44 protein-coding genes and 1 pseudogene (1 of these 45 cut by a window edge) are annotated in these 57,671 nt (G+C 70.3%); 18 read left to right on the top strand and 27 right to left on the bottom strand.

Features of this window, described 5'->3' with window-relative positions:
• Positions 1 to 88: 88 nt before the first annotated feature.
• Complete coding sequence (locus tag ACGFSH_RS32535; protein ID WP_393354839.1) at positions 89 to 2,089, bottom strand: glycoside hydrolase family 127 protein; 2,001 nt, start codon at positions 2,087 to 2,089, stop codon at positions 89 to 91.
• A gap of 258 nt (positions 2,090 to 2,347) precedes the next feature.
• On the opposite strand from ACGFSH_RS32535, the gene ACGFSH_RS32530 reads away from it, so the two are divergent.
• Positions 2,348 to 3,367, top strand: coding sequence for a LacI family DNA-binding transcriptional regulator (locus ACGFSH_RS32530; RefSeq protein WP_393354837.1), 1,020 nt, complete (start codon positions 2,348 to 2,350; stop codon positions 3,365 to 3,367).
• Positions 3,368 to 3,707: 340 nt separating this feature from the next.
• Here ACGFSH_RS32530 and ACGFSH_RS32525 read toward each other — a convergent pair whose 3' ends face one another.
• The 4 genes from ACGFSH_RS32525 to ACGFSH_RS32510 form a co-directional block, all read right to left on the bottom strand.
• Positions 3,708 to 4,184, bottom strand: coding sequence for a hypothetical protein (locus tag ACGFSH_RS32525; protein WP_393354910.1), 477 nt, complete (start codon positions 4,182 to 4,184; stop codon positions 3,708 to 3,710).
• A 78-nt stretch (positions 4,185 to 4,262) separates the two neighbouring features.
• The gene (locus ACGFSH_RS32520; RefSeq protein ID WP_393354835.1) at positions 4,263 to 4,631 is read right to left on the bottom strand and encodes a hypothetical protein; all 369 of its coding nucleotides are present in this window, start codon (positions 4,629 to 4,631) and stop codon (positions 4,263 to 4,265) included.
• A 297-nt stretch (positions 4,632 to 4,928) separates the two neighbouring features.
• Positions 4,929 to 5,360: a cupin domain-containing protein gene (locus tag ACGFSH_RS32515; RefSeq protein WP_393354833.1), complete on the bottom strand. Its 432-nt coding sequence runs from the start codon at positions 5,358 to 5,360 to the stop codon at positions 4,929 to 4,931.
• A gap of 183 nt (positions 5,361 to 5,543) precedes the next feature.
• A complete protein-coding gene (locus tag ACGFSH_RS32510) occupies positions 5,544 to 7,085 on the bottom strand; it encodes an NlpC/P60 family protein (RefSeq protein WP_393354831.1) in 1,542 nt (513 codons plus the stop codon).
• Positions 7,086 to 7,455: 370 nt separating this feature from the next.
• Here ACGFSH_RS32510 and ACGFSH_RS32505 point away from each other — a divergent pair, with 370 nt between their 5' ends.
• Together ACGFSH_RS32505 and ACGFSH_RS32500 are read left to right on the top strand one after the other, a co-directional pair.
• A complete protein-coding gene (locus ACGFSH_RS32505; RefSeq protein WP_393354829.1) occupies positions 7,456 to 7,683 on the top strand; it encodes a DUF2945 domain-containing protein in 228 nt (75 codons plus the stop codon).
• Positions 7,683 to 8,024 carry a DUF3140 domain-containing protein gene (locus tag ACGFSH_RS32500; RefSeq protein WP_393354827.1) on the top strand — a complete coding sequence of 114 codons (342 nt, stop codon included), beginning with the start codon at positions 7,683 to 7,685 and terminating at the stop codon, positions 8,022 to 8,024. Before ACGFSH_RS32505 ends, ACGFSH_RS32500 begins: the two co-directional genes overlap by 1 nt.
• A gap of 179 nt (positions 8,025 to 8,203) precedes the next feature.
• On the opposite strand, the gene ACGFSH_RS32495 is transcribed toward ACGFSH_RS32500, so the two are convergent.
• Positions 8,204 to 8,683 carry a MarR family winged helix-turn-helix transcriptional regulator gene (locus tag ACGFSH_RS32495; protein ID WP_393354825.1) on the bottom strand — a complete coding sequence of 160 codons (480 nt, stop codon included), beginning with the start codon at positions 8,681 to 8,683 and terminating at the stop codon, positions 8,204 to 8,206.
• Between the two features lie 37 nt (positions 8,684 to 8,720).
• Positions 8,721 to 9,635 carry an NADP-dependent oxidoreductase gene (locus tag ACGFSH_RS32490; protein WP_393354908.1) on the bottom strand — a complete coding sequence of 305 codons (915 nt, stop codon included), beginning with the start codon at positions 9,633 to 9,635 and terminating at the stop codon, positions 8,721 to 8,723.
• A 327-nt stretch (positions 9,636 to 9,962) separates the two neighbouring features.
• On the opposite strand from ACGFSH_RS32490, the gene ACGFSH_RS32485 reads away from it, so the two are divergent.
• The 3 genes from ACGFSH_RS32485 to ACGFSH_RS32475 all read left to right on the top strand — a co-directional run bounded on the left by ACGFSH_RS32485 (position 9,963) and on the right by ACGFSH_RS32475 (position 15,003).
• Positions 9,963 to 10,358, top strand: a complete 396-nt coding sequence (locus ACGFSH_RS32485; protein WP_393354824.1) for a hypothetical protein — start codon at positions 9,963 to 9,965, stop codon at positions 10,356 to 10,358.
• Between the two features lie 81 nt (positions 10,359 to 10,439).
• Positions 10,440 to 10,664 (top strand): hypothetical protein, encoded by a 225-nt coding sequence (locus ACGFSH_RS32480; RefSeq protein ID WP_393354822.1) that lies wholly within the window; start codon positions 10,440 to 10,442, stop codon positions 10,662 to 10,664.
• 976 nt (positions 10,665 to 11,640) lie between these two features.
• Positions 11,641 to 15,003 carry a discoidin domain-containing protein gene (locus ACGFSH_RS32475; RefSeq protein ID WP_393354820.1) on the top strand — a complete coding sequence of 1,121 codons (3,363 nt, stop codon included), beginning with the start codon at positions 11,641 to 11,643 and terminating at the stop codon, positions 15,001 to 15,003.
• Positions 15,004 to 15,359: 356 nt separating this feature from the next.
• On the opposite strand, the gene ACGFSH_RS32470 is transcribed toward ACGFSH_RS32475, so the two are convergent.
• Together ACGFSH_RS32470 and ACGFSH_RS32465 are read right to left on the bottom strand one after the other, a co-directional pair.
• Complete coding sequence (locus ACGFSH_RS32470) at positions 15,360 to 16,535, bottom strand: cytochrome P450 (RefSeq protein WP_393354818.1); 1,176 nt, start codon at positions 16,533 to 16,535, stop codon at positions 15,360 to 15,362.
• A gap of 413 nt (positions 16,536 to 16,948) precedes the next feature.
• On the bottom strand, positions 16,949 to 20,119 hold the full coding sequence (locus ACGFSH_RS32465) for an NACHT domain-containing protein (RefSeq protein ID WP_393354816.1): 3,171 nt from the start codon (positions 20,117 to 20,119) through the stop codon (positions 16,949 to 16,951).
• Positions 20,120 to 20,777: 658 nt separating this feature from the next.
• On the opposite strand from ACGFSH_RS32465, the gene ACGFSH_RS32460 reads away from it, so the two are divergent.
• The 3 genes from ACGFSH_RS32460 to ACGFSH_RS32450 all read left to right on the top strand — a co-directional run bounded on the left by ACGFSH_RS32460 (position 20,778) and on the right by ACGFSH_RS32450 (position 25,765).
• The gene (locus ACGFSH_RS32460; protein WP_393354814.1) at positions 20,778 to 21,428 is read left to right on the top strand and encodes a hypothetical protein; all 651 of its coding nucleotides are present in this window, start codon (positions 20,778 to 20,780) and stop codon (positions 21,426 to 21,428) included.
• A 1,019-nt stretch (positions 21,429 to 22,447) separates the two neighbouring features.
• On the top strand, positions 22,448 to 23,881 hold the full coding sequence (locus ACGFSH_RS32455; RefSeq protein ID WP_393354906.1) for a glycoside hydrolase family 43 protein: 1,434 nt from the start codon (positions 22,448 to 22,450) through the stop codon (positions 23,879 to 23,881).
• Positions 23,882 to 24,208: 327 nt separating this feature from the next.
• A complete protein-coding gene (locus ACGFSH_RS32450) occupies positions 24,209 to 25,765 on the top strand; it encodes an alpha-L-arabinofuranosidase B (RefSeq protein WP_393354812.1) in 1,557 nt (518 codons plus the stop codon).
• 196 nt (positions 25,766 to 25,961) lie between these two features.
• Here the strand turns inward: ACGFSH_RS32450 and ACGFSH_RS32445 are convergent, their stop codons facing one another.
• Together ACGFSH_RS32445 and ACGFSH_RS32440 are read right to left on the bottom strand one after the other, a co-directional pair.
• On the bottom strand, positions 25,962 to 26,354 hold the full coding sequence (locus ACGFSH_RS32445) for a hypothetical protein (RefSeq protein ID WP_393354810.1): 393 nt from the start codon (positions 26,352 to 26,354) through the stop codon (positions 25,962 to 25,964).
• A 1,676-nt stretch (positions 26,355 to 28,030) separates the two neighbouring features.
• Positions 28,031 to 28,687, bottom strand: a complete 657-nt coding sequence (locus ACGFSH_RS32440) for a TetR/AcrR family transcriptional regulator (protein ID WP_393354808.1) — start codon at positions 28,685 to 28,687, stop codon at positions 28,031 to 28,033.
• A 99-nt stretch (positions 28,688 to 28,786) separates the two neighbouring features.
• On the opposite strand from ACGFSH_RS32440, the gene ACGFSH_RS32435 reads away from it, so the two are divergent.
• Positions 28,787 to 29,755, top strand: coding sequence for a hypothetical protein (locus tag ACGFSH_RS32435; protein ID WP_393354806.1), 969 nt, complete (start codon positions 28,787 to 28,789; stop codon positions 29,753 to 29,755).
• Positions 29,756 to 29,824: 69 nt separating this feature from the next.
• On the opposite strand, the gene ACGFSH_RS32430 is transcribed toward ACGFSH_RS32435, so the two are convergent.
• Positions 29,825 to 30,394: a MepB family protein gene (locus ACGFSH_RS32430; RefSeq protein WP_393354804.1), complete on the bottom strand. Its 570-nt coding sequence runs from the start codon at positions 30,392 to 30,394 to the stop codon at positions 29,825 to 29,827.
• Between the two features lie 217 nt (positions 30,395 to 30,611).
• On the opposite strand from ACGFSH_RS32430, the gene ACGFSH_RS32425 reads away from it, so the two are divergent.
• Both ACGFSH_RS32425 and ACGFSH_RS32420 read left to right on the top strand, forming a co-directional pair.
• Positions 30,612 to 31,670, top strand: a complete 1,059-nt coding sequence (locus ACGFSH_RS32425; protein WP_393354802.1) for a hypothetical protein — start codon at positions 30,612 to 30,614, stop codon at positions 31,668 to 31,670.
• Positions 31,671 to 32,131: 461 nt separating this feature from the next.
• The gene (locus tag ACGFSH_RS32420; protein ID WP_393354800.1) at positions 32,132 to 33,022 is read left to right on the top strand and encodes a neutral zinc metallopeptidase; all 891 of its coding nucleotides are present in this window, start codon (positions 32,132 to 32,134) and stop codon (positions 33,020 to 33,022) included.
• A 44-nt stretch (positions 33,023 to 33,066) separates the two neighbouring features.
• Here the strand turns inward: ACGFSH_RS32420 and ACGFSH_RS32415 are convergent, their stop codons facing one another.
• On the bottom strand, positions 33,067 to 34,032 hold the full coding sequence (locus ACGFSH_RS32415) for a hypothetical protein (RefSeq protein ID WP_393354798.1): 966 nt from the start codon (positions 34,030 to 34,032) through the stop codon (positions 33,067 to 33,069).
• A gap of 634 nt (positions 34,033 to 34,666) precedes the next feature.
• Positions 34,667 to 35,335: a Type 1 glutamine amidotransferase-like domain-containing protein gene (locus ACGFSH_RS32410; RefSeq protein WP_393354796.1), complete on the bottom strand. Its 669-nt coding sequence runs from the start codon at positions 35,333 to 35,335 to the stop codon at positions 34,667 to 34,669.
• Between the two features lie 136 nt (positions 35,336 to 35,471).
• Here ACGFSH_RS32410 and ACGFSH_RS32405 point away from each other — a divergent pair, with 136 nt between their 5' ends.
• Complete coding sequence (locus ACGFSH_RS32405) at positions 35,472 to 35,912, top strand: hypothetical protein (protein WP_393354794.1); 441 nt, start codon at positions 35,472 to 35,474, stop codon at positions 35,910 to 35,912.
• Between the two features lie 89 nt (positions 35,913 to 36,001).
• Positions 36,002 to 36,340 carry a thioredoxin family protein gene (locus ACGFSH_RS32400; protein WP_393354792.1) on the top strand — a complete coding sequence of 113 codons (339 nt, stop codon included), beginning with the start codon at positions 36,002 to 36,004 and terminating at the stop codon, positions 36,338 to 36,340.
• 35 nt (positions 36,341 to 36,375) lie between these two features.
• Here the strand turns inward: ACGFSH_RS32400 and ACGFSH_RS32395 are convergent, their stop codons facing one another.
• From ACGFSH_RS32395 to ACGFSH_RS32380, 4 genes are all read right to left on the bottom strand, one after another.
• Entirely contained in the window at positions 36,376 to 37,695 is a 1,320-nt protein-coding gene (locus tag ACGFSH_RS32395) for a hypothetical protein (protein WP_393354790.1), read from the bottom strand.
• Complete coding sequence (locus tag ACGFSH_RS32390; RefSeq protein ID WP_393354788.1) at positions 37,692 to 38,927, bottom strand: glycosyltransferase; 1,236 nt, start codon at positions 38,925 to 38,927, stop codon at positions 37,692 to 37,694. The genes ACGFSH_RS32395 and ACGFSH_RS32390 overlap by 4 nt, the downstream gene beginning before the upstream one ends.
• Positions 38,928 to 39,037: 110 nt before the next feature.
• Entirely contained in the window at positions 39,038 to 39,568 is a 531-nt protein-coding gene (locus tag ACGFSH_RS32385; RefSeq protein WP_393354786.1) for a hypothetical protein, read from the bottom strand.
• Positions 39,569 to 39,579: 11 nt separating this feature from the next.
• Positions 39,580 to 40,086, bottom strand: a complete 507-nt coding sequence (locus ACGFSH_RS32380; RefSeq protein ID WP_393354784.1) for a SigE family RNA polymerase sigma factor — start codon at positions 40,084 to 40,086, stop codon at positions 39,580 to 39,582.
• Between the two features lie 315 nt (positions 40,087 to 40,401).
• On the opposite strand from ACGFSH_RS32380, the gene ACGFSH_RS32375 reads away from it, so the two are divergent.
• Positions 40,402 to 40,932: a GNAT family N-acetyltransferase gene (locus ACGFSH_RS32375; RefSeq protein WP_393354782.1), complete on the top strand. Its 531-nt coding sequence runs from the start codon at positions 40,402 to 40,404 to the stop codon at positions 40,930 to 40,932.
• A 244-nt stretch (positions 40,933 to 41,176) separates the two neighbouring features.
• On the opposite strand, the gene ACGFSH_RS32370 is transcribed toward ACGFSH_RS32375, so the two are convergent.
• Complete coding sequence (locus ACGFSH_RS32370; protein ID WP_393354780.1) at positions 41,177 to 43,489, bottom strand: FdhF/YdeP family oxidoreductase; 2,313 nt, start codon at positions 43,487 to 43,489, stop codon at positions 41,177 to 41,179.
• A 36-nt stretch (positions 43,490 to 43,525) separates the two neighbouring features.
• Positions 43,526 to 44,122, bottom strand: a complete 597-nt coding sequence (locus ACGFSH_RS32365) for an SRPBCC family protein (RefSeq protein WP_393354778.1) — start codon at positions 44,120 to 44,122, stop codon at positions 43,526 to 43,528.
• A 608-nt stretch (positions 44,123 to 44,730) separates the two neighbouring features.
• On the opposite strand from ACGFSH_RS32365, the gene ACGFSH_RS32360 reads away from it, so the two are divergent.
• A complete protein-coding gene (locus ACGFSH_RS32360) occupies positions 44,731 to 46,020 on the top strand; it encodes an FAD-dependent monooxygenase (protein WP_393354776.1) in 1,290 nt (429 codons plus the stop codon).
• Between the two features lie 296 nt (positions 46,021 to 46,316).
• On the opposite strand, the gene ACGFSH_RS32355 is transcribed toward ACGFSH_RS32360, so the two are convergent.
• Positions 46,317 to 46,781 (bottom strand): SRPBCC family protein, encoded by a 465-nt coding sequence (locus ACGFSH_RS32355; protein ID WP_393354774.1) that lies wholly within the window; start codon positions 46,779 to 46,781, stop codon positions 46,317 to 46,319.
• A 55-nt stretch (positions 46,782 to 46,836) separates the two neighbouring features.
• Here ACGFSH_RS32355 and ACGFSH_RS32350 point away from each other — a divergent pair, with 55 nt between their 5' ends.
• Entirely contained in the window at positions 46,837 to 47,436 is a 600-nt protein-coding gene (locus tag ACGFSH_RS32350) for a TetR/AcrR family transcriptional regulator (RefSeq protein ID WP_393354904.1), read from the top strand.
• A 68-nt stretch (positions 47,437 to 47,504) separates the two neighbouring features.
• Positions 47,505 to 47,726, top strand: a pseudogene (locus ACGFSH_RS32345) (IS5/IS1182 family transposase); the annotation flags it as partial.
• A 638-nt stretch (positions 47,727 to 48,364) separates the two neighbouring features.
• Here ACGFSH_RS32345 and ACGFSH_RS32340 read toward each other — a convergent pair.
• The 6 genes from ACGFSH_RS32340 to ACGFSH_RS32315 all read right to left on the bottom strand — a co-directional run.
• Positions 48,365 to 49,861 carry a cellulase family glycosylhydrolase gene (locus ACGFSH_RS32340; protein WP_393354772.1) on the bottom strand — a complete coding sequence of 499 codons (1,497 nt, stop codon included), beginning with the start codon at positions 49,859 to 49,861 and terminating at the stop codon, positions 48,365 to 48,367.
• Between the two features lie 191 nt (positions 49,862 to 50,052).
• Positions 50,053 to 51,225, bottom strand: coding sequence for a cellulose-binding domain-containing protein (locus ACGFSH_RS32335; protein WP_393354770.1), 1,173 nt, complete (start codon positions 51,223 to 51,225; stop codon positions 50,053 to 50,055).
• Between the two features lie 25 nt (positions 51,226 to 51,250).
• Positions 51,251 to 52,423: a cellulose binding domain-containing protein gene (locus tag ACGFSH_RS32330; protein WP_393354768.1), complete on the bottom strand. Its 1,173-nt coding sequence runs from the start codon at positions 52,421 to 52,423 to the stop codon at positions 51,251 to 51,253.
• Positions 52,424 to 53,128: 705 nt separating this feature from the next.
• Complete coding sequence (locus tag ACGFSH_RS32325) at positions 53,129 to 56,107, bottom strand: aminotransferase (protein WP_393354766.1); 2,979 nt, start codon at positions 56,105 to 56,107, stop codon at positions 53,129 to 53,131.
• Between the two features lie 50 nt (positions 56,108 to 56,157).
• On the bottom strand, positions 56,158 to 56,598 hold the full coding sequence (locus ACGFSH_RS32320; protein ID WP_393354764.1) for an Lrp/AsnC family transcriptional regulator: 441 nt from the start codon (positions 56,596 to 56,598) through the stop codon (positions 56,158 to 56,160).
• Between the two features lie 384 nt (positions 56,599 to 56,982).
• Positions 56,983 to 57,671, bottom strand: partial view of a LysR family transcriptional regulator gene (locus ACGFSH_RS32315; RefSeq protein WP_393354762.1) — the 3' portion only. Its footprint extends 205 nt past the window's final position; the window shows 689 of its 894 coding nt (coding positions 206-894); the start codon falls outside the window, past its right edge — the gene reads right to left on this strand; the stop codon is at positions 56,983 to 56,985.

The raw sequence follows: 57,671 nt of genomic DNA, 5'->3' as shown, positions 1-57,671 counted from the left end.
CAGGGAGCAGTCGGAGGAAGCAGGGAAGACCGAAGCGGGGGGACGGGAGGGGGAAGGCGCGGGGGGTATGCGGGCGGGGAGGGAGTGCTCAGGAGGTGGGCAGCCAGATGCGCATGCTGCCGTCCTGGCGGTTGGCCCAGGCGTAGTACGGGACGGCGGTCAGCCGGAGGGACGCTTCGGCCGGTGGGGCGTCGGTGGATGGGGCGTCGGCAGGCGCGGCGGCCCGGTACGGCCACCAGCCGGCGTCGGGGATGTCCCGGCGGCGGCCTTCGGCGACGACGGTGGTGACGCCGCCGAGCAGGTCGGGGCGGTGCTCCACCGTGAGGGGACGGGTGGGGTCGAGGACGATGTCGTCCAGGCCGCCGCCGGGGTGGTCGACTCCTTCCAGGCAGTACACGAGCGGTCCGCGCTCGAGCGCCACACAGCCGCGCACGGCGTCCACCCGGGGGTCGGCGGCCGTGAGGCGTGGCTCCAGGGCGAGTTCGAGGACGACCCGGTCGCCGGGCGCCCAGACGCGCTCCAGTCGCAGCCAGCCGTCGGTGACGGGCGCGTCGCTCCGGTCGTACACCGTCTCCCCGCAGCGGACCCGGAAGGCGCGGCACCACTGCGGGACACGCAGCGAGAGGGTCCAGGGACGGTCGGCGGGCGTCTCCTCGACGGTCAGGGCGATCACGCCCTGCCAGGGGTAGTCGGTCTCGGCGCTCACCGAGAGGGGGGTTCCGCCGAGGTCGCCGGTGTAGCGGCCGGTGGCGTACTGGTGGATCTGCAGGCCGCCGTCGTCGCTGGTGGCGAGGTAGTGCTCCAGGGAGGCGAGGAGGCGCATCACGTTGGGCGGGCAGCAGGCGCAGCGGAACCAGCGGGTGCGCCGGGCCGACTGGTCGCCGCCGGGGTCGGTGTGACCGTCGCGGACCTGGAGCGGGTTGACGTACAGCCAGCGCTCGCCGTCCAGGGAGACTCCGGCCAGGAAGCCGTTGAACAGGGTGCGTTCGACGAGGTCGGAATAGCGGGCCTCGCCGGTGAGCAGCGCCATGCGCCAGCTCCACTGGATCGAGGCGATGGCCGCGCAGGTCTCGCAGTAGGCGCGTTCGTTGGGCAGTTCGTAGGGGTCGCCGAAGTCCTCCTTGTCGTGGTGCGCGCCGAGCCCGCCGGTGATGTGCGTCTTGGTGGCGGTCATCGCGGCCCACAGCCGTTCCGCGGCGGCGCGCAGTTCGGCGTCCTCCGTCTCGGTCGCCAGGTCGGTGGCCGCGGCCAGCAGGTACAACTGGCGTACGGCGTGCCCTTCCACGGTGGTGGCCCGGCGCAGCGGGACGCGGTCCTGGCAGTAGGCCTCGCCGCCGAGCAGTCCGTGACCGTAGCGGTCGACGAAGTAGCCGGCCAGCTCGAGGTAGCGGCGCTCGCCGGTCTCCCGGTACAGCTCGACCAGGGCGGTCTCCACCTCGGGGTGGCCGTCCACGCCGTCGACGGGTCTGCCGCTGCCCGGCAGACCGAAGACGGAGTCGATGTGGTCGGCGAACTTCACCGCCACATCGAGGAGTTCGGGCCGCCCGGTGGCCCGGTGGTGGGCGACGGCGGCCTGGATCAGATGCCCCGCGCAGTACAGCTCGTGCCCCCAGCGCAGGTCCTGGTACCGCTCGCCGCCCTTGAGCAGCTGGAACCAGGTGTTGAGGTAGCCGTCGGGCTGCTGGGCGCCTGCGACCAGGGAGACGATCCGCTCCACGTCGGCGGCGAGCGGGCCGTCGTCCCCGGCCGTCTGCCGGGCGAGCTGCCAGGAGGCGGCCTCCAGCCATTTGTAGACGTCCGAGTCCACGAAGGGGTAGGCGCCCTGGAATTCACCTTCGGTGACACCCGCGGCGATCCGCAGGTTGCCCAGGTTTCCCGCCGACTCCAGCAGCCCCGGACCCTGCGGGATGGAGGTGTGCGCATTCACCTCGCGCCGGGTGTCCCAGAAACCGGCACGCACCTCGGCGGTGGCGGGGACCAGCGCTGCCTTGGCGCCCGGACCGAGACGGACCGGACCCGTGGGGCCTCTTCCCGCGTCGGCCGGGGCCGCGGACGGGAAGGAGGGCACAGCTGAACGTGGGCGGGGCATGGCTCTCCGAAGAGGTAGAGGGGAAGCGGGCGGGGCCGGCTCACGGGGGTGTCGTGGCGTCCCGGGCAGACCGGGCGGGCGGTGTTCGCCTCTCGGACCCGTTTGAGAAATCGTTTTTCTGCCGGAAACGTAAGGAGCGGGCGGGTGTGAGTCAAGAGGGATGCGGCAAGTATTTGCGGCTTCCTGGTCAGGGCTGTTCAGGGGGCGCGAACAGTGCCACTATGTGCGTCCCGACGTCATCTAGGAAAAGGGTTGCGCGTGACCGCCGTTCCAGAGTCTCCTCCAGCCGGGCGGGCGAAGCTCGCCGACGTCGCCCAGCTGGCCGGCGTCAGCGTCGGAACGGCCTCGAAGGCGCTGAACGGCAACGGCAGGATGCGGCCCGAGACACGGCAGCGTGTGCTGGCCGCCGTGAAGGCGCTCGACTTCCGCCCCAACCAGCATGCGCAGAGCCTGCACACCGGCCGCAGCTGGACCGTGGGGCTGATGACCACCGACGGCATCGGCCGGTTCAGCACACCGGTGCTCCTCGGCGCCGAGGACGCGCTCGGAGCCGGGAAGATCTCCGTGCTCCTGTGCGACACCCGCGGCGACGCGATCCGCGAGGAGCACCACCTGCGCAACCTCACGGACCGGCGGGTCGACGGCATCATCGTGACCGGCCGGCGCACCGATCCGAGGCCGCCCCTCACCGGCATCGATCCGGTCCCGACGGTCTACGCCCTCTCGCCGTCCACCGACCCGGACGACATCTCCGTCGTGTCCGACGACCTGAACGGAGTCCGGCTGGCGGTCGAGCATCTGCTGGCCACCGGCCGCACACGGATCGCGCACATCACCGGCCCGGCCCACCACGCCGCCGCCCGCGACCGCGCCCACCACACCGTCGAACTGCTCGAACGCGCCTCGCTCGCACTCTCCTCCGGCCGTGTCCACTTCGGTGAGTGGAGCGAGGCATGGGGGCGCCGCGCCGCCGAGGCGGTCCTGCGCACGGCACCGGACACGGACGCCTTCTTCTGCGGCAACGACCAGATCGCCAGGGGCGTGGCCGACACCCTGCGCGAGCACGGCCTGGACGTTCCCGGCCGGGTCGCCATCGTGGGCTACGACAACTGGGACGTCATGGCCCTGGCCTGCCGGCCGCCCCTCACCACCATCGACACCGACCTCACCGAGATCGGCCGCCAGGCAGCCCTCCGGTTGCTCGACGCCATCGGCTCCGACCCGCGACCGGGCCTGCACACCGTGCCCTGCCGCCTCGTGGTGCGCGAATCCAGCTGAAGGAGCCACCGGGACGGCATCTTTCACCGAGCCCTCTGATCACGGGCTGGAACGCTCACGCGGCGGGTTCACTGCCAAGCTGCGCCTGGCCGTTCAGCAGTACCGGAAGCCCATGTCGACCGTGGTCGCGGCAGGACAGCGCGAGGACTCGCCGCAGCTCGGACCGGTGCCGGACAAGGTCCACGTGCCCCGCATCGGGCCGGTCCGGACACGCCTCCGTCCCGACCGGTGCGGGCCGACCATGCGTACTCCTCCCGCGAGAACCGGGCCCACCTCGCGGTTCGCTACGAAGCAACCGTTCTCGTCGCTGCCGTCAACGAGCAGCTGTGACCCGAAGCCGTCAGACGGTGGGATCCACGTTCCACGTGCGTGGCAGATCGCGGCCGCAGAAGACGCAGGCGAAGTCGTCCTCACGCACGATGTTGTGCTGCTGGCAGTCGGGGCATCGCCGGAACACGAACTCATGGGTGAAGCCGGAAGGCCGCCCAAGCTCTACGCCGTCCAGAGCATGAGCGACTGCCGGCCAGGAGGTGACGTCGGGGCAGTATCCGGTGGACTGGTTGCTGACCTCGCCCACGGTCCACCGGTCTGCCTCACGCACGAAGCTGATCTCACCGGCGCTCGGCACCACGTCTCCGCCGGCGCAGGCCACGTGCTCACTTCGCCGCGGCGCCAGCCGAAGCACACCGTCCGTGCCGACCACGAAGGTGAACGGTTCGGTCAGTTCTGCTGCCGGTCGCTCGGCGATCCAGCCGTCGAAGTCGGCCGCCGAGCCGATGCGGCACCCGCCACCACCGGGCCGGGCCACAGCCTTCAGCTCAATCGGTCCGACATATCGGTACCTCCGCGTCCGCCCGTTCACGTCAGCCGACCTGAAGCACTTCCGGCACGCGCCCTACTCGTCCAGGAACTGATAGACCCCGCTCGGAGCGCCGGTCGACAGGGTTCCGTCGTGGATCCGCCACTCGCTCATGCCGTCGCACTCATGGCTGACGAGGAACAACCCGGTGATCAGATCGCCATCGGCGTCGGAAGCGGGAAGCCGCGCCACACGGTACAGGCGCTCCAGGAGCCAGTCGGCGGACGGCGCACGCATCTCCGCCCCGAAAAAAGCCCAGTTGGTGAAGTTGTACTGCCTCGCGGGAAAGGCCCAGCCACCGCTGTACGTCCGATCGGGATCGTCAGCCTCGACGATCTTCTTGACCTGGACGAGCTGCAGGTCGTCGCACTCCAGCCAGCCCCTTATCCGAACGAACACCCCCACGACGACCGCCTCCCGCCCCCGTTCACCCGCGTGCCGACTCCGACACCGTCGAACGGTAGACACGGTCGGACCGATCAGGCAAAGCGCTTTACGGACCTGCCCGCAGCGACCGGGTCCGGCGCCCGCAGCCGAACACGTTCATCGTCCGCCCCTCTGCGCGGGCGATCTCGACGGGGGTGGGCTCGACGGGGAGGCCGTCGTGGTCGGTGGGCTGCGGTCGACGGGTGGGCGCCGAGGCCGTTGGCAGACGGCGGCCGTTCGTGGTGCCGCGAGCCTCGGAGAGCCGGGCCCGTGACGTCACAGCATCTCGAAGTCCTCGTACTCGAAGCCCGGAGCGACGATGCAGGACACCAGGACCGGCTCGTCGGTGGCCGGTTGTGCGGTCTGCCAGACCCCGGCGGGCACGAGGAGCTGCGGTCGCTGCCCGCTTTCGACGTCCGGGCCCAGCGATGCGACGGTCGCCTCCTGCGGAGTGGATGCGTTTCCGCCGAGCCGCAGGGTCAGCGGGCCGCCCCGGTGCCACAGCCACAGTTCGTCCGACCGCACCCGGTGCCAACGGGAGACTTCGCCCGGGTGCAGCAGGAAGTAGATGCCGGTGGCGAAGGCGCGGGGCCCCGCGTAGCCGTCGGGGACTGCCGCGGGTCCGGTCCGCCAGGTCTGCCGAAACCATCCGCCTTCGACGTGCGGCTCCAAGCCCAGAAGGCCGACCAGCTCGGAAATGTCGTCCATGAGCAGCCATCATGCCCGCAAGGCCGGCGATCGGTGCCGAAGTCCTCGCAAGGGGTGGTGGTCGCTCTGCGCCTGCGGGGGAGGGCGGAGTGGCAGGCGGACCGCCGACGGTCGGGCCTCGGGCGTTGGCCTTCGGCCTTCATGTCGGCGGTCCGCCGGGTGTCGTCCACTGCCGCCGGTCGGTCAGAACCAATCGGTGCAGACGACGGTGTCGCTGTCTCCGGGGCTGCCGCAGGCCCGCATGACCACGTTGTGGTCGTTCCATTCGGTGGTGAACGCGTCCGAACCGCTGGTGATCTTGGTGAAGCCGAGCTGGTCCCAGGACTGCCCGCCGGTGAGACTGCGGTCGACCCACACTTCGTCACCGGACGTGCCGCCGGTGATCCGTCCCCAGGCGCACTCGGTGGTGTCGCTGTAGCGCAGTTCGATCAGTCGGCCCGCGATCGACACCGAGCGCGGTGAGCGGGCGCCCGTGCCGTCGGGGGCGCCTCCGTCGGTGCAGCCCGCGGTGGTGGTGCCTCCGCCGAGCGCGCCGCCGGCGCAGTCGGGAATTCCTGGCAGTACCGCCGGGCCCTTGAGGTAGATGTTGGTGATCCAGCCGTTGTAGTCGGGCAGGTAGGACCAGACCGTGTTGACCAGGCCCTCCGCGTTGACGGTGTCGCCGTGCTGCTGGCAGGAGACGCGGACAGTGGTCTCGCCGCCGATCGTCTGACGGACGGCGGCGGTGAGCGTGGGCTGGGATCGTACGTTCACTCCGTCGCCCCAGGTGGTGAACTGCCCGTTGGAGCCGCCCCCGCCGACCGGGCCTCCGCTCAGGCAGTCGGGCACGCCGGGCAGCGCGGCCGGCCCGCGCACGTAGATGTTGGTGATCCAGGCGTCGTACCCGGGCAGATACGACCACAAGTCGTTGGTGATCCCCTCGGCGGTGATGGACTCGCCGTGGATCTGGCAGGAGATCTTCACCTGGGTCGGGCCCGGGAAGGTGTGCTGCACCGTCGATCCCCGACGCGGCTCGTTCCCGGCTCGCACCCATTCGCCCCAGGTGCTGAAGAGCTGGCCGGGAAGGCCGGAGTTGTCCGGCGTGGCCGAGTCCGAGCTCTCGCTCGGCCTGATCGCTCCGACGTAGATGCTGCTGGAATGCGAGCTGAAGTCGGCGACCTGGAGCGGGTGCTGGGACTCCGCCGCTTCCACGATCTTCCCGTCGCCGAGGTAGATCGCGGTGTGGGTGGTGCTCATCCACACGAGGACCCGGCTGGCCTTCCAGAACAGCACGTCACCCGGCTTGAGGTGGGCGGTGCCGTCGCCGCCCCCGAAGCGGACCGGCCAGTAGCGGTCGAACACGTCGGACGTCGTTCCGGGACCGAGGACGTCGCGGCCGGTGGCCACCGACCATGCCCAGCGGGTCAGGCCCGAGCAGTCGAAGCCGACGACATTGCCGTCGTTCCACGCCTCGTCACCGCCGCCGTCGGGGGTTCCGTGCGTCTTGCCGGGGACGGGGCCGTGTCCGCCGCCCCACGAGTACATGGTGCCGGCCGCCACCTCGTCGCAGGCCGCCTTCACGGCGAGTGCCCCCTGGACGCTGGTCTCCCCGTACGCCCGGCAGTCGCCCGCGGCGTGCGCGGGCGCCGCGGGCAGGACCGCCAGCCCCAGGGCCAGCAACGCGCAAACCAGCAGCGACCGAAGCAGCCCCGGCCAGGCCGGCCCGGCGCGCAAATGTCCGTTCATGGTCTTTTCCCCCTTCGGCGGGACACCCGCCGCCGTGCGTGCGGAGCCGCTCCGCAGCGCCGACGTCGAGGCTAGCCGATGGTCGGGACATGCCAACCCGGGAAGGCGGCGGCAATCCGCGGCCCGCGCCGCAAAAGGGCCGCCGACCGGCTCCGCCGGGACCCGGTGGTGGCGCACGCCCGGCGTGACGGGGACGCCGCCGGCCTGCGACGACCGCGGCCCCGTCACGCTCCACCCCGGCTCGCCCGCGGATGCGGGAACAGGGCGTCGGCGCGAGTCTGGGGACCAGGACATCGCCGGTCGGTCGCCTCGCGGCACCGGGCCCTGTCCGCGCGCGAGCGCCGTCGGCATCCGTTGCGAGGAGGACGCCATGCCCGAGAAGGACGACCTGAACAAAGGCGACGAGGTGACGTGGAGAAGCCACGGCCAGAACGTCACCGGAAAGGTCAAGAAGAAGATCACCGGTCGCACGCAGGCCGCGGGCCGCACCGTCGACGCCTCGTCCGAGGAGCCGCAGTACGAGGTCGAGAGCGACAAGTCCGGCCGCTCGGCCGTGCACAAGCCCGGTGCGCTGCGCAAGAAGGGCCGTCGCTCCTGATGGCCGGCGGCGAGCACGACGACGACCGTGACGGGACGGTCCGCGAGTTCCACGAGGCCGTCAACATGACCGCCGGCGAGCTGGACAAGTGGCTGGCCACGGACGAATCCGCGGGAGTCGGGCAGAGCGACGGCGGTGAAAGCGTCGGACACTCCTCCGGGCGCCGCATCGTCGGACTCCTGCGCACCCGGAAAGCGGACCTCACCGACGACGATCTCGCGCACATGCGCAAGGTCGTCGGCTACGTCCATCGCCACGTCGCGCAGCGGCCCGCCGGAGACGTCACCGCCACCCGCTGGCGCTACTCCCTCATGAACTGGGGCCACGACCCCGAGAAGTGAGCGCGTCGCCCGACGGCGGCGTGCCCTCCGCGGCCCACCGGACCGGACCGTGAGCCGCATACCGGCCCCGACCGGGCCCGGAGGACGGATGGCCGGACGCCGGATGGGGCGGACGCCGCATGGGTCGGCCGCGCCGGGCAGGCGCGCACACCGGTGCCGCCCGTCGGGCCGGTTCGCGATCACCCGGCGGGTGCCTGCCGGCTGTGCTCCTTGACGGACTTCTCCACCGTGTGCGCGCACGCGACGAACATGTCGATCTGCTCGGGGGACAGATCGCGGACGGAGATCTCCTCCAAGGTGCGCCACATGTCGGCGATGGGTTCCCGGAGGGCGCGGCCGGCGTCGGTGAGGTGGACCACCATGGCGCGCCTGTCGTGGGGAGCCGGCTCCCGGGTGAGAAGTCCGGCTTCCTGCATGCGGCGCAGCGACTTGGACACGGTGGAGTGGTCGAGGCCGACGCGCTCCAGCAGTTCTCCCTGCGTCTGACCGTCCCGGTCGAAGAGCTGCATCAGCAGCAGTTCCTGTCCCGGGTGCAGGTTCAGGGCGCGCAGCATGGCGGCGGCGTGTCCGCGATGGGCGCGGGCGAGCTGAAAGATGGCGTAGCTCAGACGTCCGTCGCGTGCGGTGCTCGGCAGTTGCGACGCGGTGGGATCGGGCATGGTGCGGCTCCCTGGCCTGGAGGTCGAGTGCGACCGGTCAGTCGACGGTGAGGACGATCTTGCCGCGGTTGTGGCCGGCATCGCCGGCCTGCTGCGCCTTGGCGGCGTCTGCCAGCGGGTAGGTGGCGCTGATCGTGGTCACCAGTGTGCCGTCGGCGACCTTGCGGGCCAGTTCGGCCAGGCGCGCGGCGGAGCGGCGCTGCGGGCCCTCCGCGAAGACGACGCCGAGTTCGCGGGCGCGGAAGTCGGCGGTGGTGACGATGCGGTCGGTGCCGCCGCGCAGGGTGATGGAGTCCTCCAGCGCACCCTTGCCCGCGGCGTCGAAGACGGCGTCGATCCCTCGGGGGGCGAGTTCGCGGACCCGCCGGACCAGATTGTCGCCGTAGACGAGGGCGGTCGCGCCGAGCGAGGTGACGTACTCCTGGTTCGCGGCCGAGGCCGTGCCGATGACGCGGGCGCCGCGCGCGACGGCGAGCTGGACGGCGATGGTGCCGAGTGCGCCGGAAGCTCCGTGGATCAGCAGGGTTTCACCGGAGGTGACGCCGAGCAGGTCCAGCACGCGTTCGGCGCCGTCGCTCGCCACCGGCAGGGCGGCGGCGTGCGTCCAGGCCAGCCCGGCCGGCTTGGGAGCGAGGACGGCCGCGGAGGCCAGGGCGTACTGGGCGTAGGAGCCGGTGTCCGACCAGCCCAAAACCTCGTCACCCGGCTTCAGGTGGTCGACGCCCTCGCCGACGGCGTCGACGACACCGGCGATCTCACCGCCGGGGACTGCGGGCAGCGTGGTGGGGAAGATGGCCTGCATCGCGCCGGAGCGGATCTTGCCGTCCACCGGGTTGACGCCGACGGCCTGTACACGCACGCGGACCTGGCCGGAGCCGGGCTGAGGAACGTCGATCTGCGCCTCGTGCAGGACCTCGGTGCCGCCGAACGCGTCGAAGACGATGGCCTTCATCACGGTGCTCTCCTGGGATGGAATGCCGCGCCGACCACTTCTGTGGCCAGCCACATAAAAGTAGCACCGATTATGTGGCCAGCCAAGTAATTGCTCGGCGGGCTTCGCGAACGCGCAGCCGCGTGGACCCCCGCCCGTCAGGAGTGACGCGAGGGCGGCACCCGAGAAGGCGGCGGCCAACGGACGGGGCCCGGCCGGCTGGAGGGCTTCGACCGGGCCGTGACCAGGCCGGATGCCGATGCCGAGGGGAGGGTGCGATGATCCTTTCCTCTCCGGTATGCCTGCCGGACCGTCGTGACGAGGACTGACGAGGACTGTGAGGGACCGATGACGCTGAGTGTGGGCCGGCGGGTACGCCTGGCCGCGGAGCTGCGGCTGGCCGGCACGGTGACCTCGACCGAGGACGTTCCCGCCGAATCAGGTGTCGCGGGCACCTCGGTCTCCCTCGCGGCAGGCATCGAGGGCACGGTCGAGCGGGTGGACGAGCATCACCGCCGGCAGAGCCACGAGGTCCGCGAGTACCTGCGCCTCAAGTCGCTCCTCGACGACTTCGGCCACCAGATGCCGCCGGAGAGCAGAAGGCAACTGCAAGAGCAGGTGAGCGCCTTGGAGGAGCACTGGGTCGCCCATCAGCGCCGGATGCTCCGCGTCACGGTCCGCGTCCGCCTCGACAACGGATTCGTCCTCGACGACGCCCCCGAGGAAGCCTTCGCCTCGGTCTGACGATGATCAAACACAAGCCGGGCAGGAGCGACGCGGCTGCTGACGACTCAGCCGCGCGCCGAGCCCGACAAGGAGGATGCAATGGCCAAGGCGGTACGGGCCTCACTGGGCGAGATGCAGATCACGTGCCAGGTCTGCAAAAGCGAACTCTTCCGCGAACGGGGAGTGAAACTCAACAGCACGGGCGGGGAGTTGTTCAACCTGGCCTGGGCGGACGAAACCGCCACCGGATTGATCTGCCTGCGCTGCGGTTTCGTGCACCTCTTCGTCAACCGGAACATACAGCTGCACACCGTCAAAACCTGAACCGGCGCAGCGGTCCGCCGAGCGGCGTGCCCACGCGGTGCCTGTGCGGCACGGTACTTTCGCAGAGCCTGGGTGAGCCAGGTGTGCACGGGTGTCAGGTCCGCACGGACGAACCGGTCCGCCGGGCACGGGCCGGTTCGGCGGGTCCCCCGCCCATGAGCCCGACCACAGCAGGTCGGCGGGGCATCGCCCCCCGGGGCCGCGCAGCTGTGCTGTCGCCGCTGCCGGCGGTCGGATGGCGGCGACAGGTGGGAAACGTCGGTGGGGGAGCGCCCCGAGCACTCCCTGCCCGGGCATCGTGAAGGCCCGTGTGGTGTCTTCGGTCAGGACCGCAACCAGCACGGGCCATTGAACTCGTCCGAGCCGTGGCGTACTTCGCCACCGCCCGCTGTGGTTCGGCGATGGCGAGACCACCCTCAACGCGATCTTGCCTTGCTTGTGGCCCTGCGCGGCCGCCTGTGCGCGCTGCCGCCTCGGGCGGCGCGTAGGTGCTGTCCGTCCCGACGTGGAGCTTGGCTCGTCGGACAGAGGCCAGGTCTCGGCGAGTTGAGGGCCCGCTGGACCGTACCTGAATGTTCGAGACGGTGATGCCCAGGGCGCGCTGTCTCCTCCGGGTCGTACCGGGCGAAGAACCACCGCAAGCATGGCGCCGCGGCGCTGCAGCACGGCCGACCGGGGGTACGTCGATGGAACCGGCAGGGTCGGTCCCGAACCGCACGCCTGGCCGCTCGCCGCATGGAATCCTCCGAACTCGACCCCTTTGAACCGCGCAGAGGTCGCGACGTCACGCGGGCGACTCCCGCACGTTTTCTAGGCGCGCGGCCATTGACACGACGCCTGCGACGGGGCCAGGATCACGCCTGCAAACATAGTATTGAAACGTTTCAAACGTCTGGAAGCAGTGATTCTGCCCTGTTTTGCCCCAGGCTGCCGACGCGTTCTGCCGCCCTCTCCGCACATCTCCTAGGAGCCCGCGATGCACGATGTGAAGCGCCGCAACATTCTGCGCTCGGCCATAGCTGTGGTCCTGGCCCCCACTCTGGGTTCCGTGATGCTGCCCGGGCTCGCGCCGACGGCCTCCGCGGCGGTCTCGTGGACCGCGAAGTGGGTCTGGGCTCCGTCCAGTACGGCCAACCAGTGGGTGGCCTTCCGCAGAACGTTCACCCTGGGCTCCGCGCCCTCGACGGCCATCACCCAGATAGCGGCCGACTCCAAGTACTGGCTGTGGGTCAACGGCACGCTCGTGGTCTTCGAGGGCGGACTCAAGCGCGGCCCGAACCGTACGGACACCTACTACGACGAAATCGACCTTGCCCCGTACCTGACCAGCGGCACCAACACGGTGGCACTGCTGGTGCGGTACTTCGGCAAGGAGGGCTTCTCGCACAGCAGCAGCGGCAAGGGCGGCCTGCTGTTCCAGTCCGACATCACGACCGGATCCACCACCACCCGGCTGGTCAGCGACACCGACTGGAAGCACAAGGTCCACCCGGCCTACTCGAACAACACCAGCGGCACCCAGGTCAACTTCCGACTCCCGGAATCGAACGTCTACTACGACGCCCGCAACGCCGCCGCCATGGCCGACTGGCAGTCCCGCGGCTTCGACGACAGCGGCTGGAGCGCGCCCACCGACTTCGGCGCCGCGGGCGCCGCTCCATGGAACGGCCTCGTCGAACGGCCCATCCCGCAGTTCCGCTACTCCGGCCTGACGTCCTACACCAACGCCGCCTCGCTCCCGGGCACCGGTCAGGGCTCCACCGCCATCTCGGCCACTCTGCCCTCCAACATCCAGGTCACGCCGTACCTGAAGGTGGACGCCCCGGCCGGCGCGGTGATCGGCATCCAGACCGACCACTACGACGACGGCAAAGGGCTGGTCGGCATCGACCAGGAGACCATCTTCAACGTCCGCGCCACCTACGTCTGCACCGGCGGGGTCCAGGAGTTCGAGGCGCTGTCGTGGATGAGCGGTACGGCCGTGCGGTACACCGTCCCGGCCGGCGTGACCGTCCTGGACCTCAAGTACCGGGAGTCCGGTTACGACACCGACTTCGACGGGTCGTTCACCAGCAGCGACGCCTTCTTCGACACCGTGTGGACCAAGGCCGCCCGCACCATGTACGTCAACATGCGGGACAACTACATGGACTGCCCGACCCGCGAACGCGCCCAGTGGTGGGGCGACGTGGTCAACCAGCTGAAGGAGGGCTTCTACACCTTCGACACCAGGTCCCACGCCCTCGGTAAGAAGGCCGTCTCCCAGCTGGCCTCCTGGGCGAAGGACACCGGGGCGCTCTACTCCCCGATGCCCTCGACCATCTGGACCGCCGAGCTGCCCAACCAGATGCTCGCCTCGGTGTGGTCCTTCTGGACGTTCCACCTCTACACCGGCGACACGAGCACGGTCACCGGCGCCTACCTGGCGGTGAAGACGTACCTGGGCCTGTGGGGCCTGGGCAGCGACGGCCTGGTTGCCCACCGCGCCGGGGACTGGGACTGGCAGGACTGGGGCAGCGACATCGACACCCGCGTCCTGAACAACTGCTGGTACTACCTGGCCCTCGACACCGCCGCCAGGCTGGCGGCCCTCAGCGGCAACACCGGCGACGTCGCCCGATGGCAGGCCCAGCGCGCCAGTATCAAGGCCAACTTCGACAGCCTGCTGTGGAACAGCACGAAGAACGAGTACCGCTCACCCGGCTACAACGGCGACACCGACGACCGCGGCAACGCGCTCGCCGTCGTCGCGGGCCTCGCCGCCCCCAGCCACTACCCGGCGATCACCAACGTGCTGCGCACCCACCTCAACGCCAGCCCTTACATGGAGTTCTACGCCCTGGAGGCGCTGTACCTGATGGGTGCGGCCACCGTCGCCGAGGAGCGGATGCGCAACCGCTTCGCCGCCCAGGTCGCCGACCCCGCCTGCCACACCCTGTGGGAGGTGTGGGTCAAGTCGCAAGGCACCGACAACCATGCCTGGAACGGCGGCCCGCTGTACGCGCTGTCCGCCTACGCCGCGGGGGTGCGCCCCACCACGGCGGGCTGGACGACGTACGAGGTGATCCCTCAGACCGGCACCCTCACGAAGATCAATACGGTGACGCCGACCGCCGCGGGCGACATCCGCTTCGGCATCACCCGCGACGGGACCCAGGCGACTCTCACGCTCACCTCGCCCGCCGGTACGACCGCCCGAGTGGGCGTGCCCACCTACGGCGGCTCCCAGCCCGTCATCAAGGCAGGCGGCACCACCGTCTTCACCGGCGGCTCTTCCACCGGCAGCGTCAGCGGCCTGAGCTACGACGGCCAGGACTCCTCGTACGTCTACTTCAAGGTCCAGCCGGGCACCTGGACGTTCACGGCCACAGGCACCGGCCGACTCGACAACCTCGCCCTGAACCGGCCGGTCACCAGCAACAACAGCCTGGAGAACAGCAACTGGGGCAGGAACCGGCTCACCGACGGCAAACTCACCAGCGTGAGCGGCGCCAGAGGGTACACCAGCAACGAGTTCACCTCCGCCGACGTCAGCGCCACACCCGTGTGGGTGGAGATCGACCTCGGCGCCGACACCGACCTCGACGCCGTACGCCTCTTCCCCCGCACCGACATCCAGGCCGCCGGGGGAGGGACCGCGGGCTTCCCCGTGGACTTCACGATCCAGACCCGCCCCGACGGGTCCGGCACCTACACCACGGCCCGCACCGTCACCGGCCAGGCCAACCCACAGGGGCTGGTGCAGACGTACGGCTTCAGGACCGCCACCGCCCGCTACGTCCGCCTGCAGGCCACCAAGCTCGGAGCCGCCGCCTCCGACGAATCCGCCAAGTTCCGTCTGCAACTCGCCGAACTCACCGTCCCCACCGCCGCGACCACCGTCACGGCCAACTACACGCTGGAGAACAACGACTGGGGCAAGACCCGGATCCTGGACGGCACCACCACCAGCGTCACCGGCGCCAAGGGCTTCACCAGCATCGACTTCCCCTCCGCCGACGTCAGCGCCACACCGGTATGGATCGAGGTCGACCTCGGCGCCGACCGGTCCATCGGCGCCGTCACCCTCCACCCCCGCACCGACACCGGCGGAGCCGGCGGCGGCACCGCGAACTTCCCGGTCGACTTCACCCTGCAGACCCGCCCCGACGGATCCGGCGCCTACACCACGGCCCGCACCGTCACCGGCCAGGCCAATCCGAACGGGGCCGCCCAGACCTACGCCCTCACCTCCACCACCGGCCGCTACCTGCGCCTTACGGCAACCAGACTCGGCGCCGCCGCCTCCGACGAGAGCACCAAGTTCCGCCTGCAACTGGCCGAGATCGGCATCAAGTAGCACGCCGCAGCCGCGTCAACAGCCCGCCCCGGCACACACCCCCATGCCGGGGCGGGCAGCCCTCGCGAACGGTTCCGCGGCTCGTTCGGGAGTGGCCGGGATGCCGGTGTGTGTGACAAACGGTGAGGTCGCGCGCGGCCGGTCCGGGGTGCCCGGGAAGCGGGAAGACGGGCGGGCGGTTGTCTGCCAAGGAGCCGAAACGACCATGGACGACCTCGTCGAGCCCATCACGGTGGCCAGCACCGCGAAGAAGCCGAAGAAGGCACCCGCCGTCGGCTCGGCACCCGAGTCGGAGGAGCTCGGCGGATTGCGCCGGGACAACTGCCGGGGGAGGCAGGAGCGTCGTGCCCGTCCGGTCACACCAGGACGGGCAGCGAAGCCGGCCCGCGCAGGAGTCGGGTGCGCCGCCACTGCACCCGTTCCGGTGCCACCGCGAGCCGGATTCCGGGAAACCGGGTGAGGACCGCGCGCAGGACGATCTCCGCCTCGGCCCTGGCCAGGGGCGCGCCGACGCAGCGGTGGATGCCGTGGCCGAAGCCGAGATGAGCGGAGGCGTCCCGGTTGAGGTCGAGCCGGTCCGGATCCGGGAACCGCCGCGGGTCGCGGTTGGCGGCTCCCAGCGCGACGAGCACAGGGACGCCTGCCGGGAGGTCGGTGCCGCCGAGGGCGAGGTCCTGCGTGGTGAACCGGAATGTGGCGGTGCTGACGGGGGAGTCGAACCGGAGCAGCTCATCCAGCGCTGCCGGCACCTCGTTCGGATCGCTGCGCAGACGGTCCAGTTCGGCTGGGTGTCGCAGCAGTGCCAGCGTGGCGCAGGCGAGGAAATCGGTGGTGGTCTCGTGCCCGGCGACGAGCAACAGCACGGCCAGGGAGAGCAGTTCGTCCTCGCTCAGCCGGTCGTCGGCGTCGCGAGCGCGGATGAGCCGGTCCAGAAGGCAGTTCCCGGGGCCCCGGCGCTTGGCGGCGATGAGGGCCGTCATGTAATCGGCGAGGGCATGCGAGGCCGCGTCGATGACCTCGGGCTCTCCGGCCGCGAACAATTCGGCGGACCAGCGCCGGACGTCGGCCCGGTCCTCCTGCGGGACGCCGAGCAGTTCGCAGATCACGAGGACCGGCAGGGGCGCCGCCAAGGCTTCCACCAAGTCGAAGGGTTCGCCTGCGGGCCATCGGTCCAGCAGGTCGTCGGTGACCGTGACGATGAACGGGCGCAGCTGTGTCACGGCCCCCGTCGTGAACGCTTTGGTGACCAGTGTGCGCAGGCGGGTGTGCCGGGGCGGATCGCTGGCCAGCATGGTGTGCGCCACCGCGGGATGCAGTCGTCGTCGGGATGCCTTGCCCGCGAAGAATGCGTCCGTGTCCTTCGAGAGCCGGGTGTCGCCGAGCGCCTCCTTGGCTTCCGCGTAACCGGTGATCAGGTAACTGACACGTCCGTCCGGCCCGGGCACGGGCTGCACCGGACAAGTGGAACGTATGGCCGCGTAGGCGGGATAGGGGTCCTGGAGAAAGCGGGGATCGTGCACAGGGTCGGTCATGCCCTCAGCCTCCAACTCGATACGGTCGGACGTCGTCGGTGACACGCCCGCGCGTGCCCGGCTCGTCTCCTCGCGGTGCACGCGTGCCCGGGGCCTCGACTCTCCGGAGCGGTACTGCGCGATCCCCCGCGCTTCCTTCGGGGCCTCGCAGGAGGAACCGCCGGACTCCGTGCCCGGCATGATCGCCCCCTTCGGTACGTCCGAAACCCTGTCAGGGAAGCAGAAGTTCGTCGGCGCCCCCCGGCTCGAACTCGACGCGGACGTAGCCCTGTTCGTCACCACCTGTCGCGCGTTCACGAAGGGCAGTGAAGATCACCGCTGCGACGCCGGCCCGCGCGCGGCGAGTCAGTCGAGCAGATCCAGCCCGACCAGGATTGTTGACCAACTGCCTCGCTGGACACGGACTCGGCTGCTCACTCGCTCGGGCCTGTGGTCGGATCGTGGTGGCGCGCGAGCAGAGCCCGGCTCTCCGGCGATGCGAGAGCATGCACCAGGGATCGGTGGGACGCCAGCCTACGGGACAGCGCGTCGAGGACGGACGACGACAACGGCTGTACCCTCTCGCTGTCACCGAACACGAGGTGAATGAGCTGTGCGAGAAACAGAAGGACGTCGTCGTGTGCGTCGCCGGCGACTCGCCCTCCGTCCTGGCCGAAGGCCGTGAGAAGGGCGTGCACGGCCGACGCCAGCTGGGGGTGGCGCATGTCCATCAGCAGCCGCGTACCTTGGAGCGCCCGCTCGTAGAGATCGCCGAGTTCCCCGTCGCTCATGGTCGTGCGGTCGGCCAGCAGCAGTTCGAGCAGGTCGTGGGCGAGTGATGAGGCCGGAGCACCGTCGACCGGACTGAACACGGTCACGGCCTGGCCGAGCCACCGGAACACCGGGTCCAGGGCATGCCGCATCACCGAGTCATTGGTTCCCCCGGAGACGCCCGTCTTGTGCCACAGGTCATCCCAGTACGACCGTGACCAGCCGGGGCCTCCGCTGCCTCGCCGGTAGCGGAAGTGCCAGTTCATGTCGAGGGGCTGTGGTGGGGCGCCCGGCTCGGAGCGAAGCGATATCTCCAGGGACCGGCCGTCGCCGTCCCACGTGTGATGCACGTCGAAGGACAGAGCGAAGTCCGTCCACTGGCTCTCGTTCATCGCCGAGCGCCACAGCAGACAGTGCCGGTGCCAGGCGCCCGGCGGGTCCGCGGAGCCCGGGAACAGTGCGGCGGCGGAGCAGCGCTCGGCGAGCAGCACCGTCAGGAGCACGAGGTTGGAACCGTACAGGCCGTGGCGTGTCGTGGTGCGCAAGAGGGCGGGCCGGTAGGCCGGGTGCTGGTCACCGGTGCGCGTCGCGTGCTGGGTCAGGACCTGGACGAGGATCCGAGTGAGCCGGTGCCGTTCGGCCACGGACAGTCTGCCGGTCAGCGACCGCGCGAAGCGCAGCATCTGCCGGGACGCCAGGGAGGTGTAGGAGAGCAGTGCGTAGGCGAGGTCGTCGTCGATGCGGGTGTCCCCGAGAGAGAGCGCGGGGCGGGGCGCTAGCAGGTCGGTGAGCAGGTGCAGGGTGAGGCGTACGGCCAGGTACTCGCCGAAGGTCGCGTGCAGGAATTCGTAGGTGGCGAGTACCTGTCCGTCGCGCACCGACTGGGCCCGCTGGACGAAGAAGAAGCGGCCGAGAGCCGCCTCGGCGGCGGTGAGCGGGGTGCGGAACCCCGGTGGTCGCACCGGCTGCCCGCCCAGTACGGCGGTGAGGTCCTGTTCGAGTTCGTCGGCCGACACCCACTGGCGCCCGCGGTTCAGCTGGGCGAAGGCGACGAGCGACAGGCGCTGAAGTTCCTGCTCGACGAGTGCGGCCGTGTCCTCGTCGGAGACGGCGTGGAGTGTCGTCTTGCCGACCTCGCGCCGGGCGAAGGAGGACAGCAACTGCTCGTACAACTCGGTGACGTCGAAGTCGTCGACGGCGCGCCGCAGAGCACCCTCGGCAGCGTCGTACAGCGCGAGCATCGTCAGCAGCAGGGGCTGAGAGGCGAGTTCGGCGTGCCGTTCGACGTACTGCCAAGTCAGCGGGCCGCGGCCGTGCGCCGAGAGTCCGGCCGTGTTGGCCTCGTTCCACACCGCCAGCCAGGTCGTGATCTGCTCGGCACGGAAGGGCTCCAGGCGCAGCACGACCATGCCGGCGGGGTACCGGGCGCGGTCGGCCACGGAGGTCCGGCTCGTCACCACGGCCAGCACGGGCCGCCCCTGATCCGCCTCACGCCGCTGGAACTGGGACACGCGCTCCAGGAAGTTGGTCTGGTGGACGCCGGTCGTCTGCAGCAACTCGTCGAAGCCGTCCAGGAGCAGAACAGGAGTGCTGCCGCCTGCCGCGCGCACCAGTTCCGGCCAGCCGACGCGTTCGCCGGTGGAAGCACGGATCGCCTGTTCGATCTGGTCCTGCAGTTCGTCCTCCACCCGGACGTCCCTCAGCGGCACACGCACGGGGAGGTAGCCGACAGAGGGAAGCCGTGCGGCGAGCACCCGGGTGAGGGCGGATTTGCCGGCGCCGGGCTGGCCCAGGATCAGCAGGGGCGCCTCGGCGAGCTGTGGAGAGGTGAGCGCCCCGGCCAGGTAGAGGGTGAGGTCTCGGCGCAGGGGCAGTCGGCCCCACCACTCGTGGTCGGCCGGTGCGGCCTGCGCGGAGACGGCACTGACGCGGAAGTCCGGGTCGAGGTAGAGGTCTTGGAGGCTGGGAATCCTGATGCCGTCCGGCGCCGACGCGGCGTCCAGTACAGGGTGAGCGAGCGCCGCCCGGTGAGCGCGCGCCAGCGCGGAGGCCACGTCGACCGGCGGGCGCAGCGCCTCGGCCGTGCGGCTGAGGAGAGTCTCGATCCCGGACAGGGCACGGCCGACGTCTGTGTGGATCGCCTGCTGCGCCACATGTGTGACCCAGAATCCGAATTCGGGTGCCTCTTTGGCGAGTTCGACGTACAGGCTCTGGTACCGCTCATGAGCCGCGCGCGGCAGGTCGTCCATGAGAGCGGCATGGGCCCGAAGGCGCCGCGACGTGTCCAGGTGCTCCCAAAGAGCAAGGCCTTCCAGGAAGGCGTAGAACCTGCGGGCGTAGTCGGTGTAACTCGCGAGCAGCATCGCGGTGAGCGCCGAGGCCGGTAGGTGCGGCGCCGGGCAGGGCAGGTCCGTGGCGAGCAGCAGCGACACCAGGTCCCACGTCTGCCGGTTCGGGCCCGACTCGGTCCGTGCGAGGGCAAGTTGCTCGTCCCGGGTCAACCGCACCTCGGCAAGGGCGAACGGAAGCTCCAACTCCTCCATCGTCTCGAAGAAGGCCACCACGACGATGACCGTGTGGGCCGCGCGCAGCACATCGGTCCGCTCCGCACGCCCCTGGGTACGGTCCAGACGGGCGCCGACGCCGCGGATCGCGTCGCGTCCGAGGCCGAGGAGGCGTCCGTTGGCGTCGGCCATGCCGATCACCGTGCCGCTGACCCCGGCGGTCGCCAGATTCAACGCCCCACCGAGCGCCCGATCCAACGCCGCCAGCCGCGGCGGCTCGGCACCGAGAAGCACCAGAGCGTCGGCGAACGCCAGGAGTCTGCGTGCCACTGTGTCCCTCACTCCCGCATCCCGACAGGCCCGGCCGAGGCCGACGCTACCGGGCGCCGGTAGTCCCGTCAGATGATTCGAAGGATGCGGAGACTGCAAACGGGGTGATCGGCGTGCGCTGTGGTGACGCGCGCTGCCGTGAGCGACGACGCGCCGAACCGGTGCCTCCGGGCGCAGGTTGCGGCCGCAATACCGGGCCCGCCCGACCCTCCACCTGATCGGCATGCTGTGCACCCGCCGGTACCGGTGGCCGAGCGCCCCACCCGGAACGTGTCCCGGACGGAGCGCTCGGCACAGGCGGGGCACCCGGTCGCCAGCCTGGGACCACCGTGTCGCTCATGCTCGGCTTCCCCTCACCCGACGCGTGCCAGGCGCAGACCAGGATCACGTACGCGTGGCCCGCCGTGACCCCCGTGATCCTGGCGGAGCGGGCGGAGGCCGGGTAGCCGATGATCCGGGAGTGGTTGAGCCGGGCAGCGGTTTAGCCTCGCCGGAGATCGCTGTGTCCTTCATCCAGCCTCACTGCCCGTTGTCCGCCTTCGTGCGCCCTGGAAGCCTGCCCGCGCCCGTCAGCTGAGGTTCACGGGCCGTCAGAGGTCCTGGCTCATCGGCCCGGACAGGCCGAGGCGCTCTTGCGGACCGGTCCTACGCTGGAGGCATGGCCACCGATCCCTTGCTGAGACACGGCCCCGACTCGACGTATCTGGTCCTGCGCGCCGGTCCGACAGGGCGGGCGTGGAACGTACTGACCTCGGCGGGGCCGGCGCTGTTGACTCCGCTCGTCCTGGGTGTGCCGACTCTGCTCATCGCCTTCTGGATGGCGCTGGCCGGGGCGCGGGCGTCGACCGTGTTCGTGGTGGTGGGGGTGATCGCCGGCCTGGAATACCTGATCGGCTGGCCGGTCCTGGCCCTTTCCCGGGCCCGGGACATCCTGCGGGTGGAGTTCGCGCCGGCCGGGGCGCCCGCGTCCCTGCGGTTGGTCCGGGCCGCCGGACCGGATGACTGGCTGCCCGTAAAGACCCTGCGAGAGGTGCGGCTGACGCACAAGGTGGTGGAGCCGTACGAGGGCGACCACAAGCCGGCCGTCTCCACGCTCGCGCTGGAACTCGTTTTGCAGGGCGTCCGGGAACAGCTCACTCTCCCGTTCGGCGGCGACCCGCGGCGGCTCGCCGACGCGCTGAAGGCCCTGCTCGGCACGGCCGGGGTCGTGGTGGAGCTGCGCACCGAGCGCAGCACGCGCGATCGGCCGCAGCCCAACTCCACCTGGACCTCCGGCGGTTCGGCATCGGCCGGCTCGGGTGGCGGCTGACGACGGCTGCCTGTGGCGCTTCCCGTGCGGGAAGCGTCCGACGATGCAGCAGGCCGGCCGGGAAGCGGTGCGGGGCAGCCTGCCGCTGCTCGGGCGCGTCGAGCCGCCGGGCCGGCTCGGGCAGCAGCCGGATCCTCCGGTCACAACGCCTGGAACGGCAAGGTCCGTGTCTGCATCGCGCACGTCCTCGCCCGGACGGAGAGCCGGAAGATCCTCCGCGACTGCCGCCTGAAAGGCGACGGGGTCCATCACGCCGGGCTCCGCCACTGTCCGTCTGCTGGGCAGGTTCGATGATCCTGAGTCGGATGTATTGACGCGTCGTGTTTGGCGGACTTAATCTCTGCCCGATCTTACGAACAGTGTTCGATATGTCGCACAACGTGCTCGCTCGGAGAGTGGGTTGGCTACGAGAACTTCCCCCCAGTTGAACGCCGGGACGGAACGCCGTCGGGCGCAACAGCAGTCGGCATCAGGAGGTGGCACTTGGTGCCCGCCCGCTGACATCACCGCACCCCGAAGGTGATGGCGGCCGGGACCGGGCCGCAGAGAAGAGGAGCCCCGACACAGGAAGCCGGGACGCCGGAACGCCGGACGCCTGGGCCCCGAAGCGTCGGCCCCCGAAGCGCCTCTCGGGCGCCGACGCACCACAGACCGTCCGCCTCGCCCGCGCCACGACCGCCCCACCAAGGCGACAGCCGTGACGTCCCCGCAGAAGCCGTCCGGCCGGCTCGTGTGCCCGGGCCTCCACCGTCATCGCGGTCGGCCCGCGCCGCACACATACACGCGAGGTGAGACACCTTTTGCCCGGATCTGCACCCTGGCTCACCCGGATCTGCACCCCAGCTCGAGCGCAGAACCGTTCCGCCGCCCCGCCCACACCGAGACCAAGCTGTCTTCGCCACCCCGCTCTCCCGTTCCCCCGACTCTCCCGTTCCCCCGACTCTCCCGTTCCCCCGACTCTCCCGTTCCCCCCGACGTTGGCACCCCCACAACGACAGGAGATCCGCATGTCCGCCCACATGTCCGTGCTTCGCGCCCGGCTGACGGTGATATTGCTCGCCGTGTGCCTCCTCTTCGCCGGCCAGGCCCTGACCTCACCCCAGCGGGCCGACGCAGCCGATCCGGGTTACCTGATGGTGCACTTCACCGGTGAGGGGGCGACCAACCAGCAGATGTACCTCTCGCACAGCACGGACGGCCTCCACTGGAACGATCTCAACGGCGGCGGGATGGTCCTGCGCTCCACGGTCGGCACGAAGGGGGTGCGAGACCCCGCATTCGTGAGATCCCCTGACGGCAGCAAGTACTGGATCATCGCCACCGACCTGTGCATCGGCTGCGGGCAGGACTGGAACGCCGCCATCAACAACGGCAGCCGCAACCTGGTGGTGTGGGAGTCGACGGACCTGCTCACCTGGTCGCAGCCGTGGCTGCTCAACGTCGCCGGCGCCATCCCCGACGGGCGCAACGCCTGGGCGCCCGAGGCGATCTTCGACCGCGAGACCAACGACTACGTCCTGTACTGGGCGACGAACGTGCCCCTCGACGGCAAGACGAAGCACCGCATCTACTACGCCCACACCAGCGACTTCCGCACCGTCACCACCCCGCAGACCTACATCGAGCGACCCGGCACGCAGGAGATCATCGACACCCAGGTCATCGAGATGCCGGCCGGAGTGGGCAACTACCGCTACGTGCGGGCCTCCGGTGACGGCCAGATCACCCTCGAGGGCAGCAACTCGATCCTCGGAACCTGGACCCGGCTCGGCGACCTCTCCGGCGTCGGCCTGACCGGGTCGATGGTCGAGGGCCCGATGTGGATGAAGTTCAACGGCACCAACAAGTGGGCCCTCTACCTCGACCAGTACGCCTCCGGCGGCGGCTACATGCCGGTCCTGACGACCGACCCGTCCAATCCCGCCTCCTACCAGAGGCAGGCTGCGGGAAGCTACAGCATGGGCGGCACGAAGAAGCGCCACGGCTGGATCATGAACCTGACCGCCGCCGAGGAGAGCCGCGTCCTCGCCCGTTGGCCCAACACCCCCGCCCAGCGGCTCCAGTCGTACAACTTCCAGGACCGGTACGTGCGCCAGAGCGACTTCGACGTGCGCATCGACCCCAACGTGAGCCCCGCCGAGGACGCCCAGTTCCGGCTGCGCCCCGGCCTGGCCGGCACCGGCACCGTCTCCTTCGAGTCGGTGAACCACCCCGGCTACTTCCTGCGCCACTTCAACTTCGACTTCCAGCTCGCCCACAACGACGGCACCACCCAGTTCGCCGCCGACGCCACCTTCCGCAAGGTCGCCGGCCTCGCCGACGCCGGCTGGTCGTCGTTCCAGTCGTACAACTACCCCGACCGCTACATCCGCCACTTCGCCTACGAGCTGCGTCTCGACCCGATCACCACCGCGACGGGACGCAGCGACGCCACCTTCCGTGTGACGAGCTGATCCGACGCCGACCCTTCCCCCTCTCGGTGGCGACGACGACGTTAAGGCGGGCAGGGGAGGCGATCGCGAACTTTCGTCACAGGTCCCATAACGGGCCTCTGCTCACCGCCTCCGCACGTCCTCCACCCGTCGCTGTCCGGGTCCGAGGAGGTCCGGATCCGACGAGGTCCGACTCCGATGAGCAACCAGCCTCCGGGCCCGGTGCCGAAGACGGCCGAAGCCGCACCGGGCCCGGGAGGCGTCGACGCGACCCGCATTGTCCGCAGAGCCTGACACCCGGGTTCGTCGGCACCTCACCTCATATCCCGCCTCGTGAAGGAGTTCTTCATGATCAAGCAACCATGGGTACGCAGCGTCAGACGGGCGGTCCTCGCCGCCGGCGCCACCGCCGCGCTCGCCGCCGGCCTGCTCACCGCCACGGCCGCCCCCTCGCAGGCCGCCACCCAGGGGCCATGCGACATCTACGCCGCGGGCGGTACCCCCTGCGTCGCCGCGCACAGCACCACGCGCGCCCTGTACGGGGCGTACACCGGCCCGTTGTACCAGGTCAGGCGCGCCTCCGACAACACGACCAAGAACATCGTCCCGCTGGCCGCCGGAGGCGTCGCCGACGCCGCCGCGCAGGACTCCTTCTGCGCGAACACCACCTGCGTCATCACCGTCATCTACGACCAGTCCCCGAAAGGCAACAACCTCACCCAGGCGCCCGCGGGCGGAGCCGCCGGCGGGCCCGACAATCTCGCCAACGCCGTCGAGGCGCCGGTCACCGTGGGCGGGCACAAGGCGTACGGCGTCTACATCGCCCCCGGGACCGGCTACCGGAACAACAACACCAACGGCATCGCCACCGGCGACCAGCCCGAGGGCATGTACGCGATCTTCAACGGCAAGCACTTCAACGGTGGCTGCTGCTTCGACTACGGCAACGCCGAGACCAACAGCCTGGACACCGGCAACGGTCACATGGAGGCCCTCTACTTCGGCAACAGCAAGGGCTGGGGCTGGGGCAGCGGCAACGGCCCCTGGGTCATGGCCGATCTGGAGAACGGCCTGTTCTCCGGGGTCAACCGCGGCTTCAACGCGGGTGACCCGAGCGTCGACAACCGGTTCCTGACGGCCATGCTCAAGGGCGGCGCGAACCAGTGGGCCCTGCGTGGCGGCAATGCCCAGTCGGGCGGCCTGTCCACGTACTACAACGGAATACGTCCCACCGCCGGCGGCTACAACCCGATGAGCAAGGAAGGCGCGATCATCCTCGGCATCGGAGGTGACAACAGCAAGTGGGCCCAGGGCACCTTCTACGAAGGCGTCATGACCTCGGGCTACCCCTCTGACGCCACCGAGAACGCCGTACAGGCCAACATCACCGCCGCAGGCTACGACGGCGGCTCGACCAGCACCGGGTCACTGACCCCCGGCTCCAGGATCTCTTTGAAGGCCACCACCTCGCCCTGCTGCACCTCGCACTACCTCCGCCACAACGACGCCGACACCAAGGTGGTCATCTCCAACATCACCTCCGCCAGCTCGGCCACCGACAAGGCCGACGCCACCTGGATCGTCCGCGCCGGCCTCTCCAACACCTCCTGCCTGTCCTTCGAGTCCGTCGACAAGCCCGGCCAGTTCCTGCGCCACTTCAACTACCAGCTCAATCTGAACTTCGACGACGGCGGCAGCGCGTTCGCGAAGGACGCCACCTTCTGCCCCACCGCGGGCAACAGCGGCGTCGGCACCTCCTTCCAGTCCGCGAACTTCCCGACCAAGTACCTGCGCCACTACAACTACACGGTCTACGTCGCCGGCAACGGCGGCACCAACGCCTGGGACTCCACGACGTCGTGGGCCCAGGACACCAGCTGGCTCACCGCGTCTCCCTGGAGCTGACGAGGGACCGGACCCGTGGGCGCCTCCGGACGGGGCCGCCCGCGGGTCCGGGCGCGGCCCGCGGCCGGGGGAGCGTTGCCGCGGGTTGCGCCGCAGGACGCAACGACGCCGGACCAAGCGATCCGGTGGGGCCGCTGCTCACCGAGTCTGACGGCGCAGTTCGTCGTTCTTGCGAGGAACCCGCGGAGAGGGCCGGTCAGGCAGTACTACGGTCGTGGTAGTGGCGGACGATCTCGTCGAACGCGGCTCGGCCGGCGTCGTCGAGACGGTAGGTGTCACGTCGGGGGAGGGGCGGGCGGGTACAGCCCGGTCCGTGGACCTGTCCGTCGGAGTGCTTCCAGAACTGGCAGCACGGAGTGAGCGTCGGGACCTGCTCACCGGCCCCCAACTGCGCCGCGCGCCGTGCCATGGCCCGCGCGCGGTGGTGTGCGCGCCGGCAGACGCCGTCGGCGGCGAGCAAGCTGGGCGCGGCCCAGACGACGAGGATCCCGAGCAGCCACGCGTGGTGGGCGAGGAGCCAGGCCGCGACCGCCACTTGGGCGAGGGCCAGGGTGCGGCAGGCGCGGGCGAGGGCGAGGTGTCGCGTCACGGGTGGGCTCCCGGTGGGGTGGGCTGTTCCTCTGCGGATGCCCCGTTCCGCCCGCGTCAGCCCCGCCGGTCCCCTCTTCCACGTCCTTGAAGATCTGTCCGGTTTCAGGGCCCTCGACGAGCGGCGAGCGGTCGTCGAGGACCGAAACGCCGAATTGCGGCTGGACGACGCCGGTTCGCTCGCGTCGTATCAAGACCTTCTGTCGGGTAGCAGGAAGGCTCGTCGCTCGTCTGTGCTGACCTCACGAGAGACCCGCTTGCGGGCCCGGCGAAGCAGGCCGTCAACGTCATGGTCGGCCGGCGTCCAGCTGCGTAGGGTCCGGTCGCATCCTCCGGATGCGCACCGGAGGCCAACCGCTTCGACCGCGACTACGGCACCACCCGCGACGCCGCTCCGGCAACCGCGCTCTCCGCCGCTGGCCAGAGCTTTCGGGCGGACCGCCTCGGGGTGCCGACCGCACGCGCACACACGGTCAGCGACGGCGCGTCAGCCGACCGGCCCAACGGCCGGGCCCGCGTCGCGACCAGCGAGAACGTGGCCGAAGCGGCCGACGGTCCTTCGCTGCCGCCGAGCCGGCCTCACCCCGGCTTCGCCCCCAGTGATCGCCCGGAAGCAGGATCGGCGCCTTGCGCTCCGTTCGAGCTCGGATCTCCACGTGAGATTCATGAGCCGTGACACGGAACGCCTCCTCGTACGACGCCAGCGCCGCGCTCACGGCGCTGCCGGCGAGGCCCCGGCGACGAATGCGCGCTGCCAGCCACACGAAGAACCCCAGAACCGCAGCGAGGACCGCAATCATGATCAGGAACGGTAAGAACGCACCCATAGGCAGGAGCCTACGTCGCCGACCTTGTGCCCCGGCCCGCAGCGCGACGAGATGCGGTCGCACGTGGCGCCCAGCGCTGGGGTTTATGCGGGGTCGCTATTCACTTCCGGGTGATGATCAGACGATGTTGGGGTGGTGTGGGGTCTGATGGGGTGGGGAGCTTGGGGCAGTCGGGGCTCGGCCAGATGCAGCGTGTCCAGAGGCTGGCGCCTCGTCAGCGTTGCGCATTCACCGAATGCATCGTCGTTGCAGGCGGCAGCCGCAGAGATTCGGGGAACTGTTCACACAAGCTCGTTCTCTTTTCGGCGTGCGGCGTGCGGCGGGTGAGGTGTGTGTGCGACTGGTCAGGCCGCCGCCCGCACAACGCTCCCGATGCCACTGCTTCGGAGGGTCCGTTCGTGGAGATGGGTGCCCGCACCGCTCGGGGACTCCTTGTCCGCTTCTGCTTCCGGCGCCGCCCGTCGCCTCGCTGCCACCGTCCTCGCTGCCGCCGTCCCGGCGCCCGGTGCCCTCGTCTCCGTGGCGGCGCTGCCCGCGACCGCGGCTGACCACCGTCCGGCCCGCGAGAGGGGGGATCTCCGCCGGTCAGAATGCCCGTAGTCGGCTCGTGTCAGCCGGACTGCAACACGACCGACTGACCGTCCTGGCGTTGAAGCGAGGGGGGCCTGGTCGACGCCGTTCAAGTCGCGCAGCGGATCAGCTTCGACGACGCGCGCGAAGCCCGGATGGGCGGCGGATCCGTCGTCGGCTGCGTCCGCGACAAGTTCGACGTCGCCGCGACGTCGGCGCCGCGACCGTCTTCCGACGTTCCTTTGAACCGAACCGGGAGCCGGGAGCCGGGAGGCTGGTTTCACGGCTGGATGCGGCGCTCGGCGGCATCGAAGGCGGGTGCGAGCGGGGACAGCGCCGCACGGAGCTGGTCGGGCAATGAGCCGGAGGGCACGACGAGTTCTCCCGCGACGGAACTCGCCCCGGCTCCTGCGTTCCCGGCTGGTCGGAGCCAGTCGTCCAGTGCGATGCGAACCGCGGCGGCCACGCTCGCCGCGAGGACGCGGGCTGCGTGTGCTTCGGCGACACCCAGACGTTCGGTTAGCGCCGCCGTGAGAGGAGGCTCGATGCCGACGGTGGTGTCGAGGAACGCATCACGCAGCGCGGTCTGGGTGGTGATCAGCAGGAACGCCTTGTGCTCGCGCTCGTCGGCATTCGTGTACTGCTCGACCACCGCTTCGGTGACGGCGTCGGCCAGGCGAACCGCGGCGGGCTGGGCCGCGACCGCCGCCGCGACCCGCGCCTCCCTGTCTGCGGTGACAGCGGAGACGATCGCCTGCTCACGGCTGGCGAAGTAGTTGTTGTACGTGCGCGGCGAGACTCCGGCGGCCTCGGCGATGTCCTCGACCCGCACTTGGTCGGCGCCGCGCTCCATGGCCAGGCGCAAGGCGGCCTCGCGCAGTGCCTCACGAGTGGCCTGCTTCTTTCGCTCCCGCAGCCCTGGTGCTGGTGTCGTCACGGCATCAGCGTTCCACACAGAACTGCGTGCCAGCAAGATTGCGTGCACGCAAACTTGCGTGCACGCATGTTTCATGCCAGCCTCGCCCCACTGAGACCGATGGAGCACTTCGACCCCACGATGGTCAGGCGTGAACTCGCCATCATCCGCGACGACCTGCACTGCAACGCGGTCCAGATCATCGGCGGCGATCCGGACCGGCTGGAGCTGGCCGCCGGTGCCGCCGCCGAGCTCGGCCTCGAGGTCTGGTTCTCGCCCTACCCGCTGGAGCTGGATCCGGAGCAGATCCTCACGCTCTTCCGCGACTGTGCCGAGCGAGCGGAACGGCTCCGGCGGCAGGGAGCCACGGTCGTGTTCGTCGCAGGGGTCGAGCTGAGCGTGATGAACATAGGGTTCCTGCCCGGAAAGAGCCCCGGAGAGCGGGTCGAGCGTCTGATGAGTCAACCCGGCCGCCGGGCCGAGATGATGCGCGAGCTCGGCGTGCGCATCAACGCATTCCTCCGCGACGCCGCGGCCACGGTCCGTGAGCGCTTCCAGGGCAGGCTCACCTACGCATCCATCCAGTTCGAGCAGGTCGACTGGACCCGCTTCGACATCGTGACGTACGAGCTCATCCGCTCCGCCGAAGTCGCCGACCAGTTCCGGGGCGCGGTGCGCACCCTGGCTCAAGGTCCCAAGCCGCTCGCGATCACCGGGTTCGGAACCGCGGCTTACAGCGGCGCGGGAGACCGCGGTGGACGGGTGCTCGATGTGGTCGAGTACGACCCGCACACCAAAGCCCCTGTACGGCTGAACGGCATTTACGAGCGAGACGAGTCCGGCCAGGCCGCATATCTGAGCGAACTGTTGGAGATCTTCGAGACCGAGGGCGTGGACAGCGCATTTGTCTTCCTGTTCGCCCTGCCCGGCTACCCGCACCGCCCGCACGGCGACCCCAGAGACGACTTGGACCGGGCCGGCATGGGCATCGTCAAACTGCTCGAAGGGCGCCGGGGCCAGACCTACCCCGACATGGAATGGGAACCCAAGGCCGCCTTCGCGGCGGTGGCCCGACGCTATCGGAGGTGACAGATGCCAAGCAGAGGATTTCAGGGCGGGACGGTTCGCCCGGCACTACCGATCCCGCGTGCACGACCTTCAGGGGTGATACAGCGCTTGGGCGCGGGCGGAATCGATGGGTCGGTCCTGGGGCAGGGGCAGGAAGTAGTCCAGCTGCCACGCCTGCGCAGCGTCGGCTTGGCGGTTGGTGGTCGTCACCCAAGTCGGATAGACGCGGAAGGCTCGCTTACCACCGGCGCCGTCTGCTGATACGACACCGTTCGTGCAGAGCGCGTCCATGGGAAAGACGAATTGGCCGAAGTGATGACGGTCGCGAGTGCTGACGACGAAGAGGTCGACGGGGTCGGTGGAGTCGAAAGGCCGGATGGGCCCGCCCGGGGAGCGCTTCCATACGGTGACGAACTGACCGACCTTGGTCGGGGTCGTTTTGGCTGCGCGGAATCGGACGGCGAGTCCGTCAAGGGTGAAGGCATGGGCGGCGTATGCGGCGCTCTCCGTTTCCGAGGCCGGCTGCGAGCAGGTGAACCCGCAGGGGTCGTAGATGAGCGCTTTCGCCGCGAGGAGATCCCTGTGGGCCGGGACGGTGTCCGACCACGGTGTGAATCCGGTGGGTTGAGGATCGGGTGAGCGCCCGCGGTTCGTCGCCATTCGTTCACCCTGTCACGAAGGCGGGAACGGTCGCCGAGCGAACCAGCGGCGCTGCTCTCCTCGAAGCACTCGGGTCATGACCGCGCATCCGGGAACGCAGACAGGGCATCCAGGATCGTCGTGTGACGCCCCCCGGACGTACTGCCGACCGAGCCGCCGGCGTCGCCCCGCCGCGGGTCAGCCGACGGTGTCAGTGCCCGGTCGCATACTGACGCCCATGCAGATATCGGCGTACACACTCAAACGGGCCTGGGACCGGGTGGCCGCGGGCTCCGACGTGCTCGACGAAGCGATGCTCCCGCCCATCGGCACCTCACCGGACCAGTACGAGCGGTACATGGGCGAGCCGCACGGTCGTCTCTTCCTGGTCCTGGACGAAGACGGGACGGTGCGCGGCCACATCGGTCCCTACCGGGAGGTCTTCGCCACTCAGGACCTGGACCAAGCGCTGTATTTCGCTGCCGAGGACGCGGTCCGCGCGATCGCCGAGCACATCGTGGCCCGGTCACCGGGGCGCGGGGCGGTGGCCAATGTCGTCTCCGGGCAGGCCGAGCTGCTGGACCGGATCAACCCCGACTGGGGCAGCAGATTCCGCAGCGGCGGCGTGGACGGTACAGAGCCCTCGACGGCGTGCGTACGCGACCCGCTGGAACGCCTCGCCTGGATCGCCGGCAGCTGGCGCGAGCAGGACCCCTACACCCACCTCGCCTTCTTCCGCGGCGAGAACATCAGCGCCGAACAGATCGCCCTGCTCCACGGAGCCGACCCCGCGCAGATCGCCGCCGGGACCCGTCTGGCGGATCTGGGCAGCATGGACGGCGGGACTTTCGACTACTGGGACATCGTCTGGGAGACCTGCTGTTTCGGGCAGGCCGGCGGCTGGGCGTTCCTGATGTACCACGAGCTGCCTGGCATCGGGCCCGGTCAGGATGCTCTCGGTCAGCTCGGCGTCACCGAGACGGTGCACCTGAGCGCCACCTCCGCGAAGGCCATCTACACCTTCGACTACCTGCGCGACGGCTGCCGTATCGACGACGGCTGGGGCGTTCTGGAGCTGATCTGGTACGACCGCGGCCGCGCACCCTACTTCCGAGGCGGTCAGCTCGACTTCCTCAACCAGGCCATACGCCGCGCCGAACTGGATCACCCCCGACTCACCAGCGAGTTCGAGCTGTACTTCCACGCCCTGGAGGACGCGTTCGGCCTCCAGTTGCCCCGGCAGGACATTCAGGAGGGAACGGTCCGTGCCGCGCAGTGGGTACGCCGCGACAGTTGACGGCTGCGTCCCACAGCATGCGGGGGCGGCACTCCAGCATCTGCCGTCCGGCCTCGGTGTGGGTGAAGCAGTTCGCACGGACGGGCTGCTGCCGACCTTCCAGCAGATGTTCGTGGTCGTCGCGCGGACCGTGAACGTGTCGGTGAAACGGCCGGACGGTTCAGAACGCCGACGGTCCTCACATGGCCGGCGTGTCCCCGGTCGCGCCAGTCCGTACCTGCGCGCGGTACTCCTTGGGCGACGTCCCGTACGCGCCGCGGAGGCGCGCGTGAAGCCGGGCGGGCACTGGTTCCCGTACGGCGGGCCGCACGGCGCACGGGCACTGGCTCCCGCACGGCGGGCCGCACCTCGAAGTGGACGGAATCGTTTGGCGCAGCGCCCGCCGCGCGCAGGGCACCAGGCACGGGAAAGCGGGTACAAGGAGCAGCGACCCCGACGACTCACGGCAAAGGCGGCGCCTCATGCAGTTCGACGACAACGCCCGTCTGGACACCTCCGAGGTGCAGGACGTGCGCGGCAGTCGGATCCCTGGTGGCGGTGCGACCATCGGCGGCGGAATCGTCGGCCTCGTCGTACTGGTCGTGGGACTCGTGCTGGGTATCGGCCCCGACCAGTTGGGCCTCACCTCCGGCGACCAGCCGCCCCCGGCCTCGTCCTCGCTCGCCCGGACCGAGCAGGCGTGCCGCACCGGACGGGACGCCAACACCAAGGACGACTGCCGCATCGTGGCCGTGGTCAACAGCGTCCAGGACTACTGGACACAGGCGTTGGGGCGCAGCGGCCAGGTGGCCTACACGAAGGCGCGGACGGTGCTGTTCAGCCGCCAGGTGAACACTGCGTGCGGCAACGCCACGTCCGAGGTGGGGCCCTTCTACTGCCCCGGCGACAAGACGGTCTACCTCGACCTCGGCTTCTTCGACGATCTGCGGTCGAAGTTCGGAGCGAGCGGCGGGCCCTTCGCGCAAGCCTATGTGGTGGCGCACGAATACGGGCACCATGTCCAGGACCTCCAGGGGACACTGGGCAAGTCCCACAACGGGCTGACCGGTGCCGACAGCGCCTCGGTCAAGACGGAACTGCAGGCCGACTGTTATGCGGGCGTCTGGGCGCACCACGCGACGACGGTCAAGGACGAGTCCACCGGCAGGCCGCTGATCACCAGCCTCACCGCCGCGGACATCCGCGACGGTCTGGACGCGGCCGCGGCTGTCGGCGACGACCGTATCCAGGAGGAGTTCCAGGGGCGGGTGACCCCCGACACCTGGACCCACGGCTCGTCCGAGCAGCGGCAGCAGTGGTTCGGCCTGGGTTACCGCACCGGGGACATGGCCCGGTGCGACACCTTCCGCTGAGCGTGGCTGTGTCGGTCTGCTGTGCTGGATCTGGCGTTCCCCGCTCAGGCGCAGGCGCGCTCCGCCGCCGCGGCGACCACCTCCTGGCGTCGCCGGTGGAGCTGCTCGTACTCCAGCACCCGGCGGGCCGTTTCAGGGGGTGCGTCCCGCAGGCTCGCGGTGACCCCGGCCGCGTCCAGGGCGTCGTATCCGGTCCACGGCTCAGGCGACCGCAACCGCTCGATGGCGTTCAGGACCTCCTTGCGCCGGGCGTGCGCACGCTCGTAGCCCTCGACCACGGTCAGCTCGAGCTGGGAGAGCACCGTCAGCCGTGCCTCGACCTGTGCCGCGGTGAGGCTGCCGAATCCGGGAATCGGCAGGTCTTCCTGCCGCCTGACCGCGCCCAGGACCTCCTCGGCCATGGGCCCTGGCTCGGGCCGCTGACGGCCCGCGTCCTCGCCGGTGTCCCGGGCCTCCCGGATGCCGCGCTCGGCGACGTTCCGCGCGACGTCGCGAGCGTGCTCGGTGAGAAGGCCGTCCAGTTCCCGCAACAGTTCCTCGTCCTGGATGCGGAGCGAGCCGAGCAGGTCAGCGGTGCGACGGTCGTCCAGCTGGTCGGCGAGCACCTCTCCGGCCCGGCTTGCCGCCAAGGCCCGCGCGACGGCCGCGTACTCGTCCTCGGTGTTCCTCAGCAGGTGTCGCGGATCGACCGGGCCCCCACCGGGGAGCAGTCCCCGGACGACCACCGATCCGATGGTCAGCGGCAGCATCGCCGTGCGCAGGGCGCCGCGCGAGACCAACAGCGTCGCACCGACGGCGGACTCCAGCAGGCCACGCGGGTGCAGGGAGCGTTCCAGGCGGTGGAGGCGCTCGAGGCCGATGTGGATCTGGGCGGCCTGGCGTTCCAGCGTCTGGCGATGTCGACCCGGGGGAGTGACGAGCGCGTCCGTCCCGAGCCGGTCGAGGAGCGCCGCGTGTGCCTGGCGGACGTGCTCCAGCACCGGTACGAGTTCCTCCGTCATCGCTGCCATGAGGTGCTCCCTCGCAGAAGGGCGGGGGTCGTCGTCCCGCCGCACGGAAGGGCCGGCCTCACGGACTCGTGGTGCCGCGCCGCCGGCACCATCCTGCGGGAGGATCGACCGGATCGCTTGCGGCGACGCGCGACCGGAAACGCCGGAGGCCCGGTCGTCCCGCCCCTGGATCGCCGCTCGGCGGCCGCCTGCGGGACCATCCGGGCCCGGGATCGGCCGCGGACGGACGCCTGTCATGCGGACCGGGCCCCGACGCCGCCGCGTGGGACCCGGGAGTGCCGCGCAACCCGTATCCCTCGTGCGGCGGGCACTCGAACGGGAACGTGTCCCGAACCCTTGTCACCTGTTCACCGGAAAGGGGCATCTCGGATGCACCATCGTCACCGGAGGCCGGAGGCCGGAGGGAGCGGGCGTGTGCGGGGACGACTCAGGGTGACCGATGAGGGCCGGAATCCGGCGCTGTACCAGGGTGTACCTGCCGTAGTACCGGCCCCGGCCGGTCCGACGGCGACCCGTGGGCGGCCCTGGCCCGCGATGCGCCTCGGGAGGCAGATCGGGGCCACGACGGACAGAGGCCGTGACCGGGCAGGCGAGCTACGGGAGGGGAGGGGAGCGGAGCGGTGCACGCACCGAGTCACGGATGGAAGCGCCACCGGCCTTCGGAGACGACGTCCACCTTGCCGCCGCCGACGCGGACGGCGGTGTCGTCGTCGATGAAGTAGATCGGGAAATCCGACTGGGCAACGATGCGATCGGCCCAGGCGTCGTCCCGCTCGGGGAAGTCCGGCGAGTACAGATGGGGCTTGAGATACCAGTCGAAGAGACCGAACGGCGGCTCCACGGTCGTCGCGCCCAGCGCATGAAGGTCCGCACTGTCCCCGATGACGTCGGCGGAGTGCGTGGTGAGATGACGGCTGAAGATCATCGATCCGGCGCTGACCCCCACGTAGACCCGCTCCCGCAGCGCTTCCAGGAAGCCGTCGGCCAGACCGTTGCCGGTGATGCTGCGCGCGAGGTGGTAGTGGTTGCCGCCCTCGACGTGGACGACGTCGGCGTGCAACAGCCGGTCGACGACCATCTGCCGGGGGAGACCGTTCAGTTCCAGGACGTCGAACTCCCGCCAGCCGAGGCCGTGCAGCCGGTTCATGTTCGCGACGAACCAGCCGTGGTCTCCGGGCTCGGCGACCGACGCCGTGGGGACGTACACGACGTTCGCCGATCCGAACGGCTTTCCCAGCATGTCCCGCAGTGCTTCCCGCTGTGTCTCGTTGCGCAGACCGCTCGCCGTCAGCAAAAGGTTCATCGGGCGAGCCAAGCACGGCCGGTGGGCGCGCGCAATGAACCGTCTCGGGCTGCCCCGGCCCTGCGGCACACGACGGCTCGCCTGGTCGACGGGGCTCGGTGCGCGGGGAGACGGCCCGGCAGGATAGCTTGCTCGGATGAGTCTCCTTGATGATGTGGGCGAGCGCGACGGCTGGCGGTGCTGGGTGTGCGACGAGCCGGTCGACCCCGAGAAGTCCGTGAACGATCCGCGAGGGCCCAGCGTGGACAGCCGGACCGCCGACCGTAAGGCGAAGGTGGCCGAGCGGCTCGCCCACCGCGGCTGCAACACCCGCAAGGGTGCGGTCAAGGCGGTCATCGCCTGGCCGGACCACCTGTACGTGGTCGAACCCGCGTCGCTGATCACCGTCGCCGCGAGGCTGGAGCGCAAGGGAGGCCGCGAGACGGTGGGCCGTTGCCCGACCGGACAGGACGCTCAGGACGCGGCGGACTGGCTGGTGGACCGGTTCTCCCGACTGGTCCCGGGGCTGCCGGTGACCGCCGAGGTACAGGCGGGCGGGGGCCAGTTCCTCGTCGTCCTGTCCACCGGCCGTCGCTGAGCGGGATTCCGGTGGCGGCGGCCCGCCCAGGGATGGTGGGGACGGAACGACGTTCGACGTACGACGGAACGCGAGGTCAGGAGCCTTCCATGGCGCATCGGGTCCACCAGGCCCGTGAGGACGCGGAGTTCGCTTTCATCCTGCGGATGAGCGACGTGCCGGTCCTCGCGTACTTCACGGGGACATGGCCCAAGGCGATCGAGCCCTGCCGGGAGATGGACCGCGTCGTAGAGGCCGTCGCCCACGACTACAGGAGCCGTCTGACGGCCGTCCGCACGGACATCACACGCTGCCCGGCTGCGACGGAGCGGTACGGGATCACCGGCGCCCCGTCCTACGTCCTGCTGAAGGAGGGCGAGGCGGTGGCGCGCGGCGCGGGTCCGATGACCGACGCCGCGGTCCGGGAGACCCTCGACGGCCACCTCTGAACGGTCCCCGTCGGAGCCGCCGGGGGCCGCGGCTTCTACGGCACCCCCAGCTCGAAGAGCGCATACCCGGCGTACGAGCCCGACGCGACCGCCGTGACGGCGAGCAGCGCACTCAGCGTGGGCAGACCGAGTCCGCGCAGCTTGACGGCCGGCGGGATGAACAGGGGGAAGGCGGGGAGCAGATAGCGGGAGACGTTGCCGAAGATCTGCTGACTGCCCAGGACCAGGACAAAGGTCAGGATCGTGTACACGGTCAGGACGGCCGGCGGCCGCAGCCGGATCAGAAGGGGTATCAGGAGCAGACCGAGAAGCACGGTCATCGCGCCGATCATGTCCTCGACGGGGCAGGCGAAGAGGTAGTCGGTCCGGCCGACGGCGAGAGAGGCGAAGACGTCGAGCGTCTGCTCACCGAAGTCGAAGGTGTGGGCCCACGCGCCTTTCTGCAAGGTGAAGTAACCTCTGAGATCGCCCATTCGGTTGCCGACCCACAGCAGGTAGCCGATGAGCCCGAGTGGCGCGACGAGGATCGCGGTCCAAGGTCGGGCGACATCCTCCCTGCGGCGACGGAGCGTCAGCAGCCCGGCGACGGTGAGCGCGGCGATGAGGGCGACGGCGGTGGGGCGGCCCAGGCCGGCGGCGAAGGTGAGGACGCCGGCGGTGAGCCAGCGGTCGCTCATCACGCAGTGACAGGCCCAGACGGCGAGGGCGACATAGAGGGACTCCGAGTAGCCCGCCCATTCCGTGCCGGAACCCGGCCACACGGCCCACAGCCCGGCCGCGGCCAGCCCGGCCCGCCCGCCGCCGAACCGGGCGGTGACGGCGTGGATGCCGAGGGCGGCGACGAACGACGCGAGGACCGAGACGAGCATCCCGGAGCCGTACAGACCGAGCCCCGTGCAGTCGGAGACCAGCCGCATCGCGGCCGGGTACAGAGGGAAGAAGGCCGCCGAGTTTCCCTTGAGGGTGATCAGGTCCGTGCCGTTGGGATCCGGGATCAGCGCGGGGGTGTAGCCGTGCGCGGCGACCTGCTGGTACCACCAGCCGTCCCAGCTGGCCAGGACGTCCCAGGGGTGTGCGCCTCCGCCGAAGCGCGGGTGTTTGTGCCGGAAGTCCCCGGCGGAGTCCAGCAGGTACATGAAGACGGAGAAACCGATGAGCTTCAGCCCGCCGTACAGCGCCAGTACCGGGATGTAGCGACTGACCGCACGGTACAGGTGTGAGCGGCGGTCCGCGTCGGGAACGCGGTGGCGGACTTCGCGTGCTTCGGCGTCCGCATCGGCGTCGGCGGCGTCTGCGTGTGCGCCCGCTTCTGCGCCTGAGCCGGGAGGGGTGCCCAGCGTCGTCGGGTGGTTCATGCGGCGAGGTCCCCCGTCCCACGGTGGCGAGCGGTGGGGAACACCCAGGCCCGCAGGAGCAGGAAGCGCAGGAGGGTCGCGGCGAGGCCGGCGGTGACGAGGACGCCGACCTCCGTGCCGTGCGAGGCCCGAGGCGTCGCATGCTGTAGTGCCGCAAGCGATCCGCTGGTCAGGACGAGGCCGATCACGAAGACCAGGAGGCCTTTGGCCTGGTGGCGCAGGGCGCCGTCGCGGCCGCGCAGCCCGAAGGTGAGCCGCCTGTTCGCGGCGGTGTTGGCCAGAGCACAGGCGAGCAGCGCCAGTGCATTGGAGCCCTGGGACCCGCAGACCGGGCGCAGCGCGCTGTACAGCAGCACGTAGCCCATCGTGCTCACGGCGCCCACGGCGGCGAAGCGCAGCAACTGGCCGGCCAGCCCCCCGCGCACCTGGTCGGCGGCGCCGCGGCGAAGCCCCACTGTCGGCAGGGTGCCACGGGCCAGATCGCGGCCGAGCCTCGCGATGCCCCGCAGGTCTGCCAGGGCCGTGGCCACCAGGTCCACCCGGCTGTCAGGATCGTCCACCCAGTCGACCGGTACCTCGTGGATCCGCAGCCCGGCCCGCTCGGCTATCACCAGCAGTTCGGTGTCGAAGAACCATTGCGAGTCCTTCACCAGGGGCAGCAACCGTTCGGCCACATCCCGCCGCACCGCTTTGAAGCCGCACTGCGCGTCGGAGAATCCAACGGCGAGAGTGGAGCGCAACAGGGCGTTGTAACAGCGGGAGATGATCTCGCGCTTGGGGCCGCGCACCACGCGCGAGCCGCGGGCCAGGCGCGTGCCGATGGCGATGTCGGAGTGCCCGGAGATCAGCGGCGCGACCAGTGGCAGCAGCGCCGTCAGATCGGTGGACAGGTCGACGTCCAGGTAGGCGAGCACCGGCGCTCGTGAACCGGACCAGGCGGCGTGCAACGCCCGGCCGCGCCCCTTCTCGTCCAGCCGTATCCACTGCACCTCGGGCAGCTCCGCGGCCAGCCGAGTCGCGATCGAAGGGGTCGCGTCGGCACTGGCGTTGTCCGCGACGGTGATCCGGAACGCGTACGGAAAGGTCGCACACAGGTGAGCATGAAGCCGCCGGACGCTCGGCTCCAGATCCCTCTCCTCGTTGAACACCGGCACGACCACGTCCAGGACGGGCTCGCGATGGTGCACCGGCAACGGTGTCCGCAGGGGGAGAGGGTTCGCCAGTTCTGTCACTGTTCATCCGCTTTCGTGTGCTGTCGCAAGACAGGCTGAGGTCACGCACGGCAGTGGGACGTAAGAGACGGGTGCCACTGCCGGACGGTGGGAAGTCGGCGCTGCCGCGCCTATCCGGAGTCCGCGGAGCTGCCGTGGGACGAAGCGCCCATCGTCGGAGGAGTCGTCGTCGGGGCCGCCGGCGTGGTGGCCGAGGCGTTCGCCGTGCCTGTGCTGGAGGGTGACGGGGCGCCGGACTCGGTGCCGGTCGCGTTCGACGGTGTGAACGAACTGCTCGTCGTGGCCCCGGCCGTGGACGTGGCGGCGGTCCCTCCGGCGGGTCCGGTGGGCCCGGCGGTGGGGAGCGTGCTCGGCGACGCGTCCGGTGTCGGCGCCGGAGTCGCGTGCGGGGACGTCGGGCCGACCGCAGGCCGGGGGAGGGGGGCCTGCGGTCTGGTCTCGGAGGAGTCGCGGGGCAGCAGGAAGAAGCCGAGGCCGAGTCCGGCCACGGCCAGCACCGAACCGACGGCCCTCTGCACCGCGCGTGCGCGGCGTCGGGCCCGCACCCGGGTCCGCAGGCTCGTGCGCTGCTCGGGTTCGAAGGGGCTGTGCTCATGGGAGTCGCGCATCATCCGCGCCAGCTCCCGCTCGAAATGGTCCATGGCCCTCCCCTTCATCCGACCGGTTCGATGACATCGCCGAGGATCCGGCGCAGCCGGGCCACGCCGCGAGACGCGTGGGACCGGGCGGTGCCCACCGGGCATCCCAGTGCTTCCGCGACCTGCCTCTCGGGCAAGTCCTGGTAGTAGCGCAGTACCACCGCGGCCCGTTGCCGCGGCGGCAACTGGGCCAACGCGGCCTCCAGCCGCGTGCGTTCGGCCACGGCGGCGGACACGTCGCCCACCTCCGTCACATCGGGCAGTTCCTCGACCGGGCGCTCGCCCCACCACCGCCGACGCGCCGACCGAGCCGCCGCCCGGGCCAGCACCTTGCGCACATACGCCTCCGGAGCCTCCTCCGCGATGCGCGGCCAGACGAACCAGAGCTTGACCAGGGCTTCCTGCAGCAGGTCCTCGGCCCGGTGCCGATCACCTCCCACGAGCAGACGGGCCAGGTGGAACAACGCCGACCAGCGGGCTGCCACGAACCCGTCGAACGCATCGGCTCGACTCTGCTCCATCCCCACCGTCCTCGTTCCGGCCATCCCCCTACACCTGGAAAAAGACGCTGGCCCCCACGCGACGCTGCACCCGTGCCGCATGATCCAGGTCACATCACGTCCGGGGGGCGTGTGACCGTCAGGAGGCCGAGGCCCAAGGAGACGACAGCCGCATGAGCGACGGTGAGCCCGGCGGGCGGGCGGGCCGGGCAGGCCGCGCCGCCCTACGGCCCCGCCCCCGATCCGACCCGCCCCGCACCCCCTCCCAGGGACGGAGTCCTTGGTCCGAAGCAAGTGCCCGATCACGCACCGGATGCGGGTGTTATCGTCCCTCGCATGGCTGAACTGATCGCTCGCACAGGCCGGTTGCACGCCTCATGGCTCGCGGCTCGTGCGGAGTGGCAGCACGGTGCTCACCAGGACGGGGCAGGCCTGCGCCTGGCCGGTGACGACGACCTCGACAGCCCGGACGGGTTCGCCTCATGGGTCCAGCGCCTGCGACAGCAAGCCGACCGGTCGCTGCCCGTCGGCGAAGGACGCGTGCACGCCACGCACTGGTGGATCGTCGACGGTGAGACCTACCTCGGGGCCATCGACCTTCGGCACTACCTGAACGCCCTCCTCCTGGAAGGCGGCGGGCACATCGGATACAGCGTCCGGCCCTCTGCCAGAAGGCGCGGACTGGCCTCTTGGGCGCTGGGGACCGTCCTGCTCAAAGCGCCCTCGCTCGGCCTGGACCGGGTCCTCCTCACCTGTGACGACGGCAATGTCGGCTCGGCGCGCACCATCGAACGCAACGGCGGCGTCCTCGAGGACGTGCGCAGCACTGCGACCGGGGTCAAGCGCCGCTACTGGATCACACTCTGAGAGGCCGTTCTCCGTTCCGGGCTCGTGGCCCGAGAGGCGCTGCGCGGGCGTCGTCTGGCGTCTTCTGCGCCGTGGCAGCCTTGCGTAGCGCTACGAGTGGTCCTCATTCCGTAGTACTGCGCCGACGGAGGCGGGCGGGTGGTGTCGAGGCCGAGGCCGTGGTGCATCTGATCAGCGATCCAGGCACCCGTGCGCGGGCCCCGCCGGGGCACGACGTCGTCGCCGGCCCCGGCCGTGGTCTCGGTCAGGCTGGTGCCGGCCGGGACCGGTCGCCCGTGGGTTCCAGGCGGACGACGATGCCCTTGGAGGTGGGCTGGTTGCTCATGTCGGCGACGCTGTCGAGCGGCACGAGGACATTCGTCTCCGGGTAATAGGCGGCGGCCGACCCCTTGGCCGCCGGGTAGGACACGACCTCGAAGTTCTCGGCCCGGCGCTCGGTGCCGTCCTCCCAGACGCTCACCAGGTCCACCCGGTCGCCCTGGGCGAGGCCGAGCGCGGACAGGTCGGCCGGGTTGACCAGGACGACGTGACGGCTGCCGTGGATGCCCCGGTAGCGGTCGTTGTTGGTGTACGGGACGGTGTTCCACTGGTCGTGCGAGCGCACGGTCTGCAGGAGCAGGTGCCCCGTAGGGGCCAGCGGGATCACCGGCTCGTTGCAGGTGAAGCGTGCCTTGCCGGTCTCGGTCCGGAACACGCCCTCGTTGACCGGGTTGGGCAGCTGGAAGCCTCCCGGCCGGGTCACCCGGGCGTTGAAGTCGTGGAACCCGGGCACGATCCGGGAGATGCTGTCGCGGATGGTGTCGTAGTCACCCTCGAACTTCGCCCAGGGGATGTCCCCCGTGCCGTCGACGCTGAGCCGGGCGAGCCGGCACAGGATGGCGACCTCGCTGAGCAGCATGCGCGAGGCCGGTTCGATCCGTCCCCGGGAGGTGTGCACCTCGCTCATGGAGTTCTCGACGGTGACGAACTGCTCGCCGTCGGCCTGGATGTCACGCTCGGTGCGCCCCAGCGTCGGCAGGATGAGGGCGGTGTCGCCGCAGACGGTGTGCGAGCGGTTGAGCTTGGTGGAGATGTGGGCGGTCAGCCGGCACGTACGCATCGCCTTCTCGGTGACCGCGCTGTCGGGCGCTGCGCGCACGAAGTTCCCGGCCAGGGCGAGGAAGACCTTGACGCGGCCCTCCAGCATCGCCTTGATCGAGTTCACCGAGTCCAGGCCGTGCGGGCGTGGCGGGTCGAAGCCGAACTCCTCTCGCAGGGCGTCCAGGAAGCTGTCCGGCATCTGCTCCCAGATGCCCATGGTGCGGTCGCCCTGGACGTTGCTGTGGCCGCGCACCGGGCAGACGCCCGTGCCGGCACGTCCCAGGTTGCCGCGCAGCATCAGGAAGTTGACGATCTCCCGGATGGTGGGCACGCCGTGCTTGTGCTGGGTGATGCCCATCGCCCAGCACACGACGACGCGTTCGCTGGCCAGGACCTCATCGCGGACCTTCTCGATCTCCTCGCGGGTCAGTCCCGTTGCCGCGCGGACGTCGTCCCAGTCGACGGTGCGGGCGTGCCGGGCGAACTCCTCGAAGCCCGAGGTGTGGGCGTCGATGAAGTCGTGGTCCAGGACGGCGCCGGGGCGGGCGTCCTCCGCCTCCAGCAGCAGCCGGTTCAGTGCCTGGAACAGGGCGAGGTCCCCGCCGGGCTTGATGTGCAGGAAGCGGTCGGCGATCTGGGTGCCCCGCCCCACGATTCCGCGCGGCTTCTGGGGGTTCTTGAAGCGGCGCAGCCCCGCCTCCGGCAGCGGGTTGACCGCCACGATGCGGCCGCCGTTGCGCTTGGCCTCCTCCAGGGCGGAGAGCTGGCGTGGGTGGTTGCTGCCGGGATTCTGCCCCACCAGGAAGATCAGCTCCGCGTGGTGGAGGTCGTCCAGGCTCACGGTGCCCTTGCCTACGCCGAGGGTCTCGTTCAGGGCGAAGCCGCTGGACTCGTGGCACATGTTGCTGCAGTCGGGCAGGTTGTTGGTGCCCAGGGCGCGGGCGAAGAGCTGGAAGACGAAGGCGGCTTCGTTGCTGGCCCGGCCGGAGGTGTAGAAGACCGCCTCGTCGGGCGAGTCCAGCCCTTTGAGTTCCTGCGCGAGAACGCCCAGGGCGTCGTTCCAGCCGATGGGCTCGTAGTGGTCCGATCCGGGCCGTTTGATCATCGGCTCGGTGAGCCGGCCCTGCTGGTTGAGCCACATGTCGGAACGGGCGGCCAGGTCGGACACGCTGTGCTCGCGGAAGAAGTCGGCGGTGATCCGGCGCGTGGTGGCCTCGTCGTTGATGTGCTTGGCGCCGTTCTCGCAGTACTCGTTGCGGTGGCGTTGGCCCGGGGCGGGGTCCGCCCAAGCGCAGCCGGGGCAGTCGATCCCGCCCACCTGGTTCATGGTGAGCAGGTCGACCCCGGTCTTGCGCGGGGAGGTCTGCTCCAGGGAGTACTCCAGGGCGTGCACGACAGCGGGGACCCCGGCCGCCCACTTCTTCGGCGGTGTCACGGAGAGGGAGGTCTCCGGCTCCTCAGCGGGCGGGTTCTGCATCGCTTGGCCTTTCTCTTGCCGTGTCGGGCGGGCAGGTCAGCCGACGGGCCACTGGGCGACACGGCTCCTGGGCGGTTCCGGGGTGTCGTGCTGGACACGGCCGTTGCGGATGGTGCCGCGCCAGGCGCCGCCCTCCTGGCCGAGCCCTTCGATGAAGTGCTTGAAGCCGACGAGTTCTCCGCGCACCAGCCGGGCGGCCAGCTCCGTGACCCTGGGGGAGCGGGCGAGGACCTTCACGGCGCCGTGCGGCCGCAGGAGCAGCCGGACGGTGATCGCGGTGCCCCCGGACTCCGTGGGCCGGAACTCGATCTCGCCCTCATGGGTGGGATGCTGCTCGAGGCCCCGCCAGGCGAGGTAGGCGTCGGGGTCCTGTTCCACGATCTCGACCGGGAAACGATGGCGCACCGGGCCGTAGCCGATGGTCCACGCGGTGACGGTGGGCCTGACCTGCTCGACGTCGCGCACCACAGCCGAGAAGCGCGGAAACGTCTTGAACTGCGTCCACTGGTTGTAGGCCGTACGGACCGGCACCGCGACCTCGACCGTCTCCTCGACGTGCCGCTCGCGCAGCGGACGGCGGCGCATGAAGCCGTCGCCGCCGGTGCGCCCGTCGTCCTCTTCTTGCGCCATCATGGTCCTTCTTCCGGTGAGAAGGCCGGGCATCCGGACGCCGGGCCTCCCCTGATGGTTCAGGGCACCACTTCCGGTTCCCCGATCCCGGGTTTCGAGTCCCCGACCGCACCCCCGACCCTGTGCATGGGCCCGAAGGCATGTCCACCGGGCTTCTTCCGGCACCCGGCGGCCACCTCCAGCTTCACCCCTGACCCCGGCCACCCGCCACTCACCGCACCTCGGCGACCCCGCCGGCCCGGCCCGGGTGTGAGCTGCCGCCGCTACTACTCCGGCGACACACCCTGACCGCAGGCCCGGCCACGGCACCGGTCGCCGGTCCTCGGACTGCGCGGCCGCGGCTTCGGCACGGCCTGCACCGCGCACAGTCCCCCCGGAGCCGATCAGCGTCCGGTCATCGCCAAGCCGTGGCCGATGGCGGCATGCCGGGCAGATGTCGTGCGCCTGGCCCGCTGAGCCCAACGTGAAGAGCGTTTGCGGGAGCGTGGGACGCGTTTTCGGCCGCACCGATGAGTTCTGTGCGGATCCGCAGTCCACGTCCTGTATCCACCGCCGGCGGTGGGCCCGTGCTGGGTACGTTTCAGCGCGGGAGGAAGCACGTGGAGGCAGCGATGGGCGTCAACGAATCCGAGCAGGAGCGCACGGTCCGGACGGGTGAGCAGGGGACGCGGGTGAGGGGACCCAGGGTGTTGGTGGCGGGGGCGAGCATCGCGGGTCCCGCGCTGGCCCACTGGCTGCGCCGGCGCGGGGCCGAGGTGACCGTGGTGGAGCGGGCTTCCGAGCTGCGTCCCGGCGGGCAGGCGGTGGACGCGCGCGGGGTCGCCAAGGAGGTCATCGGGCGTATGGGGCTGGACGCGGTGGTCCGCGCGGCGTGCACCGACACCGCCGGCGCGCACACCGTGGACGCGGACGGGCAGGTGCTGGAGACCTTCCGCGCCGACGACAACGGTGGCGACGGGTTCATCGCGGACATCGAGATCCTGCGCGGGGACCTGTCCCAGGTGCTCTACGACGACACCCGCGACGGCGTCGAGTACATCTTCGGGGACCGAATCGCCGGGCTCGTCCAGGACGCGGACGGGGTCGACGTGGTCTTCGCCGGCGGCGACCGGCGGCGCTTCGACCTGGTGGTGGGGGCCGACGGGGTGCACTCGGAGCTGCGGGCGATGGTCTTCGGGCCGCATGAGCGGTTCCTCCGCCGCCTCGGGCACGTGCTGGCTTTCTACAGTGTGCCCAACGAGTTCGGGCTGGACCGCTGGCTGCTCGAGTACCAGGACCAGGAGTCCGGGCGCTCAGCCCTCCTGCGACCCATCCAGGACGCCACCCGGGCGATGGCCATGTTCTACTTCGCCTCGGCCGACTTCGACGTCGACTACCGTGACGTCGGGGCTCAAAAGCGCCTGCTGCGTGAGCGGATGGCGGGCCTGGGATGGCTGACCCCGGACATCCTCGCGCACCTGGACGACACCCCGGACTTCTACCTCGACCCGGTCGCCCAGGTGGTGATGGACCGCTGGTCGACAGGGCGGGTGGGGCTGCTCGGGGACGCGGCGTTCAGCTCCTCGCCGATGTCCGGGCAGGGCACCGGGCTGGCACTGGTCGGCGCCTACCTGCTGGCCGGAGAGCTGGCCGCCGCCCAGTGGGACCCCGACACCGGGTTCGCCCGCTACGAGGCGCGGATGCGCTCGTTCGTCGAGGCCAACCAGGAGATCGGCCGATTGAACGCCCGCAGCCGCGACGTCCCAGGGCCAGACGCCGAGCCGCGCCCCGATTTCGCCGGCGAATGGTTCACCGAGCTGGTCGGGCGCGCGATCAACGGCATCGAGCTGCCCGACTACGCGGGGGCGCCGGACTGCGCAGCCCCGGCCGGACCGCCGATCACCTCGTCAGCCAGGCCGTAGGTGTTCAGGGTGCGTTCGGCTGCCAGGCCATGTTCCGATGAGGCGGTGGCGACGCGGAAAGCCGGCATGATCGGGGTACAACCTGGGATCGTCATGGCGGTCGCCGAAGGCTGCGAACGTGGCGGGAGCCGGTCGTCGAACGCTCACGGGTCGAGGTATGCGCAGGTCGCGGTGTGCTGCCGGGAGGAAGCCGAGAGGGCTCGCGCCGGACATCCGCGCGTCCCGCCTGAGTGCCTGGGCAGGGCCACACCGTGGGAGTCGGGTCCTGGGTCGGGCAGGAGAGCGGCGTACCGGTGTCAGGAGTCGGCGGGGGAGACATGGCGAGTCAACTCGGTGGCCAGGCGTCGCATGACCGTGTGGTTGGCACGCCGCATCGTGGTCCGTACGACAGGGGCCAACAGCCGTTCGACGAGCGGGGCTTGGACCCAGGTGTACGTGAACGAGACGTGGCTCCCTCCGGTTCGCAGCGGTTCGATGCTGTAGGTGCCGTGGGCCAGGCGCCGGCCGGCCGCGCTGACGTTGCGTTCGACGATGCGCCGCGGCACGTGGGCCTCGACGACCTCGATGGTGACATCGGTCCTCGTGCCGCCTAACGAGGCGGTGACCGTTGCGCACGATCCGATGCCGCGGCTGGGGCCGCTGAAGCGCCAGTTGGTCAGGTAGTGGTTGGTGAACCGCTCATGGTGAGCCATGACATCGAGGAAGCCGTAGACCTGCTCGGGTGTCTGAGGTACGTCGATCGACACGGTGACAGACTTCATGTACCACACGGTACATCCAGCATGTACCAATCGGTACACTCATGTTGTGGCGAACATGGAGGGCTCGCACCCCGAGAGCGAGGCCAGGCAAGGCAAGTACGAGGTCCGGCGCGCGCAACTGGTCGACGCGGCTGTCGACCACGTCGCGGCACACGGCATCACGGACCTGAGCCTGCGCCGCCTGGGCGCTGCGATCGGCATCAGTCACCGCATGCTGATCCACTACTTCGGCTCCAAGGAACAGTTGCTCGTCGAGGTCGTCCGTGCGTCGGAGCGACGCCAGCGCGATCTGCTGTCCCGACTCCGTCTGGAGCCCGGTCTCTCACCCGCCGACGTCGCGCGGCTGCTATGGCAGCAGCTGGCGGACCCTCAGCTGGCCGGTCAGGAGCGGCTCTTCTTCGAAATCTTCGGGCACGCGTTGCGGGGCCGCCCCGAGGCCGTCCCGGCCCTGGAAGGGCTTGTGGCGGACTGGCTGGAGCCGCTCGTGGCCGCCGAGGTCGGAGCAGGGGCGGATCCCGCCGCGGCCCGGAACCGCGCCAGGCTGGGACTCGCCACTGTCCGCGGTCTGTTGCTCGACCTGCTCGCCACCGGTGACCGTGTCGGCGTTGACGCGGCGATGGAGGAGTTCCTCCGGCTGTACTACGGCTCGGAGTGACGAAATCGTCGATCGGGCCAAGCGGTTGGGCAAGGCGTGACACCATCCGCAAGCAGGATTCGCTCTTTGCCGGCCGCGGCTACGACCACGACATCTGCCGCCTCCGGGTCCGCGGCATCGTGCCCGCGCTCGCCCGCTGCCGCACTCTGCACGGCACCGGGCCGGGTGCCTACCGCTCGATAAGCGAGCGAAGTATTGCGTGGCTGCACGGCTTGCGACGACTGCGCATCCGAGAGGAACGGCGAGCCGACATCCACGAAGCGTTCTGCAAACTCGCCTGCTGCCTCATCACCGACCGGCAACTCGGCTCGTCGTGTGAGCCGTTGCAAGGGGCCTTCGTGCTGACGGTGGGCGCAGCAGCGCTCGTGGTGCTGACCCGGGACGTGGATACGGTGCGGTCGGGGCGGGTCCCCGAATCGTCCGGCATGGCTGTGCGGGGCGTCGCTCCGCGCGGCAGGCTGGAGCGTCATGGTCTTCCCCGAGTTACTGCGGCTGGACGAGACGCGTGATCTGCTCCGCCGAGTGCTGCGTCAGGTGGCCTGGAGGGCGGGTCGGCGGTGGGGAGGCGGATTGCGTGGTGCGGGGGGATCGCCGTCCGCATCCCCCCCGCAGGACTGACCGCGCTTTCGCACCTCCTGCGGGCCGCCCGCCGTACCAGGACTACGCCCGCGTACGTGAAAGAACATCACCCGCCCGGGTGCCGTTCAACGGCCGGGCCGGACTGCCGTGGTGGAGCGACCACGGGGCCGACCATGAACCTCCGGCGGTGCTCACCCGGGCTGCCGCCGAACGGCCCGTACGTGTCCAGCTCCCCGCCCATCACGACCCCGGGGCCGACCGTGACGGGGCGCAGGCGGACACCGACCAGCGCGATCTCCGCACCGGCCGGTGCGCCGTCGACGACCCTGGCGGGAACCTGGGTACTCCGTTATGGGGTCGAGTAGGGGTCTTGGCTGATCAGGTGGCTCTTCAGCCCCTCTCCGACGCCGGGTTCCGGGGTGCCCGCCCAGTCCTTGATGAGCACGCCGCCACTGCTGCAGCCCCAGGGGTTCCAGGTCCACGCGAGGTAACTCATGGTGTGCGCGTCGGCCCAGTCCGCCAACTGCTGCATGTAGTCGAAGCCGCAGTTGTCCTGGCCGAACTCTCCGATGACGACCGGCACGTGCTGGGCGAGCGGCGCGACTTGGCTGTCCCAGCAGGACACCGTCGCACAGGCGTTGAAGCTGTACGCATGCCATGACGCGGCGATGTTGTTCAACGGGTCGTTCGGCATGTGCGTCAGCCACTCGCGCATGTCGTTGGCCCACTCAAGGCCACCCAGCATGAGGACGTTGGTCGCGCCGGTGGCCCGGACCGCGTCGACCAGGTCCTGCATGCCGGCCGTCTCGTACGGGAGGCCCGTGCAGGCGCCGCCGTCGCGCCAGCACTGCCAGCCGACGGTCTTGTCCCAGTCGGCGGCGATCTCAGGGTACGGCTCGTTGAACAGATCGAGGACGACGGCGTCATTGCCCTTGAAGGCGTTGGCGACACCGGTCCAGAACCGGGGGGCGTACTGCGCGTCCGGCATGGGTTTCTGGCAGGTCGCGGTGGCGTCCTTGCAGTGCCAGTCCGGCCCATTGGTATAGGCGCCCCGCGTCCAGTGCAGGTCGAGGATCGGGGTGATGCCATTGGCGACCAGCAGGTCGACGTAATCTTCGACGCCTTGCTGGTAGGCGGCCCCCTGGGGCGAGCCGTTGAGGCCGAGCCAGCATTCTTCGTTCAACGGCACACGTACCGCGTGGATGTTCCACGTCTTCATCGCGTCGACGGAAGCCTGGTCGACCGGGCCGCCGTCCCACAGCCCCTTGCCTTGAACACAAGCGTATTCACCGCTGGAGCGGTCCACGCCCAGCAGCCGGTACGGTCTGCCGCTCGCGGTGACGATCTTGTTGCCGGAAAGCTTCAGCTCCGGGGCCGGACCGCTGGGACCGCCGGTGGCAGTGGTGGTGGGGCTGGGAGTCGGGGATGTCACCGTGCCGGTACAGGTCACGCCGTTGAGCGCAACCGATGCGGGTTGCGGATTGGCGCCCTTCCACGCACCGTTGAACCCGATGGACGCCGACCCGCCCGTGTCCAGCGTCCCGTTCCAGTCGAGGTTGGTGGCGGACACGTGGGTTGCGGACTGTGCCCAGGTGGCACTCCAGCCGTTGGTGACCTTCTGGTCGGAGTCCGGGAAGTCGAACGTCGCGGTCCACCCTCGCACGGGGGAGCCGAGATTGGTGATGGCCAGGTCCGCGGTGAACCCTCCCGGCCATTGGCTCTGCACCTTGTAGGTGACCGAGCAGCCGGTGGCGGTTGCCGATGCGGGCAGGGTGGCGACGGCAAGGCCACCCAGGATCAGTGCACCGGCGGCGCCGGTGGCTATCAAGGTGTGACGACGTTTCACCTGATCTCCTTGTTGTGTAAGGGATCGATGAGCTCGATACCCATCTGATCGACGGAAGGGGTGAGCCAGGGCCCAGGCCGAGGGCCTGCAGTCGACCGGTCCACCGGGCGGTGCTGCGCGCCGTACGGATCAAGGAATCGACAACTGTCGCGCGGTCGGATCCTGTCGTCCCGGCACATTCCGTGCGGGCGTCAGCAGCCGATCGGTGAGGAGCCCAGGGCCACGTCGTCGAACCAAAGAGTGTCGTTCCCGGTGCCGTAGCTCTCCCAGCCCAGGCGCAGGCCGGTGGGACGGGGAGGGGTCCTGCGGGCGAGCCACTGCCCGTCGACGTTCTGGGTCGGCACCCCGTCCACGCGCAGCCCGGCGATCTCCTGGTCGTCGACCCAGGTGCGCATGGACTGGGCGGTTGTGTCGATCTGGTACCGCAGGCACAGCCACCGGCCGGTCGCCAGCGGGCTGCTGAGCGCCACACCCGCCGGGCTCTGTTCCGGCAGCGTCGCGTCGTCGCTCTCGCGGTTCCACTGCAGCGCGCCGTTCTGCCCGCCGACGCGCAGCGCCTTGCCGCCCTGTGAGGCGTCCGGCATGGACACGAAGGTGACGTGGTCGATGGGCAGGGCGGTGGTGTGCCGGACCCGCATCCGCACGTACACCACGGGCCCGACGGAGGACAGATCGCGGGTGGAGGCTGCGAAGACGTGGTTGCAGTAGCCGGCGCCGCCGTCGACGCGCAGCGACCTGGTGCCGCTGTAGGCGACGGACGTGTCGACGCTGACCTTCCCCGTTCCCTGGCAGTCGGGTGCCGTGGTCTGCCAGGCGCCCGAGGGCACGGTGCCGGTCTGGTCCTCGAAGTCGGAGCAGATCGTCGCCCCGGCCCCGGCGCATTCGGCCGGCGTCGTCGCCGTCGGCGTGGGCGTCGGTGTGGGCGTCGGCGTGGGAGTCGCGGTTCCGCCGCACGGAGCGCCGTTGAGGGCAAAGGCGGTGGGGGCGGGGTCGGCGGTGCGCCAGGTGCCCTGGAGGCCGAAGTCCACGGACCCGCCTGCGGCGAGCACGGCGTTGTGCGCGGCGTTCACGGCGGTCACCGCGCTGCCCGACTGGGTGGCCTGCGCGTTCCAGGCGGACGTGACCTGCTGGTCGCCGCCGTAGGCCCACTCCAGCCGCCAGCCGTTCAGGGCGGTGCCGAGATTCGTGACGCGGATCTGGGCGGTGAAACCGCCGGACCACTCGTTGGTGGTGTACGTGACCGTGCAGCCCGTCGCCGCGCCTTGTGCGCGCGACATCGCGATGGCGGGAAGGGCAACCGCCACCACGGTCAGAATCAAAGCCCACAGAGGGAGCCGGCGGCGGCGCACGCGTAATGAAGTCATGGCCATGATCACTCTCTCGCGGGAGTCAGGACGCGGTGCAGAGGAGTGTGCCGAGGTCTCGGTCGTCGCCGTTGAGCGTCATTCCCCAGGTCGTCGACGCACCCGGCGCCAGGGAGCCGTTGTAGGAGGCGTTGTGCACGGTGGTGGCCGGGCGGGACGGATCCACCACCGCGTTCCAGCGGTTCGCCACGGTCACACCGCCCGGCAGCGTGTGGTGCACCGACCAGCCGGTGACCGGCCGGGACCCGGAGTTGGTGACCGTGACGTCGGCCTGGTACCCGCCCTGCCATGAGCCGGTCAGCTTCCACTGCGCCGTGCAGGCGATGTCGCCGGAGGGGCTCGGCGCGGGAGTGGGAGACGGTGTCCCTCCAGAGGAGTCGGTGGTGTAGGGGACGGCGGTGTAGTCCTGCGAGCAGCCTCCCGCGCAGCGCGGCGGCAGCGAGAAGGAGTACACACGGCCGCCGCCCAGCCAGGCGTCGGCGGCGTCGCGGATGCGCACGGTGAAGTCGCTTCCACCGGAGGCCGTCGCGCCGATGACATAGGACTGCCCCATGTCGCTGTTCATGGTGGCGTCGGTCCAGGTGCCGTTCGCCAGGTACTGGATGCCGTGGACGCCGTTGGGCAAATGGGAGACGGCGATGGCGGGCCAGTACCGCTGGGCTCCCCTGAGAAAGCCGATACGGATGTCGCCGCTGTAGTCCGGGGCCGGGACGAAGGTCCAGGAGACATGACGGTTGTTCCAGCGGTCCGGGTACATCGCCCCCACGGGGGTGCCGCCGATCCGGAAGCGGTTGAGGGAGTCGGTCGCCAGATCGAGGTGGTTCGGGTCGTCCCGGCACCAGGCGTTGGAATCGGCACAGCTGTCCGCGACGAGCATGGTCAGGGTGGCCCCGTTGTACTTGTCGGCCGCCCAGGAGCCGTTGCGGCAGAAGGGCTGGCCAGGGGCGCCGTCGTTGGTGCCGGCGCAGTAGTCCCCGATGGTGACCTTGACCCAGCGGCCGCAGTTGCGGCCGTTGTCGAAGGCCCCCTTGATCGGCTCCCTCGACTCCGGCACCGGACGCGGGTAGGAGCCCGAGTAGTCGCCGGGTGTGTTGAACACGTTGAGCGCCACGAAGTCCTGGCTGTCCAGTTCGCGCTGCGGCAGACCACAGCCGCCGTAGGGGCTCCCGAGCCCGTCGAAGTGGGTCGCGTTGCCCAAGACCTCAGTGGCGGCGGCGCTCGCCACGGGCGCCCGGGCGGCCGCGGCCATGACCGGTAGCGCGGCACAGCAGAGCGCTGCCAGCAACACGGCAATGCGATTCCGGGCGGGCGAGCGGTGGATCGAAAGAAGCTGCATGGGGGGATCCGCCTTCTTCGTGACGGGGCGCCGTGACGTTCGTGGGGAACTCCTCTCGGAGTGAGGGGAGTGAGCGCTGGAGGACCCTCACTGTGGGAGCGCTCCCACATCCTCCGTATCCGGGACTGTAGAAGAGGGCCATGACCCTGACAAGGGGTCGCGTTCCCGCCGGATTTTTCGCCGTGCCCTGGCTGGGGCGCGTGCCCGGCCCGACACGAGGGGCTTCTCGCAGGGCGCGCAGGACACGGCGCAGGCCGATGCCGGACGGCTCATGGAACGAGCGGTCGTGGGGGAGTGGCTGACCGGGCGGGGTGGCCCCGGCGACGCGAGCCGCCTCGCGGAAAGATCGGGCGCTGTCGGTGAGGTCCGTGACCTCGCCACCCGCACTCACGATCGCTTCCGGGGCCAGCCCCCGTACCGCTTCGGACAGGCGCTCCACAAAGGGACGCCAGGGCTGGCCGATACGCAGAGCCGGAGCACCGGCGGCGGGTGGGGTCGCGGTCGCCGATCAGCAGGTCGAGCGTCACCTCGGCGCCGAATCGCGAAGCGCCGATGCCGAGCCGGGTGTCACCAGGTGTGGCCGTGGCCGAGTTGGGTGAGGGCCAGGTCGAGCATGTCGACGAAGAAGTCCGCGGCGGCGATGTCGATGCACAGCGGTGGCTTGATCTTCAGGATGTTGAGATGGTCGCCGGTGGGTTGGACGATGACCCCGAGGTCGAGCATGCGGTCGCAGAGTTCGGCGGTCTCTTCGGTGGCGGGTTCCAGGTCGGTGCGGTCCCGGACGAGTTCGAGACCGAGGTAGAGGCCCGAGCCGTGGACGGCGCCGATGATGCCGTAGCGGTCGGCCAGGGTCTCGAGCCGGCGCTTCAGATGGCCGCCGACGCGCACCGCGTTGCCCTGGAGGTCCTCGTCGCACAGGGTGTCCAGGACGGTGAGGCCCACGACGCTGGAGACCGGGCTGCCACCGGTGGAGGAGAAGAAGTAGCCCTGGTCCCGGTACCGGTCCGCGACCGACTTGGACGTGATGACCGCGCCGAGGGGGTGTCCGTTGCCCATGGCCTTGGCGACACAGACGATGTCAGGGATGACCCGCTGCTGCTCGAAGCCCCAGAACCAGTGTCCCAGGCGGCCGTAGCCCACTTGGACCTCGTCGGCGACGGCGAGGCCGCCGTGACGGCGGACGGCCGCGTACACCTGGGCGAGATAGTCGTCGGGGAGGGCGACGCCTCCGGCGTTGCCGTAGTAGGTCTCGGCGATGAACGCTCCTGCCGGGCGGCCGGAAGCGGCCAGTTCGTTGATCACCCCGACGGCCTCGGGTCCGTAGCGCCCGGCGTCCGTCCCGCGGTGCCGGCCTCGGTAGGAGTTGGGCGAGTCCACGGTGTGGACCCAGCTCGGGCGGGTGGCGAGGGCGTTCGGGTTGTCCTGGAGCGAGGTGGAGACCGCGTCGGATGCGTACGTCCAGCCGTGGTACGCCTCGCGCAGGGCGACGACATCGTGCTGCCCTGAGGCCCCGATGGCCAGCCGCATGCCCAGGTCCACCGCCTCGGAACCGGAGTTGACCAGGAACACCGTGTCCAGGGGCTCGGGAAGCAGTCCGGCGAGACGTTCGGTGAACTCCACCACCGAGGCATAGTGGAATCGCGAGTTGGTGTTGAGCCGTCGCAGCTGCCGGGAGACCGCCTGCTCGACCCGGGGATGGGCGTGGCCCAACGGGGTGACGTTGTTGACGATGTCGAGGTACGAGCGGCCGTCGGTGGACAGGAGATGGTGGCGCCAGCCTCGTTCGATATGGGGAGGGTCGGCGTAGTAGTGCTCCTGTACGGTCGCGAACGCGGCGTCGCGCCGGTCGAGCAGGTTCCTCTCGCGCGTGAGGTCGGCGTCGACCGGGAGGCCGAGGAGCGGGGCGGGGTCGGCGGTGAGCGCGAGCCAGCCGGCGGCGTACTCGGGACGGACCAGGCGCGGGGCGGCGGGGCCGTCGGCGTCACGCAACGCGACGTGGAGCGAGGCGCCGGAGCCGAGCTGGACGATGTCCTCGCCCGCCTGCACCGCCGCACCTGTGCTGACCACGGGCTGGATCGCGCGGGGGAAGGACAGCGACAGCGCCTGCGCGCCGTAGGTGAGGTCCACGCGGCCCGGCGCCGCGGCGAGGACCCTGCCCGCGGCGGGCGCCTGCACCACGGCATCCCGGCCGAGCCAGAGGTCGATTCCGGTGGGCACCGTGGCGGTGGAGACCGCCGACAGTGCCGGTGTCCGAGTGAGCCGCGCGCGGGCGTACCGGGTGGCGGCCGCGGCTGCCCCGTCCGCGAGCGCGGCGGCCGCCAGCCTGTCCTCGGTCCCGGCGTCCATCCAGGCGCCGTGGTCCATGGAATCGGCGTCGGTGGACAGGTCGAGGAGGGTGATGTCACCGGCGGGGAGGTCCCGCAGAAGAGGGCGCACCGGCGTATCGGCCTGCCCGGTCCGGGCAGGCTCGTCGTCGGCCATGCCGGTCACGCCCCTGACGAGGCGGATCATCACCGGCAGAGGCAGCCAGGTGGCCTGTTCGAATATGCGCCACTCGCGGTCGAGTGCGGCCTTCGCGTAGGCGTTGTCCTCGTCGACGGCAGCCTGCTGCCTCCCGCTGGCGACCAGCACGGACGCGCGCAGGACCACGAGCGGCCACAACGCCTCCGCCTCCTCCGGGGAGAGCGGCCGAACGGCGTGGAAGGCGCGGACGGCCGGCAGCACGTGGTGAGGCTCGACGCCGTCGTGGTGGAGCAGTGAGGACAGTGTCACGGCAAGTTCGCCGACGGCCCAGCTCGTGGTGACGTCACCGAAGTCGATGACCCCGTCCGGCATGGGCGGACGGGTGTCGGGACGGCGGATCAGATTGTCGTCGGTGAGGTCCAGGTGCACGGCCTGCGACGGCAGCGCGGCGGCGAGCTTCTGGACGTGTGCCCAGGCCTCGGAGGTCGCGGCCTGTACGGCGGTGCGCCGGTCGTGCTCGTCGATGTGCCCGGCGAGCTTGGCGACGACGCGATCGGCGTGCCGCGGGTCCCACTGGAGCACGCGGTCAAGGCCCGGGTGCCGGAAGTCGCGCAGAGCGGTGCTGACGTTTCCGGCGATCGTGCCCATGGCCGCCACCGTGGTCGGTGACAGGTGCCGGGGTCCCGAGAGTGCGCCGCCGGGCAGGTAGCGCAGCAGTCGCGCGACGGCCGGACCGGCCTCGGTGTCCACCGTCGCGCGACGCGGGGAGCCGTCAGGGCGGCGCAGGACGGTGGCGATGCGCAGTTCCGGGCGAGCCGAGGCGATCAGGTCGGCTGCCGCGTCCTGGGCTTCGATCTCCACAGTGCTGAAGGCAGGGTTGGCGATCTTCAGAATCGCCGCGGGCATCTCATCGTCGGCGTGCAGCAGGAAGTTGGCGTCCTGCTGGCTGCCCAGCGACTGCGCGCGAGCAGTGATGCCGAGGTGTTCGGCAGCGATGAGCTCAGCCTCGGCCGGCGCCACGCGGGGTACGGGAAGGGCGTCCTCGGTGAAGAAGTCGATCGTGCGGTACTCGTCGGGCAGCATGCAGGGTTCCTCGGCTGGTGCGGCAGACAGGGCTGGGACGCTCGGATGCCTCAGTCGACATGCCACAGGAAGCGGTGAGTGTGAATCCCGAAGTAGGGGAAGTTCGCCACAGATGCGACACCCTCGATGGGCCGCACGACGTCGTTGATGAAGTCCAGAAGATCTCGAGGCTGAGCGCACACCACCTCCGCGAACAGGTCGAAGCCCCCGGACGTCAGGACCGTGTACACCACTTCGTCGTGCCGGGCCAGCTCATCGGCGACCGCCCGGGGATCGCCGTCGATGCGCAGGCCCAGCAGTGCCATCGTCTGCTGGCCCATGGTCATCGGATCGGTCACTCCGACGACCTGGACCGCGTTCGTGTCGATCAGCCGCTGCAGCCGGAGCCTCGCGGCCGAGGGTGACAATCCCACCTTCGGCCCCAGATCGGCGTAAGGGATCCGGCCGTCGACCTGCAATTCCCGCAGGATGGCCCGGTCGATCTCGTCCACGAAACACCTCTCTCGCCTGCCTGAACGGCAGCCGTTGCGCTTGCTTCAAGCACGATGCCGGATTGCTGTGCTCGATTCAAGCGTGAAGACGATCGAATCGAGCGAAGGTGCAGACGAGTCAGGCGCGGATGCTGTCGGGGGACCGTCGGGGTGATCTCGCAGGGTTCTGACGGTATGGATGCCCGGGCTGGTTTCTCCCGTCGTCGGCGTTGAACTCGCCGTAGGCGCGGACCCGGCGGGAGAGGAGGAGGGGGCGGTGCCGCCGTTGACGGATCTGGCGGCGGTGATGCTCGCTGCGCGCTCCACCACGACAGAACCACTGGGATGGGGCTGCATGATCGTGTCACGAGCTCTACGGCACCGCATGTGACGGGCGGCGGCGTATCAGGTGACCGAGATGATCGCTCGGGTGACGGTCGTGATCGCCGGGGTGGGGCGGCCGGGGAGCCGCGCCACGAGGACTCGGCGGATCTCGGGGGGTGCGCCTTCTACGTGCAGCAGGCTCACGCCGGGCGGCAGCACCGGCGAGAGCCGCCAGGGCACCGTTGTCACCCCGAAGCCGGCAGCGACCAGTTGAAGCTTCGTCAGCCAGTCGCGTGCGCAGTGGACGATGTCCGGCCGCCCGGGCAGGCCAGGCCAGACGCCGAGCAAGGGCTCGGCGTTCGACGCCGGGGCAGCAATCCAGGGGGCGCCGACCAGTTCGTCGACGTGCACCGCGGTGCGGCCGGTGAACGCTCCGGTCGAAGGCGCCGCCACGACCAGTTCGGTGTCCGCAACGGTCTCGACGTGCAGGCGCGGCGACTCGCTGTCCAAAGGCCGGTGGGGCGGTCGGGACGTCAGTACGGCGAGGTCGATCGAGCCCGCCCGCAGTGCCCGGATCAGGGAGGGCGTGGTGCCCTCGGTGGTCGTGACCGTGATCTGCGGGTCGGTAGCCGCGAGCCGGGTGAGTGCGAGGGGCAGGATGGCCGCGCCCGCGCTCAGGAACAGTCCGAGCCGCACCAGTTCGGTATGCGGGACGGTGCCGTTGAGGTCGCGTTCGGCCGCCGTCAGGCAGTCCAGGATCGTGCGGGCGT

This window comes from Streptomyces sp. NPDC048481 (assembly GCF_043200075.1).
In the GTDB taxonomy this organism is placed as follows: Bacteria; Actinomycetota; Actinomycetes; order Streptomycetales; family Streptomycetaceae; genus Streptomyces.
Note: the sequence above shows the minus strand (reverse complement) of the source record. Positions and strands in the feature narration are given on the sequence as shown.

Coding starts and splice junctions, on each gene's coding strand:
- ACGFSH_RS32535 (WP_393354839.1), bottom strand. CDS start 2,089: ATGCCCCGCCCACGTTCAGCTGTGCCCTCCTTCCCGTCCGCGGCCCCG.
- ACGFSH_RS32515 (WP_393354833.1), bottom strand. CDS start 5,360: ATGGACGACATTTCCGAGCTGGTCGGCCTTCTGGGCTTGGAGCCGCAC.
- ACGFSH_RS32510 (WP_393354831.1), bottom strand. CDS start 7,085: ATGAACGGACATTTGCGCGCCGGGCCGGCCTGGCCGGGGCTGCTTCGG.
- ACGFSH_RS32505 (WP_393354829.1), top strand. CDS start 7,456: ATGCCCGAGAAGGACGACCTGAACAAAGGCGACGAGGTGACGTGGAGA.
- ACGFSH_RS32500 (WP_393354827.1), top strand. CDS start 7,683: ATGGCCGGCGGCGAGCACGACGACGACCGTGACGGGACGGTCCGCGAG.
- ACGFSH_RS32495 (WP_393354825.1), bottom strand. CDS start 8,683: ATGCCCGATCCCACCGCGTCGCAACTGCCGAGCACCGCACGCGACGGA.
- ACGFSH_RS32490 (WP_393354908.1), bottom strand. CDS start 9,635: ATGAAGGCCATCGTCTTCGACGCGTTCGGCGGCACCGAGGTCCTGCAC.
- ACGFSH_RS32485 (WP_393354824.1), top strand. CDS start 9,963: ATGACGCTGAGTGTGGGCCGGCGGGTACGCCTGGCCGCGGAGCTGCGG.
- ACGFSH_RS32480 (WP_393354822.1), top strand. CDS start 10,440: ATGGCCAAGGCGGTACGGGCCTCACTGGGCGAGATGCAGATCACGTGC.
- ACGFSH_RS32475 (WP_393354820.1), top strand. CDS start 11,641: ATGCACGATGTGAAGCGCCGCAACATTCTGCGCTCGGCCATAGCTGTG.
- ACGFSH_RS32470 (WP_393354818.1), bottom strand. CDS start 16,535: ATGACCGACCCTGTGCACGATCCCCGCTTTCTCCAGGACCCCTATCCC.
- ACGFSH_RS32460 (WP_393354814.1), top strand. CDS start 20,778: ATGGCCACCGATCCCTTGCTGAGACACGGCCCCGACTCGACGTATCTG.
- ACGFSH_RS32455 (WP_393354906.1), top strand. CDS start 22,448: ATGTCCGTGCTTCGCGCCCGGCTGACGGTGATATTGCTCGCCGTGTGC.
- ACGFSH_RS32450 (WP_393354812.1), top strand. CDS start 24,209: ATGATCAAGCAACCATGGGTACGCAGCGTCAGACGGGCGGTCCTCGCC.
- ACGFSH_RS32435 (WP_393354806.1), top strand. CDS start 28,787: ATGGAGCACTTCGACCCCACGATGGTCAGGCGTGAACTCGCCATCATC.
- ACGFSH_RS32430 (WP_393354804.1), bottom strand. CDS start 30,394: ATGGCGACGAACCGCGGGCGCTCACCCGATCCTCAACCCACCGGATTC.
- ACGFSH_RS32425 (WP_393354802.1), top strand. CDS start 30,612: ATGCAGATATCGGCGTACACACTCAAACGGGCCTGGGACCGGGTGGCC.
- ACGFSH_RS32420 (WP_393354800.1), top strand. CDS start 32,132: ATGCAGTTCGACGACAACGCCCGTCTGGACACCTCCGAGGTGCAGGAC.
- ACGFSH_RS32415 (WP_393354798.1), bottom strand. CDS start 34,032: ATGGCAGCGATGACGGAGGAACTCGTACCGGTGCTGGAGCACGTCCGC.
- ACGFSH_RS32410 (WP_393354796.1), bottom strand. CDS start 35,335: ATGAACCTTTTGCTGACGGCGAGCGGTCTGCGCAACGAGACACAGCGG.
- ACGFSH_RS32405 (WP_393354794.1), top strand. CDS start 35,472: ATGAGTCTCCTTGATGATGTGGGCGAGCGCGACGGCTGGCGGTGCTGG.
- ACGFSH_RS32400 (WP_393354792.1), top strand. CDS start 36,002: ATGGCGCATCGGGTCCACCAGGCCCGTGAGGACGCGGAGTTCGCTTTC.
- ACGFSH_RS32395 (WP_393354790.1), bottom strand. CDS start 37,695: ATGAACCACCCGACGACGCTGGGCACCCCTCCCGGCTCAGGCGCAGAA.
- ACGFSH_RS32385 (WP_393354786.1), bottom strand. CDS start 39,568: ATGGACCATTTCGAGCGGGAGCTGGCGCGGATGATGCGCGACTCCCAT.
- ACGFSH_RS32380 (WP_393354784.1), bottom strand. CDS start 40,086: ATGGAGCAGAGTCGAGCCGATGCGTTCGACGGGTTCGTGGCAGCCCGC.
- ACGFSH_RS32375 (WP_393354782.1), top strand. CDS start 40,402: ATGGCTGAACTGATCGCTCGCACAGGCCGGTTGCACGCCTCATGGCTC.
- ACGFSH_RS32370 (WP_393354780.1), bottom strand. CDS start 43,489: ATGCAGAACCCGCCCGCTGAGGAGCCGGAGACCTCCCTCTCCGTGACA.
- ACGFSH_RS32365 (WP_393354778.1), bottom strand. CDS start 44,122: ATGATGGCGCAAGAAGAGGACGACGGGCGCACCGGCGGCGACGGCTTC.
- ACGFSH_RS32360 (WP_393354776.1), top strand. CDS start 44,731: ATGGGCGTCAACGAATCCGAGCAGGAGCGCACGGTCCGGACGGGTGAG.
- ACGFSH_RS32355 (WP_393354774.1), bottom strand. CDS start 46,781: ATGAAGTCTGTCACCGTGTCGATCGACGTACCTCAGACACCCGAGCAG.
- ACGFSH_RS32350 (WP_393354904.1), top strand. CDS start 46,837: ATGGAGGGCTCGCACCCCGAGAGCGAGGCCAGGCAAGGCAAGTACGAG.
- ACGFSH_RS32335 (WP_393354770.1), bottom strand. CDS start 51,225: ATGACTTCATTACGCGTGCGCCGCCGCCGGCTCCCTCTGTGGGCTTTG.
- ACGFSH_RS32325 (WP_393354766.1), bottom strand. CDS start 56,107: ATGCTGCCCGACGAGTACCGCACGATCGACTTCTTCACCGAGGACGCC.